The organism is Gilliamella sp. (assembly GCF_024104075.1).
GTDB classification, from domain to species: Bacteria; Pseudomonadota; Gammaproteobacteria; order Enterobacterales; family Orbaceae; genus Gilliamella; species Gilliamella bombi.
The window spans coordinates 704-58,374 of sequence record NZ_JAGGHR010000010.1 but is presented as its reverse complement, the minus strand read 5'-3'; the positions used below and the strand labels follow the sequence as shown (position 1 = coordinate 58,374).

Sequence of the window (57,671 nt, the reverse complement as noted above, 5' to 3'; positions counted from 1 at the left end):
AATGCAAAATTATCATAAATAAACGTGCATGTAGACACTCAAGCATTAAAATATGAATGATGATATACAATATTGTATACAAGCAAACATAAAGGGGTAAAAATGACAACACCAAAAAGAACAAGTTTAGCAATCAGCGCAGAAAGAAAACTTAAAATTGAAAGATTAGCTGTAGATTTAAGTTATAAAATAGGAAAATCAGTGTCGTGGACAGAATTAGCCACATACATTCTAGATAACTACGCAAAAGATGCAGTACAAGACATTATCCATTCTGATAAAAAAATAAAATAGCGATTATTTTTTAATCGAACATACCCAAAAATCTTCAAAAAGCGACAAACGGAATTGTATAAATAATAATCTATTTGTAACATATTGTTACAAGGTTGAACTATTATATATAGTTCAACCTTAAAAAAAGTGCGCATAATGACGTTATGCTAAATTCTTGATTGTTAGCCGACTGCGTCGGCCAACATTTTACAATCTGCGACTTCAACATAACGCATTTTACATTATGCGAACTATGATAAACGTACGTGAATTCTGTAGATACAAACCATAAAATAATGCAGTCAATTTAAATTTAGACTGCCAAATCCACCAACCCTATAATCAACCTATAAATAAACAACAAATAAATAAAATAAATAAAATCAATACGTTAAAATAATGTATATTATGTTAAATAATATTTTATAACGAATAAATATAAATATTAATTAATGAGCAATTGTTGTTTTATTATAAAATATGCTACTCTAATAAATTAATAAATTTTAATTATTTCCTTTCGTTAATATGCAAAATATTTTTAAGACATTACGTTCAAAAAGTTATTCCGTTCCATGTGAATTATGTAGTATGGGATCTTTCTGCATTCCCATGTTGCTTAACAATAAATTAAACAGTATATTAGAAAGAAAAATATCTTATGCTAAAAATGAAATCCTAGCAAAATCTAATACGCCCTTTACTAAATTTTATATTATTCATTCGGGTGCATTAAAAACTTTTGTTACAACTTCTGATAATCATCAACGAGTTAATGGCTTTTATTTACCAGGAGATATTGTTGGTTTAGATTCAATTGCAACTCAAGTGTATAATAATAATATTCAAGCTCTTAGTAATACATTGGTTTGTGAGCTTTATTATGATGAGCTGATGTCGTTAGTTGATACCCAAAAAAATATTAGAGACCTTGTGTTTAATTTGTTAAGCTCTGATATTTATAATTACCAAAAATTAGTATTATGCTATTCTCAAAAAAAGGCTGATGAACGAGTAGCAACTTTTATTTATTCACTTTATCAGCGTTATGAAAAGAAAGGTCATTCTTCATTGAATATTAAGCTCATGATGAGCCGAGCCGATATCGCTAATTATTTAGGTTTAACAATTGAAACGGTTAGCAGAAATTTATCAAAGTTGCAAGAACAAAATATTTTATTAGCTAGAGGAAAATATTTATTTATCAAAAATTTAAACGGTTTAATAGATTTAGGTAATTAGATTTATTTATGTTAAAATAATCAGAATAAATTTTGTAAGGTCTTAATATATGGCAAGTTTAAAGAACACGCTTATTGTAGTTGCTATGTCCCTAACCTCTTTTTCTTCGTTTGCTGCTCAACAATTAACGGAGCAACAAGCTAAAGGTTTACAGTCATTTAAAAGTATAACTATCCGCGGAGCTTTTTATACTGATAGTGATTATATCATGGCAATGTCGAGAGCTGCGGATAAAGAAGGAGCTGCTTCCTTTTATATAACCACAACTAATATCAGTCCTTCTAATGATACTTTAAGGATTGTGTATGCGAAATTATATAAAGCCGATGCTCCTAAAGCAGAAGAACAAGCTGAAAGCCTTCGCAAGTTTGAAGGTATTTATGAATATCCAAAATCTAAAGCCATACGTTTAGAGCCTTTCAACATTGTGCGTATTCGTGGTTATTTTCCTAGTGAATATGATATTAACCAAGCAATTGCTAGAGAAGCATCAGCAAAAGGTGCTTATGCTTATTATATTGATTCACGTAGTGAATTAGGTAGTAATATACAAGTTGCTGCTTATTTGTTTAAGAAAGATGCACCTGAACGTAAACTTCAACCTGAGGATGCAATTCCATATGACTCTGAAGCTGGTCAACAAGCTCTTGCACAAGGTGGTGATGCGGCTATGCAGGTAGAAAAACCTGGCTATTATTCTCCTTCAGCTTTTAATGAAAAATTTTATGCCGATAAATTTAATAATAAAGTAAAAGTCATTAATCAAGCCACACAAAAAGCAACAACTTCTGCAACAACTAATGCTTCTGCATCTCAAGTTACGACGATAACAACTGAGCCACAACGCATTACACGTTACACTGTCACCCTCCCCGATGGACGAAAGATCCAAGAATTGAATGATGCAACTGCAGCAAAAATGGTTGCGTTTGATACAATTAAATTCAGAGGTTACTATGTAACTGATCAGGAAATTTCTTATCAAGCGGGTAAACGAGCTATTGATGCTGGGGCCAAGTATTATCATATTGCTAGAATTGCCCATGATTCAAATGGTCCAAATATAACTGTTTTTGTAGATCTGTATCGATAGTTTATATAGACAATCGGGCGCATAAGCGCCCTATTTTTTTGCATGAAGCTATAGTTGTGATTCAACTACATCAATTTGCTGCTTGATGCGTTTTGCTGAAATTGGATATGATGTACCAAGCTGTTGCGCAAATAAATTTACTCTTAATTCTTCAATCATCCAACGGATATCTGTCACTTTAGTGTCCGATCGTTGATTGTTTGGTAAACTATTAATCCAATTATCATACTGATTCTGAACATCTTCTATAATACTCATTGATTGCCTATCTCTTGCCATATTTTGAAATAATTTTTCAATTCTTTTCTCAATTGCCGATAAATATCGAGAGATATCATTCAATCTTCTATAACTTGATTGAGTAACAAATCCTTTATAAACTAATCTATTAAGTTGATGTTTGATATCTGACAAGGCAAATGCTAAAGATAAATCAACGCGCCCTTTTAACTTTTTATTAATGCTAAAATGCAAAGTTAGTATTGATTCGACTTGCTTAGCAATATCAACAACTATTTCATTAATATGAGCTTTAGTATAATCAAGTAATTGCTGATAATCATCAGTTGAATGTATTGCTTTATTATTTGTTTCAATTAAATAATCAATACCACAAGCGATACAATCATCAATAAGCATTAACACGTTACCAAACGAATTAAAATATAAACTTAATTTCGATTTATTGGGTAATTTTTCATGTAAATACTTGATTGGAGAAGGAATATTAAGCATTAATAAGCGTCTTAAACCTAATTTATTTAATCTTTGTTGCTCTGATTGATTATCAACTAACTTTATACTTACGGAATTTTGATTATCAATAATAGCTGGATAAGCCTTAACAGTATAGTTTTTTTGTTTTTCTTCATAAACATCAGGAAGTTTTCCAAATGTCCAATCTGTCAAATTATTTTGCTCAATTGAGTTATCTTTTTTATTAATAGTAATAGATGATAAAGCTTGTTGAAGTTGAGTTTTGAGTTGCTGTTTTAGCATATCAAGATCTTTACTTGAAGCAATTTCCTTATTATTACTATCAATAATACTAAAATTCATTTTTAAATGTTCAGGGACTTGCTCTAATTGCCAATTTTCTGATGTAATTTTCACACCAGTCATTTTATGAAATTCATTTTCTAAGCATTCAAGAAGCGGTTTTTCTGTAGTATCTACCCTATCTAAAAATGCATCTGCATAATTTGGTGCAGGGACAAGGTTTCGTCGTAAAGATTTAGGCAATGATTTGATTAATGCAATTATTAAATCTTTTCTAAAACCTGGCACTTGCCAATCGAATCCCTTGTTTTTAATTTGGTTTAAGATATCAAGTGGAATTTTTATAGTGACGCCGTCACGGTTATGACCAATATCAAAGTGATAACTAAGTGCTAGCTTAAAATGATCTTGATACCAGAAATCAGGAAAATCATTTAAGTTAATTAATTGTGCTGATTGCATGATCAGCATCTCTTTTTGTACATTAAGATAATCAGGATCAGATTTTTGTTTCTGCATCCACCATTTATCAAAATGTTTAGATGAAATAACGGATTTATCTATGCGTTTATCATAGAAATCAAATAATTCATCATCATCAATTAAAATATTCTGACGACGTGATTTATGTTCTAAATCTTCAACTTCATTAATCAATTTTTGATTTTGCTTGTAAAATTTATGACTTGTGAACCAATCACCTTCAACTAATGCATGTCGAATAAACAGAGTGCGACTTAGAATAGGATCAATTTTGCTGTAATTTACTATTCTATTAGTAACAATTGGTAACCCAAATAAAGTTACTTTTTCGTTTGCTATTGTTGTGCCCTGCTTTTTAGACCACCTAGGTTCGTTATAGTCATATTTCACTAAATGTTTAGCTATAGGTTCAATCCATTCAGCTTCAATTTTTGCTGCTGTTCTTCCCCATAATCTATTTGTTTCAACAAGTTCACTAGCAATACACCATTTGGGTTGGTTTTTGAAAAGTGCTGAATTAGGAAAAATTGCAAATTTTATATTACGTGCACCTATATACTCACGCTTTTCAAGCTCTTTCATTCCAATATGAGATAGTAAACCGCTTAGTAACGAGATATGTAATGAATTATAATCAGCCTCTTTACTATTAATCGGAAACGCTAATTGCTTAATTGTTTGTCTAATTTGCGTATAGACATCTTGCCATTCTCGAATTCGAAGATAATTTAAAAACTCTTTTTGGCATAATCGTCTAAATTGATTCCCTGATAATACGTTCTGCTGTTCTTTAATGTAGTTCCATAAATTAATTAAAGAAATAAAATCTGACTCTTTATCAACAAAACGACGATGTTTCTCATCAGAAGCTTGCTGTTTATCATAAGGTCTTTCTCTTGGATCTTGAATCGATAAAGCAGCAGTAATTATCATTATTTCTTTAATGCACCCTAGGCGCCTTGCTTCAACCAGCATCCTAGCTAATCTTGGATCAATTGGTAATTGTGCTAAAATTTTACCTATTTCAGTTAAATGATATCTATTCTGTATGGTATGAATTGCCCCAAGTTCCTCTAATAAGCGAAGTCCATCACGAATATATTTTGAATTAGGTTTTTCAACAAAAGGAAAAGCGGCAATATCTCCTAAGCCTAATGATGTCATTTGTAATATTACTGAAGCTAAATTGGTCCGTAATATTTCGGGTTCGGTAAATTTGGGGCGAGATAAAAAATCTTGTTCATCATATAAACGTATGCAGATACCATTAGATGTTCGTCCACAACGTCCTTTACGCTGATTGGCAGAGGCTTGTGATATTGGTTCAATAGGTAAACGTTGAACTTTAGTTCGGTAACTATAACGACTAATTCTGGCTAACCCCGAATCGATCACATATTTAATACCCGGAACGGTTAACGATGTTTCTGCCACATTAGTAGCAAGGACAATTCGACGTTTAGTATGTGATTGAAAAATTCGATTTTGTTCTGATCCTGATAACCTTGCATATAATGGCAAAATATCCGTATGACGAAGTTCTAACTTATTAAGTGTATCGGCAAGATCTCGAATTTCTCGTTCTCCTGTTAAAAAGATTAATATATCCCCAAGACTTTCAGTTGATAATTCATCAATGGCATCTATAATCGGTTGAAAATCAAAACTTTTATCATTATTATCATCTTCTTTTAGGATTAGGGGACGATATCTAACCTCGACTGGATAGGTACGACCCGATACTTCAATAATTGGAGCCTCATTGAAGTGTTTAGAAAAACGTTCCACATCAATAGTCGCTGATGTTATTATGACTTTTAAGTCTGGACGTTTAGATAATAACTGCTTAAGATAGCCTAAAATAAAATCAATATTCAAACTGCGTTCATGTGCTTCGTCAATAATAATAGTATCATATTGTAGTAAGAATTTATCTTTCTGAATTTCAGCAAGCAATATTCCGTCAGTCATTAATTTAATCAGAGTTGTGTCATTGACATGATCAGAAAATCTGACTTTAAAACCAACTAACTGCCCTATCTCTGTTTTTAGCTCTTCAGCGATACGATTAGCTACTGAACGTGCTGCTAATCGTCTTGGTTGGGTATGACCAATATAGCCTTTGACACCTAAGCCTAATTCTAAACAGATTTTGGGAATCTGTGTTGTTTTTCCCGAGCCAGTTTCACCTGCAACTATAACTACTTGATTATTTTTAATAGCATCATAAATTTCTTGTTTTTTTTCAGTCACAGGCAAATTTTTGGGAAAAATAATATTTTTCGGTAACGACTCTAGTCTGCTTTGATAATGTAAGTTAGCATTTTGTATGGCGGAATCTATATCAGCTATAGTTTGACTTTTCTTAGCTAATTTGATTATTTTATGCTTATTTAAGAAAGTCATTGAATCAAGATTTTTTAATTGCTGTTGAGATAGCATAGCGTTTCAGATATTTCAATTATAGTTACATTAATACACGATTATAACAAATTTAACCTATTATTAGGAGTTCAAATGAAAAAAACGTTTTTGTTAACTGCTCTATTTATGGCTTTATTGGCTTTATCAGGATGTAATGACTCAAGTACTTTACAAGAGACCGACCTCATGCACCACCGTTTTGTACTCACTAAAGTAAATGGTCAAGATATTCCGTTAGATGATCAAGCAGAGCTTATATTTGGGGAAAATATGACAATTACAGGTAAAATGTGTAACCATTTTTCTGGTAAAGTTACTTTAGACAACGGTAGCATAAAAGGTAGTGGAATTGTGATGACTAAAATGCTTTGTAATGATGATCAATTAAATCAATTAGATTATATTATTGAGAACTTAATTACTGAAGGTACAAAAATCAATTTAAAAAATAATCAACTAACCTTGAAAAATAACAATAATGAACTAATTTATCAACTTAAAGACTTAATGTAAGCCAAATGTTTAGTTGCTATAATTTAGTATGTTATTATAAATAACAAAATATATTAAAGATAAAATACTTTATTTAAAATACTGTTAAGAATATAATAAGAAGAATTTTAAAGGGTTTAACTTATTGATGAAATTATTATATTCTTCAAAGATTTTATGTGATTTTGGTAGCCATATTGAGCTACAAATACCTTTTTTAACCAATAAAACTACCAATGCTTTGCCATTGGTTTTTTTTTTGCAAAAAGTTGGTTTATCGAATTTTTTAAATTGAATTAAAACATTAACCTTAACATTAAATAAATTACTAAGTAGATACTATTATGAAAAAGACAAAAATTGTTTGTACGATCGGACCAAAATCTGAATCAAAAGAAATGTTAGCAAAATTATTAAATGCAGGCATGAATGTTATGCGTTTAAATTTTTCGCATGGTGATTACGAAGAACATGGCAACCGTATCAAAAATTTACGTGAAGTAATGCAAGAAACTGGTTTAAAAGCAGCTATTATGCTAGACACCAAAGGCCCTGAAATTCGCACTATTAAATTAGAAGGCGGTAATGATGTATCCCTAGTTGCAGGTCAAACATTCACGTTTACTACAGACAAAAATGTTATCGGAAACAAAGACCGTGTAGCCGTAACTTACGATGGTTTTGCGCATGACCTTAAACCAGGTAATCGTGTTTTAGTTGATGATGGCTTAATTGCTATGGACGTTAAAGAAATTAAAGGTAATGAGGTTATTTGTACTGTTTTAAATAACGGTGAACTCGGTGAAAATAAAGGTATTAATTTACCTGGAGTTTCAATTAAATTGCCAGCACTAGCAGAAAAAGATAAAAATGACCTGATTTTTGGTTGTGAACAAGGTGTTGACTTTATTGCTGCATCATTCATTCGGAAACGTTCTGATGTAGATGATATTCGTACTCACTTAAAAGCTCATGGTGGTGAAAACATTAAAATTATATCTAAAATTGAAAACCAAGAAGGTTTAGATAATTTTGATGAAATTCTTGATGCTTCTGACGGTATTATGGTTGCACGTGGTGATTTAGGGGTTGAGATCGCTGTTGAAGAAGTTATTTTTGCTCAAAAAATGATGATCAAAAAATGTAATAAAGCATCTAAACCAGTCATAACAGCAACACAAATGCTTGATTCAATGATTAAAAACCCACGTCCAACTCGTGCGGAAGCTGGTGATGTAGCTAATGCAATTATTGATGGTACAGATGCAGTTATGCTTTCGGGTGAAAGTGCTAAAGGTAAATATCCGCTCGAAACTGTGAATGTTATGGCAACTATCTGTAACCGAACTGATAGCATAATTCCAGCATCGTTAGAATTGACATCAAAAGAAGAAAAGTTGAGTATAACTTCAGCTGTTTGCTGTGGTGCTGTAGAAATTGCTGAGCGTTTAAATGCTCCATTAATTGTTGTAGCAACTCGTAGCGGTAAATCAGCTAGGGAAGTTCGTCATTATTTTCCTAGAGCTCGTATTTTAGCATTATCTTCAAGTCAAAAGACAGTTAATCAGTTAGCCGTGACAAAAGGTGTAGAGCCTATTTTAATTGATTCAATTAACTCAACTGACGATTTTTATCGTTTAGGTAAAGAGATGGCTGTGAAAGTATGCGGTTTACAACAAGGTGATATCATTGTAATGGTATCTGGTGCTTTAGTACCAAGTGGAACTACTAACACAACATCTGTTCACCGTATTTAAAACGGCATACTTATTATTTGTCCTGAAATAAAAAAGTTAGCTACATGCTAGCTTTTTTTTTTACATAAGATATCCTGTATAAAATACTATTAATAGAATTTGAAAGATTAAAATGATCGAAGAAAAAGTATATTTACCTAAGGAACTAAGTTGGTTATCTTTCAATCAGCGAGTTTTACAAGAAGCTGCTGATAAAAGTAATCCACTTATAGAGAGGATACATTTTTTAGGTATATACTCAAGTAATCTTGATGAATTTTATAAAGTACAGTTTGCCAACTTAAAAAAATATGTACTTATTGAACAAGAACAAGCCAACTCATCTTCTAACTCTAAAAACTTATTACGCCAAGTAAACCAAAAAGTTATTCAACTAGAATTACAGTTTGACCAGCTTTATAATGAACTATTATTAGAAATGGCGAGAAATCAAATCTTTTTGATTAACGAAAGACAACTTTCTTCTTATCAAGAAGGTTGGATAAAAAACTATTATAAACAAAATCTTAGACAATATATTACCCCTATTTTACTCGATAGTCATACCGAACTTATTCAATTTTTAAAAGATGATCATGCCTATTTGGCTGTAGAAATTATTTGTGAAGATCAAACCAATTATGCGTTACTTGAGTTACCGACGGATAATATTTCTCGTTTTGTTTTATTACCGTCAGAAGTTTCAACTAGAAATAAATCGATCATTTTTTTGGATAACATATTACGTTACTGTTTACCCGATATTTTTAAAGTGTTTTTTGATGCCAAAGAATTAAATGCCTATTCTATTAATATTAATAGAGATGCTGAATACGAATTAAACACAGAATTAGACAGTTTGCTTGAACTTATGTCACAAGGTTTAAAACAACGTTTGACTGCTCAGCCAGTTCGTTTTACTTACCAAAAAGATATGCCAAAAGCATTATTTGAGTTATTGATTAATAAATTGTTATTAACTGAACAAGACGCAATGCCAAGTGGACGCTATCCTAATTTTAAAGATCTTGTGAAATTTCCTGATTTTGGTCAAAAAAAGCTATTAAATAAAAAAATTCCAAGCCTAAGCTATAATCGATTTAAACAATTTCGTAATTCGTTTGATGCGATTAAAGATCGAGATGTATTGCTTTATTATCCCTATTACTCTTTTGGACATGTATTAGAGATTATGCGCCAAGCTTCGTTTGATCCATCTGTTACGCATATTCGCATGAATATCTACAGAGTTGCAAAAGGTTCCCGCTTTATTCACGCGGCCATTAATGCTGCCAATAATGGTAAAAAGGTCACTGTAGTTGTTGAATTGCAAGCAAGGTTTGATGAAGAGGCAAATATAAAATGGGCAAAACGATTAATTAGTAGTGGAATTAAAGTTATCTATTCACAACCAAAACTAAAGATCCACGCTAAATTATTTTTGATTGATCGTAAAGAGAATAACGAAATTGTTCGTTACGCCCATATTGGTTCAGGTAATTTTAATGAAAGGACTGCAAGAATTTATACCGATTTTTCGTTATTAACTGCAGATCCTGTAATTACAGATGAAGTTAAAAATGTATTTAATTTCATTGAAAACCCATTTAAACCAGTTTCATTCCATCATTTACTTGTGTCTCCACAAAATACCCGATTGAGATTTTATGAATTTATTCAACGAGAAATAAATAATGCCAAAGCAGGTAAAGTAGCAGGTATCTATTTAAAGCTTAATGCAATAACCGACAAAGATATGATAGATCAATTATATCGTGCATCTTGCACTGGCGTAAAAATCAGAATTGTAGTAAGAGGAACTTGTGTCTTGGTACCACAAATTCCTAATTTAAGCGAAAATATTACTGTCACAAGTATTGTTGATCAGTTTTTAGAACATGCTCGTGTGTATATTTTTGAAAATGATGGAAAAAAAGATACTTATATTTCTTCTGCTGATTGGATGCCTCGTAACCTAGATAATCGTATTGAAGTAGGTGTAAAAATCTTCGATCCAATAATAAAATCAACTATCCATAATATTTTTAATATTCAATGCAATGATAATGTAAAGGCTCGTATTATTGATAAAGATGCAACTAATAATTATGTACAAAGAGGTAATAAGAAAAAAATTAGAGCACAATATGCCATTTATGATTATTTGAATCAGTTAGAAACGGTTGAATAAGGGATTTAAAGTGAATAAATTCAATGAATATGCGGTAGTTGATCTTGGTTCAAATAGTTTTCACATGGTTATTGCTCGTATTATAGATGGTGCTATACAGATCATTTATAAAAATAAAAAAAATATTCATCTTGCCACAGGGCTTAATGCTAATAACCATCTAAGTGAATCAAGCATTATGCGAGGTCTGGAATGTCTTACACTATTTTCCGAAAGATTAATTGGCTTTCCTCCCGAAAATGTTCGTGTTGTAGCAACTCATACATTACGGGTTGCAAAAAATAGATATAAATTTTTAATGGCTGCGGCTAAAGTATTTCCATTTCCTATAGAAATCATATCGGGACAAGAAGAAGCACGTCTTATTTATTTAGGTACTATGACATCAGAACCAACATCGTCAAATGATACTAAATTTGTAATAGATATCGGTGGAGGATCTACAGAAATTGCTATAGGTAGAGGAAATGATCTAAAGCCGTTGATTGTTGCTAGTCGCCCTATGGGATGCATAACTTATGCTAAACAGTTTTTTCATGAAAAAAAAATTAACGTTATTTCATTTGAACGAGCAAAGCTTGCCGCCGAACAACAAATTGAAAGCTTGATTAATATTATAAAAAAACAAAATATTACTGTTGCATTTGGTACATCAGGAACCATCAAGTCTATTTATCGTATCTTATTAGATATTGGGGTTTGTGATGGAATTATTACCCAAAAAAGGCTCGATGATTTAATTAGTTATGTTTTAGAATTCAACTCTTTTCAAGATATTAACTACCCTTCACTTTCTAGTGAAAGAAAAAGTGTATTTGTCAGCGGGCTAGCTATATTTAGTGGGGTTTTTAACGCATTTGGATTAAATACTTTACAATTTAGCCCATGCGCATTACGTGAAGGGGTGCTTTATGAGTTGGTTGGAGGTCTTAATTTCCGAGATATTAGACAAAATACCGCGCAAACTCTTTCTGAACATTACAATATAGACCAACGCCATGCTACGCAAGTCGTTAAAACTGCAAAATATTTATTTTCTCAATGGCAACAACAAGCACCAACATCTATTCCGGCAAGCCTTGAATCTATTTTATATTGGGCTGCTTTGTTACATGAGGTAGGGTTAAAAATTAACTTTTCTTCAGTTCATAAACATTCAAGCTATATTTTACAAAACAGTAATTTACCCGGATTTAACGAAGAACAGCAATTACTTTTGTCTACTCTTGTACGTTACCATAGAAAGACTATCAATATAGATACACTACCCTATTTTAGTTTGTTCGAATACAAACATATAATACCGCTAATGCAAATCCTAAGATTATCTATACTCATCAATAATCAGCGAAATACAGAAATTAATTTACAAGCATTTCGTTTAAAATTAATAAAAAATAAACTAACTAAAGTGACTATAGAAATTAATCGGGAATTTGTTGAAAATAATAAATTGATATTATTTGATTTAGAACAAGAAAAAAAATATTGGAAAGAAATTGAGGATTGGAAACTATCGATTGTAGTCTGTTAATTATAAAAGCCCCTGTAAATCAATTTATATGTAGAAAAAAACGTGTTGTTTACACTTCATAGTAAACTAAACCCACCCTAAATTTTGTATATTTGTAAGTTTGTAACTATTGTGAATACCCCAAATTTAGTACAAGATTCAAGTATAAAATATGGTGATACTGTGTGAGATTGATAATAACAGACACAACGACTTAATTACACAATGTGACAGCTAATGGCAATTGAGATTAATTTAGTGGCTTGTAGCTCTCTTGCCCATGTTTTTCGTTGCATTGTGGGCACTACAGCTTTTTTATGATTTCTCCCTGAGGCTGCGATTTTAGATTTAACTCGGCAAGTATCTGTTACTATAGAGAATTTTCTACTTTCTTACTGTACTATTTTAAGGGATAGTTACAATTACGGCTTTTGTTTTTCGTTGAAATAATTCCCTAATACCTAAAATTGATTTTTAATTTATTTGCTTTATAATCAGCAAGTTTTAAACAACCATAATAAAGGAAATAAAAATGAAGAAGACATTAATTGCATTAACAACTTTTGCTTGTTTTTCAAATTTTGCTTATGCTGAAACAAATGAACTTTACCTAGGAGGTCAATTAGGAGCTTCTATAATAAAAGTGAAAAATATTAAGGATACCTTACATCATAGTCGCGGCACTGTTATCAACGATGGTATTTTTGACTCAATGCATAAAACTAAATTAGCAGGCGCTTTAAATTTAGGTTACAACTTTTCTAATTATGATATTCCTGCACGTGTAGAATTATCTCTTACCTTACGTGGCAATACAGATAAAAAAGAAAATAGATACACTGATTATGAAGAATATCGTCTTCGTACTACTCAAAAAGTCAAAGCCCGCATGAATACATTAATGTTAAATGGTTATTATGATATCGATATTGACTCACCAATTACTCCATTTATTGGTGCGGGATTTGGTGTTGCCTTCACTAAACTAGAAAATAGCCATAAGGAAAAATATAACGTTTCTGTTGATGGTGTTGATTATGAACGTTCATTATCAAAAACAAAAACAAAGTTTGCATGGAATGTTGCTGCTGGCGTAGCTTATAAGTTGAATAATAATATGGTTGTTGATTTCACTGCTCGTTATGTGGATGCAGGTAAAGTAAACATCAAAAAACATAATGAATACTATCGAACTAATGCTAGTGCTGAGCTAAGTTCAATTGATTTATTAGCTGGTGTTCGCTATAGCTTCTAATTAATAAACTAAAAAAACAATGGCTCTTTTTAGTTTAGTTACCAATATTATCGCTACATTTCTTGCTACTGTTAATATGTAGAAAAAAAACTGGGTTATTTACACTTCATGGTTAAGTAACCACTCCAAAACCCCATAAGGCGTTTTTTCTAAAATCACCTTATGGGGGTTAACAAAATTATAATAATTAATCAATTAAGACTTAGTCTTCACCTTTTGAATCACTATATACTTGTTGATTATGCCGTATTTTAATCCAAAGTTGGTATTACTCTTTTTACTTTTCCATTCATTTGTAAGCAGCAAGTTTAGTTGATTTTTGAAATACGGTGGTTATTATTACTGTAAACAACCCGAGTAATTCCAGCATGGCTTGCCAAAGAAACGTGTAATTGATAATAAAAGCTCTCATCTAAAATTAAATGAGAGCATTTATATTTAGCTTTTAATTAAGCAACACCTGGAATGGTGAAGTCCATAATAAGCAATAAGGTTGGTAAAATGAAGATAGATAAAACTGTTGATGCAAAGAAAATGCTTGATGCTTGTTCTTGCTCAACATTCCAATTGTAAGCCAAAATAACCGCTGTTGATGCCGTTGGCATTGCCAATAAGAAAACTAATTCTTCTGCTTCCATACCTGTTATGCCAAATAGATATACGGAAATAAGTGCAACAATTGGTGTAATAAAACTTTTCAACACAACATTAATCATTAATGGTTTAGATAATTTCAATTTAACACCATGAATACCAACACCGACCGCAATAAGTGAAATGAAGTTACAGGCATTTGACATAATATCAAAAGTGTTAAACACAAAATGTGGTAGCCATTTAGTTCCATCGGTAACGCTCACAATTAACCCTAAAATAACGGCTAAAAACATTGGCTTCATAAGTGAATTTTTTACTGCACTAAAGATCATACCACCGGTGACTTTACCACCAGACAATTTAGTATCACAAAGTTCTAATAAAAATATTGTCATTGGAATCAATGATAATGCAACAACAAAATTAGCAATCGCAACGGAAATAGTTGATGCGGCTCCTAACATTAACGTCAAGAAAGGAACACCCATCCCGCCCATGTTTGGAAAACAGCATAGCATTGCATTCATAGCTGTTGACTTTAACTCTTTATGCAAAATGTATTTATTGGTTAAAAAACAAATTATCCATAAAAATGACATAGTACAGAAAAATGCAATCATCCAAATGCCATTGAATATTTGCGATGGCTTAGCATGAGACGTATGCACAAAAAGTAAAGCAGGAAAGACAAAGTTTGATACCAGTCCTGATAATAATTTTTTAGAATCCTTCGAAAAGATCCCTTGCTGCACACATAACCAACCAAGAAAAATTAACAAAAAAACCGGAAGACAAGAACTAACAACTTGCCCAACTGCTGACCAGATCAGATTCATTTTTTAAAACTCCTAAAATAATATTACTAAAAATACAAATTCGGTAAATGGTCGGTAACTTCAGATTAGATATTATATTTATAGACCTAGCTAAAATAAGTGGGTAACAAAATCAAATATATTTATTACATGTAAAACGATATTTTTCGTTGTTGAAACTTGATATTATTAAATGCGATTTCGCACTCATTATGTTTAATTAAAGACATTCTTTAATGAAAACCTTTGTTATATTCAAATGTAAAATATAGTAACTTAGGTATTATTATACTTATTCTTTTCGATCTTGTGTAAATCAAGATCTACTAACTGTCTTAAAAACTCAAAAAAACATTAAAACTTTGCTCTAAGCTTGTTAATAATAGAGTTTTATTTCTTTAAAAAACAGTCAATAAGAAAATATAAAACATGAGTGTTAAATTATAGTAAAAATTAATATTGCACTAAAATTTCTTAAATGATGCTTTTTTATAATGTGTTATTCATTATAAAAAAACATACCTATTATAGATAATAATTTGATTTACTTTATTTATATAGAATTGCTGCCACAAAGCCTTATTATTGATATTCATATAATGACAATAAATCTTGAAAACAATATATAGTAAAGATTGTTTCTGAATAATCAATTAATAACTAGCATAATGTAAATCATTTCTGTGTTATTGTAAAATCAGTAATACATTTGACTATTTTTTGTCTAAAGATTTTTTACATATCAAATAATAACTGTTATGTTTTAACTAACTGATCATTGATAATTTTTTAGTTCGCTAACTAAAAAATCGATTAAACATCGAGTTCGGAGCGGTAATAATTTACGGCTTGGATAAACGGCATAAATATTCAAATCCTCGACTTTATAATTCAACAAAACACGAACTAAACGGCCTATTTTAATATCTTTACCAATAATAAAATCAGGTTGCAACGAAATACCACCTCCTTGTAACATAATTTGGCGGCAAGTATCGCCATTATTACAATAGATATTCGCTTTTAAATTCACCGAGTAATGGGCATTGTCTTTATAAAAATGCCATTGCTCTTTTTTAGCCCACTGACTATACATCACAATTTTATGATTCAACAAATCATCAGGATCATTCGGCATGCCATATTTAGCAATATAATCAGGCGACGCGGCGGCTATGATTTGCGTAGTTGCCAACTTACGACTAATCAGCGACGAACTTTCTAGCCGACCAATTCGAACAGCAAGATCGTAGCCCTCCTCAAGCAGATCAACCACACGATCTGACAACGTAATATCTAGCTCAATTTTAGGGTATTTATTGATAAATTTTTGCCATAAAGGCGCCAAATGCAAAATACCAAAACTAACAGGCACATTAACCCGAAGAATACCTTGTGGACTTGCATGATCTAAAGTGAGGCTATTTTCTGCTTCTGTAATAGCATTAATAATGGCTTTAGCTTGCAAATAAAAAATTTGCCCCTCATGGGTAATGACCATTTTGCGAGTTGTACGTTGTAACAACCGAACTTGCAAGCGATTTTCTAATGCTTGAATATAACGTGACACTGCCTGCTTAGACATATTTAACTTAACTGACGCATCAACAAAACTATTACAATCAACTACCGCCACAAAAACCATCATTTCTAGTAATTTATTAGATCTATCCATCTGCCTTTCACCAACACCAAACAATTGTCCCACTTATTTTGACAATAAGTCACATAATAGCTTATTTATCTACAAAATAATAACCATTATCATAAACAAATGGTGCTAACCAATCACAATAATTAACTTACAGGAAAAATAAAATGAAACAATATCAAACAGATTTAGCTTCACTCATGTTACGAATTGCCTTGGGTGTCATGTTCTTGGCGCACGGTTTTACTAAACTACTCGTCTTTACTCCCTCAGGTACTGCGCAATATTTTCAATCACTTGGCTTTCCTTGGTTCATTGGTTATTTAGCCATTATGTTTGAAATTGGCGGCGGTTTGTTATTGCTTTTAGGTATTTTAACCCGCATTGTTAGTTTATTGGCAGTGATTCAAATGATTGTTATTACATTTATTCACTCAGTGAATGGTTGGTCATTTAGTAACGCAGGTGGCGGTTGGGAATATCCTGCCTTTATGGCGCTAACAGCACTCAGTTTAGCATTGCTAGGAAGTGGTCGCTTTAGTGTATTAGCTAAATATTTGGCGTATTAGAGTGGGAGATATTAGTTGTTTTTTTGACAAAACAGTTGAATAAAAACCTCAATAAAATAAATACTTTTTCTGACTGATCTTTACTTAGGGTTGAGTGGGTTAGAAGAGTAAAAGGCTCGGTTTGTGATCGAGCCAATTTAGATTGTTTATAATTATGTTATCGCTTTTTTGGCATCCATTATCCATAATCATTTAATTACAATGCTATAATTTATAAAATAGCCAGTTTGGTTTGAACAAACATTTCACAACTTACAACCGATGCAAAATTGGTTAAGGCAGACATAAAGTTGTTATGTACCACTTGGGATGGAATCGTTTTACCATCAAATTCGAGATCACAAGTTGTACAAGCATCGTGGATTAATATCGGTTGATAACCTAGTTCGGATGCGTGACGTGTTGTTGAGTCAACACACATATGGCTCATCATTCCACAAATAACCATCTGCTGGATCTGTTCTTGTTGTAATTTTTTTTGTAGCTCAGTTTGATAAAAACTATTAGGGAATGTTTTTTTGACAAGATACTCATGCAAGTTACCAAGCGGTAACAAACTTGGATGAATTTCAGCGCCTAAACTTCCGTTAGCAAAAAAATCCGCATGAGGATCAGACTTTATATGCTGAATATAAAAGATCGGTAATTGTTGTGCTCTAAAGTGTTTTTGTAGTTTTAAGGTATTTTGTAAAGTTAATTCTGTATTGTTTAAAGTAAATTTACCCGTTGGGAAATAGTCATTTTGTACGTCGATAATTATTAACCCTTGTTTCATTGTTTTGTCCTTAAATTATGTTTGAGTTGATAATTATGCGATAATTACGCTATCTGTTACATAATGAATTGAAAGTATTATTACTTACCTACTTTCAAAATGAAAAAGCTAAACAAGTATGGATAAAAAAGATCGCGCTATTTTAGATGAACTTAAAAAAAATAGTCGTCAATCATGGAAAGAAATTGGCGAAAAAGTATATTTGTCAGGACAGGCTGTTGGACAGCGAGTTCAAGAATTGTATGATAATCATATTATTGAAAAATTTACTATTAAAGAAAAAACAAATCAGCTTCAGTTTATAACGATTTATATGAATTCAAATCAATTCACCTCGTTCGAAAACATGGTCATGTCGTTTAAAGAAATCATCGAATTTTATAAAATCACAGGCGATGGGTGTTATTTTATAAAAAGTGAATTTACAGACCAAAACTTACCACATTTTTTAGACAAACTTGAGCTCTATTGCCGTTATAAAGTTAGTCATCAGTCAAAAGTGATTAAATAACGCTATTTTAAAAATTTACACCTAAACTTGTTGACTATTTTTTGTATAAAGATTTTTTTACATAAAAAACAAAAAAAAGTTGCGAGCAAATAAATTCTGTTATATTTTGTTCAGTAGCTTTAATTATCAACTCAGTTAAAGGTTTTTTATTTTTATGAATTGTTTTTGCGTTTTTATTACTAATGCTATTAGTACACATCATCACCATCATTCCTGAATAGTCTTCGGGCAATTGGTGCTGGAAGACTTTGGTCTTCCGGTGATGTCGCAAAAGCAAGCAGAAACCCTCGGAAGATCAAACTTCCGAGGGTTTTTTGTTTGTAGTTTATAAATTTTTAGATAACTTTGGAGAAAGATATGTTGGATAATTCGCGTTTACGCATTGCTATGCAAAAGTCAGGTCGATTAAGTGACGAATCAAAAAAGTTACTTGCCCAATGTGGTATTAAAATTAATCTTCAAGAACAGCGTTTGATTGCTTTTGCTGAAAATATGCCCATTGATATCTTGCGTGTTCGTGACGATGATATCCCCGGATTGGTTATTGATGGCGTTGTCGATATTGGGATTGTCGGCGAAAATGTTTTAGAAGAGGAAGTATTAGATAGACAGGCCGAAGGCGAAGATCCACAATTTAAAAAATTGCGCAGTTTAGATTTTGGTGGCTGTCGGTTGTCGATCGCAGCACCTCGTGATTTTGAGTATACAGGACCAGAATGTTTAAATGATTTGCGTATTGCCACCACTTACCCTCACCTGCTCCGCCGTTATCTTGCTCAATATAATGTTACTTTTAAAACATGTTTGCTTAATGGTTCGGTCGAGGTTGCCCCCCGTGCTGGGCTTGCCGATGTAATTTGTGATTTGGTTTCGAGTGGTGCAACGCTTGAGGCCAATGGACTAAAAGAGATCGAAGTTATCTATAAATCAAAAGCCTGCTTAATTCAACGTCAAGGCGAAATGTCACCAATAAAACAGGCGTTAATCGATAAAATCATGACACGCATTCAAGGCGTTATTCAAGCTCGTGAATCCAAATATATTATGCTCCACGCCCCTACTGAGGTGTTAGATGATATTGTTGCGCTATTGCCGGGTGCCGAAAATCCAACCATTTTACCGTTAACAGGCGAGCAAAATCGAGTTGCGCTACATATGGTGAGTAGTGAATCTCTTTTTTGGGAAACCATGGAAAAATTAAAAACATTAGGCGCAAGTTCAATTCTTGTATTACCAATTGAAAAAATGATGGAGTAATAATATGAAACTCTCTTATTGGCAACAATGTGATGACGATCAACGCAGGAAACTACTTACTCGCCCAGCAATTAATGCTTCGGATTCGATTAGCAAGGCAGTAGCCGATATTTTGGCACAAGTAAAACAGCACGGCGATGAGGCTTTAAAGGTTTTAAGTCGCAAATTTGATAAAGTCCAAATTGAGCAAATAAAGCTTACAAAAGAAGACATAAAAGCCGCCGCAAATCGTGTTAATCCTGAATTAAAACAAGCCATGCAATTAGCGGTTACCAACATTGAAAAATTCCACCAAGCACAAGCCTATCAATCCATTATGGTCGAAACAATGCCGGGCGTAAAATGTCAGTTAGTAACGCGCCCTATTGATTCAGTTGGGCTTTATATTCCGGGTGGTTCTGCCCCTTTATTATCTACTGTGTTAATGCTTGCAACACCTGCTAAAATTGCTGGCTGTCGTCAAGTTATTTTATGTTCACCACCGCCCATTGCTGACGAAATTTTATATGCGGCACAATTATGTGGTGTTAGCGAGGTTTATCAATTAGGCGGTGCACAAGCCATTGGCGCAATGGCGCTTGGCACCAAGTCGGTTCCTAAAGTCGATAAGATTTTTGGTCCAGGAAATGCCTACGTTACCGAAGCCAAACGACAAGTCAGTCAGCGACTTGATGGCGCAGCCATTGATATACCAGCTGGTCCGTCTGAAGTATTAGTGATTGCAGATAGTTCAGCAAATCCTGCTTTTATTGCTGCCGATCTTTTGTCGCAAGCTGAACATGGTCCTGATTCACAAGTTATTTTGTTAACACCTGATGAAAAAATAGCACAAGCAGTATCGATTGAAGTCGATAAGCAACTTACGCAACTATCGCGCCAAAATATCGCTAAAAAAGCATTACAAGAAAGTCGCCTTATTGTAACTAAAGATTTGGATGAATGTGTTGCTATTAGCAATCGCTATGGTCCAGAACACTTAATTATTCAAACTGCGAATGCGGATGAATTAGTTGAGCAAATTACTAGTGCTGGCTCGATCTTCTTGGGTGATTGGTCACCGGAGTCAGCAGGTGATTATGCATCAGGAACCAATCATGTATTACCAACTTATGGTTATACAGCCACATATTCTAGTCTTGGGCTTGCTGATTTTCAAAAACGTATGACGGTGCAAAAATTAACACCAGAAGGATTAAAAGCAATAGGTAATGCCGTTGAGCTTATGGCAGAGGCTGAACAACTAACCGCTCATAAACAAGCAGTTAGTCTTCGTCTATCAGTATTAAATTCAACAAATCAAAAATAGGTGGCTAAAATGGATATCAATAAATTAGTTCGAAAAAATGTTCAGCAATTAACACCTTATCAATCTGCTCGGCGAATTGGTGGTCAAGGCGATGTGTGGCTAAATGCAAACGAGTATCCCGTTGCTCCACATTTTGAATTGACCGATCAAACCTTAAACCGTTATCCAGAACCACAACCAGAAAAGGTTATCTGTCGCTATGCACAATATGCAGGGGTTAAAACTGAACAAGTGCTTGTTAGCCGAGGAGCTGATGAGGCCATTGAGCTTTTAATGCGTGCATTTTGTGAGCCTGAAAAAGACAGCATTTTGTACTGTCCACCAACTTATGGTATGTACCAAGTAAGTGCTGAGACATTAGGTATTAAAACCAAAACTGTGCCAACCACTTCTGATTGGCAGCTTGATCTTGAGGGTATAAAACAAAATATTGATACTGTAAAACTAATTTATGTCTGTTCACCAAATAATCCGACCGGTAATTTAATCGATTCTGATGATATCAAAGCTTTACTTAATATTGCCAAAGATCGTGCTTTGGTCATTATTGACGAGGCTTATATTGAGTTTTCGCCTGAATCTAGTGTCGTTAGTTGGCTTAATGACTATCCTCACTTGGTGATTTTACGAACATTATCCAAAGCCTTTGCTTTGGCTGGATTACGTTGCGGTTTCACCATTGCTAATAAACCTGTGATCGAAGCCTTACAGAAGGTTATTGCACCATACCCTCTAGCAACCCCTGTTGCTGATATTGCAGCTCAAGCATTGAGTAAAGATGGTGTGAATACTATGAAGCTACATGTGGTAAATTTAAATAATCAAAAGGAAAAATTTGCCAATTTACTTCGACAATTGCCAATTGTCGAAAAAGTTTATCCAAGTTATTCCAACTATTTGTGTGTTAAATTTCAACATGATAAAGATGTATTTAATATTTTATGGCGCCAAGGTATTATTTTACGAGATCAAAGTAGATCTATTGGGCAACAAAATATTATTCGTATTACCATTGGAACCCAAGCAGAGTGCGAGGCAGTCATTTCTGCGCTCAAAACAATTAAATAGGAGCAAAGATGTTACAAAAGTACTTATTTATTGATCGAGATGGCACACTAATTACTGAACCTCCAGTTGATTTTCAGGTTGATCAGTTTGAAAAATTGGCTTTTGAACCTAATGTTATCCCAGCCCTACTCAAGCTACAAACTGCGGGATACCATTTAGTGATGGTCACCAATCAAGATGGGCTCGGGACTAGTAGCTATCCACAGGCTGATTTTGATGGTCCACACAATTTGATGATGCAGATTTTTAAATCGCAAGGTGTTAATTTTGAGGATGTCTTAATTTGCCCACACTTTCCAGAAGATAATTGTGAGTGTCGTAAGCCGAAAATCCAATTAGTTTTGCCATATCTTACTAGTGGTAAATTAGATAAACAAAACAGTTATGTTATTGGTGACAGGGTCACAGATATTCAATTGGCTGAAAACATGCAAATCCAAGGATTACGATATCATCCTGAAAATTTAAATTGGGACGAAATCGCCCAACGATTAACCACTAAAGATCGTTATGCAAAAGTTGAACGCAATACTAAAGAAACTAAAATACTTGTTGAAGTGTGGCTTGATCGCCAAGGTGGCAGTCAAATTAATACTGGAATTGGTTTTTTTGATCATATGCTCGATCAAATTGCGACTCATGGTGGAATTAAACTCAATATCCAAGTTGATGGTGATTTACATATTGATGATCATCATACCATAGAAGATACTGGACTAGCTTTAGGAGAGGCACTAAAAATAGCACTCGGTGATAAACGTGGTATTACCCGTTATGCCTCTGTTATCCCTATGGACGAGTGTTTGGCCAGATGTGCAATAGATATTTCAGGACGCCCTTATCTAAAATTTAAAGCAGAGTTTACTCACCCTAAAGTTGGCGATATGAGCACGCAAATGGTAGAACATTTCTTTTACTCAATAAGTTATGCTATGGCTATTACATTGCATATTGAAACAGAAGGCGATAATGATCATCATAAAGTAGAAAGTTTATTTAAATCTTTTGCTAGAACATTAAAACAAGCCATCAAAATTGAAAGTGACCGATTACCAAGCTCAAAAGGAGTGCTATAAATGAAGATTGTCATCCTCGATACTGGCTGTGCTAATCTATCTTCGGTCAAATATGCCGTGCAACGATTAGGTTATGATCCAATAATTAGCCTTGACTCTGATATCGTGCTCAGCTCAGATAAGTTGTTTTTACCTGGAGTAGGATCCGCAAGTTCAGCAATGGAAAAATTAAAAGAGCGTCATTTAATTGAACTTATCAAAGTCTGTACTCAACCTGTATTAGGGATCTGCCTTGGTATGCAACTTTTAGCCGATTATAGTACCGAAGGACATGTTAACACATTGGGAATTATTCACGAAAAAGTTAGAGAAATTCCTGATTGTGGTTTACCTTTACCACATATGGGGTGGAATCAGGTTTCCCCTAAAGCCGGTCATCATCTATTTCGAGATATTCCTGATGATGCTTATTTTTACTTTGTACATGGATACGCGATGCCATTATGCTCAGCAACAATAGCAGAAACCAATTACGGCGAAAGCTTTACCGCAGCCGTGCAAAAAGACAACTTTTACGGCGTGCAATTTCATCCCGAGCGTTCTGGCTTGGCCGGTGCAAAATTGCTAAAAAACTTTTTGGAGATGTAGCTATGACAACTTTTCCAACCATCATTCCTGCTCTTGATTTAATTGATGGCAATGTGGTGCGATTACATCAAGGTGATTATGGACAAAAACGTGATTATGGTAACGATCCTCTTTTACGCTTACAGGATTATGAAAAACAAGGTGCTAAACTGTTACATCTTGTTGATTTAACAGGTGCGAAAGATCCCCAAAAACGCCAAATTTTGCTAATACAAAATCTGATTAATGGTGTGCAAATACCGGTTCAAGTTGGTGGAGGAATTCGTACCGAAAAAGATATACAATCATTGCTATCTGCCGGCGCTGCTCGCATAGTAATTGGTTCGACAGCTATTAAGCAATCCGAATTAGTCAAACAGTGGTTTTCAAAATATGGTGCAGAAAGGCTAGTATTGGCTCTTGATGTCCGCATTGACAACCAAGGAAATAAATATGTCGCTATTCATGGATGGCAAGAAGATTCCTGTCAGACACTAGAACAAGTGATTGATGATTACCTTCCTTATGGCTTAAGGCATGTATTGTGTACAGATATTTCCAAAGATGGCACACTCAGTGGCTCAAACGTTAAGTTGTATCAGGAAATTAGTCGTAAATACCCACAGATTGCTTTTCAAGCGTCTGGCGGAATTGGTCAATTGAGTGATGTCAAAGCACTGAAAGACAGTGGTGTTAAAGGTGTCATTGTTGGCCGTGCTTTACTTGAAGAAAAATTTACAGTTCAGGAGGCAATTTCATGTTGGCCAAAAGAATAATTCCCTGTTTAGATGTTCGCGATGGACAAGTGGTTAAAGGTGTACAATTTCGTAATCATGAAATTATTGGAGACATAGTCCCCTTAGCAAAAAGATATGCAGAAGAAGGCGCAGATGAGCTCGTTTTTTATGATATCACCGCTTCGTCAGATGGCCGTGTTGTCGATAAAAGTTGGATCGCAAAAGTTGCCGAAGTGATTGATATCCCTTTTTGTGTTGCTGGTGGTATTAAAACGGTTGAAGATGCAGGTCAAATATTAACCTTTGGAGCTGATAAAATTTCGATTAATTCCCCTGCCCTTGCTGATCCTAGTTTAATTACACGGCTTGCAGATTGTTACGGAGTACAGTGCATTGTAGTTGGCATTGATAGCTGGTATGACAAACAGTCAAACAATTATCATGTTTATCAATTTACTGGTGACGAAAAACGTACCGTTGCCACAAAATGGAACACTCTCGACTGGGTACAGGAGGTACAAAAACGTGGTGCAGGTGAAATTGTTCTTAATATGATGAACCAAGACGGTGTTCGTAATGGATATGATATTATTCAACTAAACGCCGTTCGAGAAGTATGCAACGTGCCACTAATTGCTTCAGGCGGTGCTGGTACTATTGAGCATTTTTTACAGGCATTTAATGAAGCACAAGTTGATGGAGCATTAGCTGCCTCAGTTTTTCATAAACAAATTATTAATATTGGTGAACTTAAACAATATTTGGCACAGCATGGAGTAAATATTCGATTATGTTAACGCAAAATTGCAATACCCAATTAGATTTACAACAACTGGATTGGCAAAAAGTGGATAATTTAATGCCGGTCATTATTCAGCATTATGTTTCGGGCGATGTGTTAATGCTTGGCTATATGAATCAAGAAGCGTTAGTACAAACACAAAATAGCGGCAAAGTCACTTTTTATTCACGAACCAAACAGCGCCTTTGGACAAAGGGTGAAACTTCTGGCAATTTTCTTAATGTTGTGAGTATTTCAACCGATTGTGATAATGATACGTTATTGATTTTAGTTGATCCAGTTGGCCCAACTTGCCATACCGGCTCAACAAGTTGTTTTGCTTCGACTAAAACTCAATGGGGATTTTTATTTGAATTAGAACAGATAATTGCAGGGCGTAAAAATGCCGATCCTAAATCATCATATACCGCAAAACTGTATCATGACGGCACTAAACGCATAGCTCAAAAAGTGGGAGAAGAAGGCGTTGAAACAGCCCTTGCAGCAACAGTTCATGACAGCGAGGAACTAAAAAATGAATCTGCCGATTTAATTTATCATTTATTAGTTTTACTCCAAGACCAGAATCTGTCTTTACAAGATGTCATTGGTATTTTAAAAGCAAGACATAAATAGTTATAACCCATCCAAAGTGCGAGTTATGTCGCACTTTGTTTCAATTTTTTATTCTCATAAAAAAAGATAGAATAAATTAGTAAACCGGTAATTTAACCCCGTTAAACATCGTTAATACTTCGGAATTGTTTTCACATAACATAAGTTTGTCTACAGCTTGTCGATTCAAATGAGGCGAAAACTGACTGATAAAATCATACATATAACTGCGTAAATATAATGAGCGAGGAAAAACGATATAGGTCGTGCTGTAAGGAAAAATATGTCCAGCATTAAGTACAACTAAATCGTCATCTGAAGTATTGATCACCGCCATTTTTGCCACAATACCAACGCCGACACCTAATTTAACATAAGTTTTAATTAACTCGGCATCCGTTGTGCTAAAAACAATATTAGGTGATTGGTTAGCACGCAAGAAAGCTTGATTTAAATCTGAACCATCATTAGAAAAATCATAACTAACTAACGGATATTTTGAAAGCTCTTCAATAGAAATTAATTTACTTTTGGCAAGCGGATGATCTTTCATCACAATCACAGCTTGGTTCCAGTGATAACAAGGTAAGGCTATCATATCATCGCTAAGCTGTGAGATATCGGTCACAATAGCAAATTCAGCCAGACCTTCTTGAGTTTGTAAAATACATTGAGGGGATGATCCTTGCTCCATATGCAATGTAATATTTGGATATTGCTGCATAAACTGTTGAATCACAACTGGCAATGTATAACGAGCTTGAGTATAGGTAGTGGTAATTGTTAATGAGCCTTGATTTGGTTGACTAAACTCTTTGGCGATAATCTTAATATCATTGGACTTATTGAGGATCTCTCGGGCAAGAGCAATGATTTTTTCACCAACCGGTGTGATTTGAGAAAGGTGTTTACCCACTCGAGTAAATATCTGAACGCCGAGCTCGCCTTCTAATAATTTTATTTGTTTGCTTATACCGGGTTGAGAGGTATACAGTTTTTCGGATGTTAGCGATACATTGAGGTCGTTATTTGCGACCTCAACAATATAGCGTAATTGTTGCAATTTCATAACACTCAAACGCTCCTTTAACTGTATGCCTTTCTTCCTTTTTAATAACATTACAAAAGGAAGAATTGCTAAGGTAAGTCATTTCACAGCCTAGCGCAAAAGAATAATTATTTTATACTAAAACGCATACTTTCCTGAAAGTTTTTAACAAAATTCAGACGTGCCTACCTACTTTTTGCTATTGATCCATTTTCCATCTATATATTGCATCACCCAACCTGTCGATTTTCCATTAACTTCAGAAGTAACATATTGTTGTTTATTTTTACGGCTAAAACGAACAATTGATGGATTACCATTAGGATCTTTATTTGGTGCTTCGGTCAAATAAATGAATTTTTCGGGTAAGCGCTCTTTAAAACGTTGTAACTCTTCTATCAAAGGTGCGCGTGTTTCTCTTGATTTTGGAAAATTATGCGCCGCCAAAAAGATACCCGCAGCACCGTCACGTAATACAAAATGTGCATCTGACTTGGTGCATTTTAGTTCTGGTAGATCAACTGGGTCTTCTTTTGGTGGTGCAACATCACCATTTTTTAAGATCTTACGCGTATTTTTACAATCAGGATTAGTACAGCCCATATATAGGCCAAATCGCCCTGATTTTAAATGCATTTCTGAACCACATTTTTCGCATTCAATAATTGGCCCTTCATAACTTTTAACCTTAAAGTTACCTTTTTCGACAATAAAACCATCACAAATCGGGTTATTGCCACAGATATGCAGTTTTCGTTCATTATCAAGTAGATAACTATCCATAGCCGTGTGGCATTTTGGACAGCGTTTACGGGCTCTTAAAGCATCAGTTTCTGCTGTTTCAGCTTCTTCTAGAATATTTAATGTTTCGTGCTCAGGAATTAAGTTAATGGTCTGTTTACAACGCTCCTTAGGTGGCAACGCATAGCCTGAACAAGCTAAAAATACACCGGTACCGGCAGTTTTAATACCCATTTCACGCCCACAATTTGGACATTTAATTTCAGGTGTTAGCACCAATGGATTAAGCTGCATTCCACCTTTATCTGGTGCTTGTTCAGCAACCTCAAGATGCTGACTAAAGTCACTAAAAAACTGATCAAGCACTTCACGCCATTCTTGTTTTTTATGAGCAATCTCATCCAGAGCATGTTCCATACGTGCTGTAAAATCATAACTCATTAGATCATTAAAGTTTTCACTAAGTCTATCGGTAACAATTTCACCAATTTTTTCAGCATAAAACCGACGATTATCTAAACGCACATAACCACGATCTTGAATTGTCGAAATAATGGTTGCATAAGTCGATGGTCGCCCAATTTCTCGCTTTTCAAGCTCTTTAACAAGAGATGCTTCGTTATATCTTGCTGGTGGTTTGGTAAAATGTTGATTTGGATTTAAGTTAATTAAATCAAGCTTATCGTTTATCGATAGTGATGGTAATATTTTATCTTCATTATTTTTGGCTAGCTGTGGCTGCACTTTAGTCCAACCATCAAAACGCAATGTCCGACCTTTGGCTTTTAAAGTAAAATCACCTGAATTAACCGAAATTGTTGTTGAGTTATATTCAGCCGATGTCATTTGGCAAGCTACAAATTGGCGCCAAATTAGTTGGTATAATTTAGCGGCATCAGCTTCAACATCACTAAGATTATCAGCTAAGATAGTAACATCTGATGGGCGAATCGCTTCATGCGCTTCTTGCGAGTTCTTTTTACTACTGTATACATTAGCCGATTTTGGTAGATATTTATCGCCAAAATTTTTACCAATATAATCACGTACCATCGCTAGCGCATCCTGACTTAAATTGGTCGAGTCAGTACGCATATAGGTAATGTAACCTGCTTCATATAATCTTTGAGCCAACATCATGGTTTTTTTAACACCAAAACCAAGACGAGTACTTGCTGCTTGCTGTAAAGTTGAGGTAATAAAAGGTGCTGTTGGATTACTTTTAGTTGGCTTTTGTTCAATATTAGTTACTTGATATTGGTTTTTACTAAGTTCAGCTAGCGCAATATCAATGGCAACTTTATCTTTAGGTTCGAATGCATCGTTTTTATAATGAGTAACTTGTAAACTTAATGGCTCATTTTTAGCCGTGCTCAAATCAGCAAACAGATCCCAGTATTCTTCAGGAATGAAAGCATGAATTTCGCGTTCACGCTCAACAACAAGGCGTACAGCAACAGATTGTACACGACCAGCTGATAACCCCCTAGCAACCTTTTTCCAAAGTAATGGCGATAGCATAAAGCCAACTACCCGATCCATAAATCGACGTGCTTGCTGGGCGTTAACACGATCCATATCAAGCATCGATGGTTCATTAAAAGCATTTTTGATCGCCGTTTTGGTAATTTCGTTAAAAACAACACGACGATATTTGCTATCTTCACCACCTATCACGTCTTTAAGATGCCATGCAATGGCTTCCCCTTCTCTATCTAAATCGGTTGCGAGATAGATCATGTCAGCATCTTTAGCCAGTTTTTTCAGTTCAGATACTACCCTTTCTTTACCTGGTAGAATTTCGTAATGCGCTTTCCAACCGTTATATGGATCGACGCTCATGCGATCAACCAAGACCTGTCTTTCTGAACGTTTAACTTTTTTATCTGCTTTATCTTTTTTGTCTTTTGTTGATTTTTCAGCTCGTTGGCTACTACCACTCACAGGTAGATCGCGAATATGACCTACACTTGATTTAACCACGAAATCTTTACCAAGATATTTATTGATCGTTTTTGCTTTAGCTGGTGATTCGACAATAACAAGGGATTTTCCCATAATTAAACCTTTCTATTCTGTTGTTTGTATTATTTACTATCAATATTTACATCTAAGAGTGATAGTAAATCATCTTTAATTGTTGATACTTTTGTTGCATATTGTTCTTTCTGCTCTGCATCTTCAATTAATTGAGTAATGGTTTGTGACAACGTGCATCCACGGCGTTTAGCTAAATTAGCCAATCGTTGCCAGACTAAAAATTCCAAATCAATGGATTTTTTCCGAGTATATTGTTGTTCTGCATTAAAATGGCGCTTTCGCCTTGCCCGAATAGTTTGCTTCAAGCGATTATCTAAGTCAGGGTTTAAATGCTTTTTTATCCAATCAACAACACCAGTTGGGTTATGTTCTAACAACAATAACTCATTGACCGCATGTTGCGCAGCACTTTTTTCAATATAGCGTGTAATTAACTCACCTTCTAAGTGTCTCTTAACTAGATAGTTCCATTTCCAACCGCATTCAAGGTTTTCTAGCTGTTGATATTTCATCCGTTCACCTTGTGACGCTGTAACTAAATAGCTATTTGTAGCATAATCTGCTCACACAATAAAGAAAATTATTGCGTTTGACAAATTTTTTATAAATCTGTTATCGTGAGCCTTTCATTTCTATCTTTATTTAAGGAATCCTTCATAATGGTTAAAGCTGATGTTATTTATATTAATGGCTATATTTACACCGCAGATAAGCAAGACAGCGTGTGTGAAGCTATCGCAATTGAAAATGGCTATATTATTGCAACAGGCTCCACGCAAGAAATAAATAACAGTCACTATGTTGATAATCATACAATAATTTATGATTTGCAAGGTAAAACAATGATGCCTGGCATTATTGACTCACATTTACACACCTTTTGGGGTGGCATGCAATTATCATCATGTAATTTAAATTACCAAAGTTTAACTATTGATGAGACTTTAGCTATTATCCAAGACTATTTAGATAAAGATAATCCCAATCATAACGCTAATTGGTTGCAAGTCCGTGGTTGGTTACGCCAAGAAGTGTTGCCAATTGGTACAGATATTACTCGTTTTGATCTTGATAAACTCAATACAAAACGCCCTGTTATTTTGTTTTCAAATGATTGCCATACTTTGGTTGCTAACAGTATAGCATTAGAGAAATTTGGTTTAGATAGAAACACTCCAGAACCATCGGATGGTAAAATTGGTCGTACTGATGACGGCGAATTAAATGGTATATTAGAAGATGCCCCAGCCATGCGTGCTTTTGATAGTATTTCTAAATTAACTGATGAACAAGCACTTAATATTGCTAAATTATCGCAAGCAGAATTAAATAAACAAGGCGTTACTGCTGTTATGGATGCTCGAATTACTGAAACTCAAGCCGATGCCTTTTTAAGACTACAGCAACAAGATGGGCTTTCTATCCGCCTGTTCGGCGCTCGGGAATTGCCACCTGATGATGTGTCATCAATTGCCGATATTCCAAATGTCATTGAGAAAGTAAAACAGTTTGCCACTCGTTATGATGATAAAAACTGGCAACCTAAACCAGGCATTAAAATATCACATACTAAGTTATTTGTAGATGGCGTAATGCAAGCACCTTTGATGACGGCACGATTACTTAAACCATATCAGTTAGAAAACGAAAAAGATCGTTACGGTGATCTTTATTATTCCACTGAAATGTTAGATGCATTAATACTTGAATCCGCAAAAGCAGGTTTTCATCCACATATGCATACTGTTGGTGAAGGGGCAATTGAAGTAGTACTTGACGCTATTGAAAAAATGCGAAAAACCTTACCTGATGCAGATATCCGTCCAAGCACTGCACATAACGAACTAAGCGCAACACACCAGTTTGCCAGATATAAACAATTAAATGCTTGCGTAGTATTTTCTTTTCAGTGGGCTGGTTGTAGTTCAGCAATGGTTGAGCAGTATCAAACTCTATTTGGTCCAGAACGTTATAATGGATTAGAAGCGCACGGGCAATACATTGATGCTGGTGTAAACTGTGCATTTGGTAGCGATTGGCCAATTGATCCTTTAAACGAATGGTATGATTTCCAAATTGCTATGACTCGACAAATTGATGCTGATCATCCACGATTAGACAGCGATCGTAATTTAACTATTACTGAAGTATTGCGTAGTGCTACTATCAATGCTGCATATGTATTAAATCAAGATGAATATATTGGTTCAATTGAAAAAGGTAAATTTGCTGATTTAATTATTTTAGATCGCAACCCATTTACCATACCAACTAATGATATCCAAAACGTTAACGTGTTAACAACTATTGTTGGCGGTAAAACGGTTTATCAAAATGATGTAATTTAAAATTTAACTTTTTTATGTCAAATTACTACACCACAATTATTAGTGGTGTAGCATAAATAATTATCCAAGCTTTAATCAACTCCAATTGCTTTTGCTTTTGCTTTTGCTTTTGCTTTTTCTGTTTCCCCGCTGTCGTTTTTGTGAAATGTAAGATAGCAGCAATAATCAATACTCCGATAAACATATCAATCACATACCATATAGCTCCTGACCATACCTCATAATTCCACTAAAGATCAATACAATAATCTATACTTATTTTATAAACTGATTTGTTAAATTAGTATTTCTGTTGCTACTCATATGTAAAAATAGAAATTCAAAGTTTTAACTAACCCGTTTAAATTAAATAGGTCTTAATTAACAGCTAATATACTTTAAAGTTTATAATTTGCCCGCTTTAATATTTTTTACAAAAAATTAGCTTGCATAATTATTATAATATGGCAGAATTCCCTGCCGCTTTAAGCGGGTAAAAAGGCAAAACTATACTTAGTAGTTTTTTATTGTTTTTTGGGACAGAGGAGCAAAGTAAGTCATGTCCGCAATAAAAATGAAACGAGTTTTAACCACACCTGCATTAATTGCATTTGGTTTAGCTTATATGGTTCCTTTAGGGATCTTTACCACTTATGGGGAAGTAACTGTTAAAAGTAATGGACACTTACCTATAGCCTATATCATCACCCTTGCCATGATTTTTTTCACTGCATTAAGCTATTGTCGTATGGCAAATAAACTACCTATTGCTGGTTCTGCTTATTCTTATGTACAACGTACTTTTGGTGGAAAAGCTGGATTTTTGGTGGGTTGGGCACAAATCCTTGATTACCTATTTTTACCAATATTAAATTATTTGGTTTTAGGTATTTATCTTAACGAAGCATTTCCTAGCGTTCCTGCTTATGTATTTGTACTTGGGTCATTGATTGGGGTTAGTCTCTTAAATTATCTGGGTATTAAGTTGATCAATTCGGTAAATTTCACCTTAATTATTGTTCAGATGATTTTTATTGGATTATTTATATTTTTCACTTTTGCTAATACCCATTTAACCCCAGAAGTGATAATAAAACCACTTAAGATCAATGCTAATGATTTTAGCGGATTAATGTCAGGAGCCGCAGTACTTTGCCTTGCTTTTTTAGGTTTTGACGCGATAGCAACGTTGGCAGAAGAATCCAATGATGCAAAAAGATCTCTGCCTAAAGCCATTATTTGGACAGTTCTTATTGCTGGCTGTATCTTTTTGGTTGTCTCTTATTGTGGTCATCTGATTTTTCCTATGTGGAGTAGTTTTGTTGATAACCAAGATACGGCAAGCCTTGATGTGATGCACCACCTTGATAAAATCAATCGTATAGAATTTATTAGACAAATTAGTAACAATTTTATGTACAATTTCTTCCAAGCGGCATATCTAACTGGCGTCTTTGCATCAGCAATGACTGCACAGACTAGCGTATCACGGATTTTTTATGCAATGGGACGTGAAGGCGTGCTACCTAAACAGATCTTTTATAAAATTCACCCACGCTTTAGAACGCCTTATTTATCGATTATCTTTGTCGCTTGTTTTTCATTACTATCATTAGTATTAGATCTTAGTTTGGTTTTCTCAATGATAAGCTTTGGTGCATTAGTGGCGTTTACTTTTGTCAATCTATGTGTGATCAAAAGCTACCTTAGTGGTAATACAAAAACAGCATCAATGCTATTTAAGTATGGACTATTACCTGCAATTGGCGTTTTGCTTTCATTGTGGTTGTGGACAAGTCTTGATGCAACAGCGATGATTGTTGGTTTAGTTTGGTTAGCAATTGGGGTTATTTATTTAATTTATCTAACTAAAGGTTTTACCAAAACGTTGCCTTCAATTGATCATAGCGAATTGAATTCAATAATTAAAGATTAACTTAATCTTTTTAAATTAGGTCTACTTAAAAGTATCTAGTTACGCCTTTCAAAAAACAATTCCGTCGACCTAAGTCGACGGAATCAAATAAAAAATAATTATTAGCTAGCTAATGTTGTAATTACTCACCAAAACCTGTAGCAAATAATTCACGGATTTCGTCCATTGCTGCTTGTTCATCTTCACCATCACAGATGATTTCTACAGTTGAACCACCTTTAACCCCAGCTCCAAGTAAACCCATCATACTTTTTAATTTAATTGCTTTATCATTATAAACAAGCTCAATTGATGATTTATAACGACCAGCTAATTTAACTAGTGTTGTTACAGGGCGAGCATGCAAGCCCGTTGAATTTTTTACTACCATTTGCTCTTTTAACATAATAAAGTCCTTATTTATATTTTAAAGTTAAAACTATAACTGTATTTATATCATAAATTAAACGATTTTGCTCTTTTTTTGCATGTGAATTTGTATAATTTAGATAAACTAGTTTGCTTATCTAAAGTTAATATTAAAGTTAGACCCAAAAATAACGTACAAGATGAAAAAAGATCGGTGCGGCAAAACAAACAGAATCTAAACGATCGAGCACACCACCATGACCACTAATTAAATTTCCCCAATCTTTTATACCTCTATCTCGTTTGATGGCAGACATAACCAAACCGCCTAAAAAACCAAATAATGTAAGCATGAGTGAAATAAACCCTGCTTGGATAAAACTAAAAGGTGTGATCCAAAATAAGCACGCACCAATTAAACTTGCTGATAAGGTTCCTCCAATAAATCCTTCAACCGTTTTAGATGGCGATAAATTTGGACTAATTTTATGTTTACCGAATAATTTTCCAAACACATATTGCAACACATCTGAAAGCTCTACAACCAATACTAAAAAAGCAATCAAAAGAAGATTGCGATCCTGATAATTATCAATTGGTAATATTAATAATGCTGGTACGCAAGAAATATTATATACTGTAATCATTAATCCCCATTGTACTTCAGCTGTTCTCTCCAAAAAATTATAAGTTGAACCGGTTATTGCCGCCAAAATGGCTAATAATAAAAATCCATAAACAGGGATAAAAATACTAAATAATCCATACCACGATATAGCAACTAAAATATATTGCAAAGGTAAAGCAATGAAATAGGCAAATATCAATGCATAAGAATCATAACGATTAGCAGGCGTTAAAATTAAAAACTCTCGTAATGCAATAGCAGATGCTACGAAAAACAGAAAAACTACCGCAAATTTTCCTATCAAGAATGCAATACCTATAACAGCCACAATTACCCACCATGCATTAATGCGAGTGATAAGATTATCAATTACACTATTTGGACTACTAAGATGCCGTTTTAATAGCCAACCTACAGTAGAGGCAATAACAAGTAAAATACCAATACCAGCAAATAATAATAAGGTATCATTTTGATAATTAGGCATATTCCTTTCTCCTTATTGCTTGTCCGCTGTTAAATATGAACCAATTTTACTTTAACTGAATTACCAAGATTGAATAATGCCACTAAACCATGCTCCTATTAATAATATAATTTGTATAATCAGTAATGTTATTTGTTTTCTAAATAACCTTAACGTACCTTGTTGGCGTTCAATGATAGTTCGTTTTATTAACTGATTGGACTTAATTAAATGAAGGGTTAACAGAACATTATCTAACTCAATAAGTGTATTAGCGAGTTGTTTGTTGCGAGTAGACAAATAATTAAACAGTTGTTTATCAAATTGAATTCTTAATGTGTAATAAATCCCAATCAATCCCATAATAAAGGCAGCAAAACAAAATAAGGTTAATGGTAAAGCATCGTTAATCATCCAATTTGAGATCAATCCAAAGCATAATGCTGTAATAGTGAAAAACAACAATAATAAACCAATTAATAAACTGATAGTCAGTAATCCACAAAATATCACAAGTGATGTTTGACAATCTGTTGTTAATTTTTTTGATTCATCATGATTTAACATACTGACTTCCTTTTTTTATTTGTAAAAACCAGTCTAACAAAATTATTCGTTGCTTGGCTGTAATAACAATTGTATGACGGCGTTCTTTTACCATACTTATTGCTTCATCTAAGTTCGATGCTCTTTTAGTTAACAATAACCAAGCAATAATAGCGGTAGCACTGCGCGAATATCCCAAAGCACAACAGACTAATAATTTACCTTTTTTGTAATGCTGATTAATAATTTCAGCTGCTTGTTGACATTGTTCAATCGTCAGTGGCGTCATATCTAATACAGGGATGAGATTGTACTGACCATTAAAATGAGGAATTGGTAATTCAGCGCAAAGATCAACAATTGAGAAAAAATGATTTGTGCGCAAAGTATTATTGGAAGGTATTCTACCTAAATAAACATTATCACAAATCAAATCTACCGACTTGTTTTTAAATGTCCACAATCGTGAATTAACCCATATAATCGCAAAATAAGGCAGATATAAAATAGTAACTACAAGATTAAATTTTCCATTAGTCTGTTTTTGAAAACCGACTGTGCCAACTAGTAAATAGTTTACTGAAACTAATAAAAATGCAACAGAAAACCATAATAACCACAATGCCCATGAATAAAAGTAAATAGCAATATAAAAGGAAAATGCGAACAGTAAAAAATAAACACTACTCCAAAAATACTGCTTAGGTAATTGGTAATTTTTTATTGGTGATAGACTATCATCTGGCCATAACCAAATACAGAAACACCCTACTCCGACCCCAGTAGGAACGTCAAAAAAGTGATGTTGCCAAGTTGTTAATACAGATAAAGCAATTAATAAACACCAAATATGTAAAATATAGCGCCACACACCACGAAAATAGCTAGCATAAAATTGCCATAAAATAACCAATAATGTAATGTGAAGCGATGGCGCTTGATTAAAAGGTTTATCAAATCCCATCAAAATATCAAATAATAATCCCGATAATCCATCTAATATTGGGCGCTCAAAAGAAAACTTAAGCGGAAAAATCAAAAAACAGATAATACAAATAATCTGAGCGGATAAAAGTCGAAGACAAAGTATTTTTAGAGCTCGATGAGAGCAAACAAGTAATATTGCTAGTCCATACATAAGGTCTATCGACCAATAAGGTACGATAGACCAAGACCACAATGGAATTGAATGTTCCCATTTAAAAACTATACTTCCTACATCACTACGTGTAGAGGTAAACCAATTGGCAAAATTATAGCTAGTAAAAAAGAAAATAGCTAAACAAATTAACCATATAAACTTATAAATAGTTAGCTTATTAAATCCTAGTTTTACTTTATCCATTATTTTATTCGTTGTGCTAGCGATACAGTAAAAATCCCCCACTGATCAATACGCATTGTTATTTTTTTAAACCCAGCAGTTGCAACCAACTGATCCATTTCACGTTGAGTTCGTCTTCGCATAATCCATGGTTGACCATCACGATGTGATGTTAACGCTCTTGCTATAAATTCCAATTGAGGATGCCATGGCTGATTGGTATAAATTAAATATCCCCCTTCAGGTATTGAGTCAGCAAGGCCAGATAAAGAGTTACGTATCAACTGATTATCACTAAACAGCTCATACAAACCAGATACAACAGCTAAAGTTGGTTTAGGTGATAATTGGGCTAGTTGCTCACGATTAAAAGCATCGCCTTTTTCAAAACGTGCTATATTTACTAATCCTTTCTCTTCTATTAATGTTTGACCTGCAAGCACATTAATATCACTATAATCTCGTAGTAAAATCGAATTGGGTTTATTGGCAATTTGATTAATCGTTTCTAAAATATAACGCCCATGCCCTGCTGCTATATCAACAATATCGACAGAATAGTTCTGATCATATAATTTATTGATAGCTAGTTTTAATAACTCTTCAAGATGTACTTTTCGTTGTCGAATTCCTCGCCAACCAATAGATTGTAAATAGACATAATCAAAAAAACGCCCCAATTTTGATGTCCCCGATGGTTCATTACGGTAAACATAATCAAGCGTACTACCCGAATCAAATCCCGTATCGAGACCAAGCCTAATTCCGTCAGATATTTTACTGACATATTTTAAATTGGCTTTAATAAACTTCCAGTATATAGGTTTAATCAAACCCGATGGAGGCATCGTTAAATTATCTGCTTCTTGCCTAGTATATCCTACAAGATCAGCATTAACTAATGGCGGTACACAAATTTGATTGGCGAAACAACCAATAATAAATCGTCTTGCACGATCGATAGCGAATTTTCGTTCTTTTTCGCCAAATGTATCATGATAAAACCCTGGGAGAATGTGAAATTCTTTTTGTTGTGCGCCCAAATTATCGTAAAACTGTCTTTGCGGTTTTCGTCTTACTACATAATCCGATCCAGAAACTAACAATTGTGTTGGGACGGTGATTGCATTTGCATCTTTAACAACACGATCTGATACTGAATATAAATCAAGCAAAAGTCGTACAGAAATAGGTCGAGTAATTAATGGGTCTTTTGTAAACGAAGTTGCTCTTTCTAAATCATGCGTTAATAAATTAGGTTTGACATAGCTATTAACAAAAAAATTCCCTTTCAAATTATATAGTAATTTCAATCCTGGCACCGCTAATGGTACATATAATTTTACGCTAAAAGCTGGTGAACCTAATACCAAGGCACGAATATTTGGCACATAGTCATGTACCCATGCCGTAGCAATCACAGCACCAACACTTTGGGCTATAATAGCAATATTTTCTTGACGAAGGTTATACTCCTGCATGATGTGTTCAATGAAACAGTTAGCATCTTTAATTAATGTTGCAAAATTAGGAGCATCTCCTCGCTCACCTTCTGATTGGCCATTACCTCTAGCATCCCAAGCAAACATTTGATAATCTGGTAGATTTAATTCATCAGCAAGATGCGCAACACGTCCTGAATGTTCATGTCCACGATGAAAAATGACTATTGCTTTAGGTTGATTAGCATTGCTATCAACAACAGGCCAATAGCGATAGAATAACTGACAGCCATCATAACTAATAAATGTTTTTTGTTGCTGTTGACGCATATTTTCCCTCGTTATTTTTTGACTTCTTGAATGCCATTTCGTATTCTGTTAATTACAGTACAAACAAGCAAAATACTAATGATCCATAATAGCGCATTGATGTAACTTAAAGGTAATAAATAAGTAGCAATCGCTAGACTAATTCCACCAAGCACAAATGCTCGATCGCTCTTACCCATTGGTCCATCATACCGCCGTGAAGCACCAATCATAACACCTAGTACGCCACTGTATTCTGTTAATAACGACAATAAAACCACTAAAATGACTAAATAGTTATTGACACATTCAATTTGTGTAAAAATGAGTAACAATGCGCTATCAGACACAACATCACAAATTTCGTTTAAATAAGCACCTAAATTTGATTTTTGGTAATATTCTCTTGCTAATATACCATCAATGGCATTAAGTGCCATACGGATAAACATCCATATTGGAATAAGAAAAAAAATCCATTGATATTTGGCTAATACTCCAACAATGAAAGCGATAAAAATCGATCCAAATCCAGCTATTAATGTTACTTGATTGGCTGTAAAATTTGCTTTATAAAGAGCATTGGCATATGGTCTAAGTAATGCTTGAAATTTTGGTTTTAATTGATAAATCGACAACACAACTAACTGATCCTCCTTGTAAATGCATTACTATGAATAATTTTATACATTATCACATAACCATAAGCCATTATAGTTATTAAACAATACGTTGTAATTGCGTATACTTTAATGAGCTAACCATAAAATGTAAACGATTTAGCACGTTTACTTCTCCTGCCCCATCATCAAAATCCAAATACAATAAATTAAGTTTAGGATTCAAGTCACGCATACGTTTTTCAACACCTTTTGAAACCACATGATTAGCAATACAGCCAAAAGGTTGCAAACTAATGACATTGTTAATACCATACTCAGCAAAACTCATGATGCCTGCTGGGATCAACCAGCCTTCTCCAAATTGGTTACTTAAATTAAGAATTTGTTCAGCTTTTTTTGCTATATCACGGATATTATGAAATGGTTGATAATATTTAAAATTAGCCAGAATTTGATTAGTTTTATCAATATAACGTTGTGCAATCTTCTCAAAAAAGTGTAATAAATAGGAAAGATACCTTTTTGATTCAAGGTGATTATCAATATTACTATCAAAATTTACAAAGCCTTGAACAAAAAATTCGAGCATTGGAGGTATCACTGGCTCAATGCCTTGATCAATTAACCAATCAATACTGTGTTGGTTACCAAAATTATTATATTTAACATAGATTTCACCTACAATACCAATTTGTGGGCAATTTTTGTTTAGAACTTCTACTTGGTTAAAATCAGCAACTGCTTCGGCTAATAGTGTATAAATTGCTTTATGACCTTTATACTGACTAATAGCCTGCTCTAATTTTCTTATGTAAAGATCCTTGAGTTGATCAACTTGTTGTTTTATCTTTGCTCTAGGCGCTAGAGCGTAATACATTTTAGCTAATGAATCAGTAAACAACATAGCAAAAAAAGAAGTTGGCAGTGCTTTAAGCCAATTAATTTTAAAACCTGGCTGTTCACTCTGATTCATGTTCTTAAGACTAAGTGATATGATTGGTATATCTTCAAAACCATTACTAATCATGGCCTTTTTAATTAATGATAGATAACTACTTGCACGACACTGTCCCCCTGTCTGAGTAATTCCAATCGCAACTTCGTCACGATTATACTTACCAGATTGAAGAGCTTTGATAATATCGCCAACAATAATGGTTGCTGGATAGCAAATCTCGTTATTACAATATTTTAATCCCCACTCAACCGAAGTTTTATCTGGTTTTGGCAATGTTTCTAGTTTATAGCCCAATAATGCAAATACTGACGGTAAAATTGGCGAATAAAAGTCAGAAAGGAACGGAGCTAGTATCGTCCTACGCTGTTTATCTTGTTTATTAAAAATAGCTATTTTTTTACGTTCAACAGATTTTAATGGCTGTTGGTGATTCATACGGATGGATTCAATTATTGACCGCAAACGTAAGCGAACGGATCCCGTTGCTGAAATTTCATCAACACGAATAATCGTACAGGTTTTGCCTTTTGATTCTAATATCGCCTTACATTCATCGGTGACAATCGCATCAGGTCCGCAACCGAATGAATTGAGTTGAACGAATTGAATATTATTTGCTTGTTGTGCCACAAAGGTTGCCGCAGCATATAAACGATTTGGATAACTCCACTGTGAACAAATTTGTAGTTCTGGTGACAATTGATTGATCGCTCCCAATACCGAATCTTCAGTAATCACATCGCAACCAAGTGCATTTAAGATTTCGGGAGTTTTATGGTTTATTAAACTGTCACTATGATAAGGGCGCCCCGCTAAAACAAATACATAACGTCCTGTTTGTTTAGCATTATTTAAGACCTCAATTGCTTTATTATAAAGTGATTTTTTAAACTCAGATTGAGCAATTATTGCACTAGAAAATGCTTTCTCTGCCACAGCTTTATTAATACCTAACGAAGTTAAATACTTAATACAGCCTTTTTTAAGTAATTTAATATTGGTGAAATTAATAACCGGATGATCAATTGGCAAGCCATATTTAATTTCGGGATTAATCGCACTATTTACCACTTCAGCATAACTACTGACTATTGGACAGTTATAACTATTCACAGCATTATCAAACTGCGCAGACTCAAAAACCACCATGGGCATAAAAATACGATGAACCTTTTGTTCAATAAGTTCCATAATGTGCCCATGTACCAACTTAGCAGGAAAACAAACACTATCAGACATGACTGTTCCTGCCCCTTTTTCATAAATAGCATTGGTTGAAAATGGCGAAAGAGTAACCTTAATGCCACTGTGAGTTAATAACGTATGCCAAAAAGGAAAATTTTCGTATTGTCCTAACACTCGCGGAATGCCAATATTGATTTTTGCATTAGAAGTTGAAATTGCAATACGATCAAATAACAACGCATTTTTATAATCAAACATATTAAATGAATTGTTATCTTTTTGAGGATTATTACTTAAAAAACGTTCACATTTATTGCCTGAATAATAGCGTTTCCCATTAGCAAAACGATAAATTACAATATCGCATTTATTTTCGCACCCTTTACAACGCGAAGGTTTAGCTTTGTTATCTTCGGCTTTGTATAAATTGTTTAAACCAATAAACGTTGATGCTATTGGGTTTTGTTGATAGTGATTTTTTGCTACTAATGCAGAGCCATAAGCCCCCATTAATTCAGGTATATTAGAACTCGTAATTTGTGCACCAGTTAATTGTTCTAACGCTCTAAAAACTGCTGGATTTTTAAAAGTTCCACCTTGTACCACAATATGATCACCTAGTTTTCGCATATCGTGGAGTTTTAATACTTTGTGAATCGCATTTTTTATGACTGAAAAAGCCAACCCAGCTGAAATATCACCAACGGTAGCATTCTCGCGCAAAGCTTGTTTAACTTTAGAATTCATAAAAACAGTGCATCGTGTACCTAAATCGCAAGGGCTTGTTGATTTACAAGCCGCATCAGCAAAGTCGATCGTATTAAAATTAAGTGATTTAGCAAATGTTTCAATAAACGACCCACATCCTGATGAACAAGCTTCATTAAGTTCAATATGATTAACAACACCATTGGATATAAAAATAGCTTTCATATCTTGGCCGCCGATATCCATCACAAAGCTTACCTCAGGATCGATATGTTTTGCAGCGGCAAAATGCGCCATCGTTTCAACAAGTCCATCGTCAAAAGCAAAAGCTGCTTTTAATAGCTCTTCGCCATAACCTGTAACACCTGTGCGAGCAATAACAATGTCTTTACTTGATGATGCAATTTCTTGCTTTAATTGTGTTAAACCTTTGCTTAAAGCACCAATAGAGTGACCATTATTTGGTGCATAATAGGTAAAAAGCAACTCATCATCTTCACCAATTAAGGTAATTTTTGTAGTTGTAGATCCACTATCAATACCTAAAAAAGCGTTTTGTTTTTGATAATCAGCTAGCTTAATTTTAGGAATTTCAATATATTTTCTTTGTTTTTTCCAATCATTAAAAGACAATAATTTATTAAATAATGGATTTAATCTAAAAGACTGATTAGTGGTTATTTTTGTTGAGGCATTTAATTTTGCAATAAAATCAGTAATTGAAAGTTCAGTACGATCCAAAAGATGAATTGCAGCTCCCCAAGCCGACAATAACGTGGGATGTTCAGTTTTTACAATTTGATCTTCAGTTAGCTTTAAAGTCTCTAAAGCCGCTTTACCAAGTGTTGGAATAAATGAAAATGGTCCACCAATTAACATCACTTTTGGTACAACGTCATAACCACGCGCTAAGGTGTTAACTAACTGAATACAAACGGCATGCAAAACAGAATATGCGATATTTTCTTTTGAAACGTTACGACTAATCAGATTTTGGACATCGGTTTTAGCAAAAACACCACAACGAGAAGCAATTGGGTAAATTTGGTTGTGATTTTGGGCGAGAAGATCGAATTGTTGAACTGGAGTATTAAGTAACGTTGCCATCTGATCGATAAACGCTCCAGTTCCTCCAGCACAACTGCCATTCATACGAATATCTGGTGGACGATCTGGGAAGAAGAAGATCATCTTACTATCTTCTCCCCCTATATCAATCAACGTTCTTACTTCGGGATATTTTCGTTGCACAACTTCTGAAGCAGCTACCACTTCTTGAATAAAAGCAATCTCTGCTTTTTCCGAAATCCCCATTCCTGCCGAACCAGTCACTTTCACCGACAAGATAATATTATTGCCAAGTTTTTGTACTATCTCATCTAATAATCGCAACACAGTTGCTATAATATGGGTATTATGGCGAACATAATTGGTATAAACAAAATTGCCATGCTCATCAAGCAACACACATTTAGCTGTTGTAGAACCAACATCCAATCCTAACTTATAAAGTTTTGACATAATAAACTCACATTTAGCAAGAATATAACTGACTATCAGAAAATTAATTTTATAAATGATAATTATAGTTAAATGTTCAAATTTTTTAATAGTTCTGTTTAAAAAATATCTTTCCGCAGATAATAACAGTGTCAAAAAGTTTCAGGTAACTATACGTTTGAGTATGGTCTATAATTAAATGTCCCTAATAGTTATAAACCTTTTTCTAAACCTTGCTTAGCTATCGCAATCACATTTTTCAAATCAACACCTTGTGATTTGGCAGCAAAAATACAACCGCAATAACATTGACGATACACATCATACTCCTTGCATAATTCAATAGAGCGTTTATAACCGTTATTTTTTTTGAAATCAGAAGGCAGATAATTGACCGAAAAGATCTCTTGAATTTCAAACCCCAGTTCGTTTATTTTTTGGCTATTCTTTTTAGGGCTTAGTGTTAAAGCACTTGCAAAATAGTCAAAGCCCAATTCTTGTGCTTTAATTGCGGCCAGATCTAATCGCATTTTATAACAAATATGACAACGCTCGCCACCTTCGGGCGCATCACGTAAATGACCAACTTGTTTAATAAATTCTGCTGGCTGATAAGGTGCTTCTAAGAATTGAACGTTATTACCTGTTTTTTGATTAAAGTCAGCAATAAATTTCTGTTGCACCATACTACGGTGCTCATATTCAACTCTGGGATGGATATTAGAATTAGCAAAATAAATCGTAATATCTGCATATTGTGCTAAATACTCTAAAACATAGGTACTACAAGGTGCACAACAACTATGAATTAATAACTTTGGTCGAACTGATTCTGATTGCCAATTATTAATCACTTCTTTTAAAACAGAATCGTAATTTACTTTATTATGTGGATTTAATTTTTCGAGAATATTTTTAGCATTAATTAACATGGGGACTCATTTATTTTGTTTTCTATTTTTGGGGTCTAGCTAACTAAGATCTTAGTCGGCCAATTATGATATAGCTATACACACTAACCTTCAAGGAAAAAACTAAAATTCTATATCTAACTTTATGAAACTGACATATTTTTATATATAACAAATGAGGTTTATCATAAAGCTAAAAAAGAAATTCAAACATATTAATACAGCTGCAAATTAGTGCCATTGATGACGTTGTTGTATCAATCAATTTTTATTTGATTATTTATAATAAATGAACTATTGCTAATTTAATTTTCTCTCCTAGCATTTGTCGACATTATCTTTTGAACATAACGTTTTTCTAAAATAAATGCGATACAAAAATAGACAATGGTTAATATCCACAAATGCCAATATTGTTGACTAAATTCGGAAAAACTTGCTCCCATTTGATTTATTTTTACTGACCCTACTATAGCTGGTACAGCTGGAAATATATAGCCAATAAAATGGAACAAAGGAGGCATCAATTCTTTTGGCCAAGATAATCCTGTAACAAAAAAGATAATCATACTTGACGGTATAATTAAGCAAAACACATCACTTACCGTATGGACAAAATGTGAAACAATTTTACCTAATAACGAAGTGGACAAAATAAAAGGAAGAATAAATAGTAAGGAAACAGATAGATGACTTAGGCGCGGTAAGTCATACCAATAGTTAGCAAATACGGTATAAATAATAAAATAGATTAAATACAGTACTAAATAAGTCAATAATTTACCAGAAAGCAGGAATAATGCCGATGAAACCGTGTGATTCTGTTTATTAACAAAGGCTATTTCAAAATCAGAATTTTTACTAAATAGACGGCATAAAATACTACCGATAAATAATGTCTGATTTAAGATCAAAATAAAAGCGGCTGGAATAATATAGGTTGCATATCCTGATTGAGGATTAAATAAACTAATTAACTGGCTATTAAAAGGAGAAACATTATTATTTGCCACTGCAGGATCGATACCTTGCGCTATTTTGCGTGAAATTGAAATTTTAGCGCCAAAATTACTGGCAACGGTATTAATGGCGGTAGCAACATTACTATAAATTAAAATATAGCTCGCATCGCCATAATATGACACTGGGCTAGTTTTTCCTTCTAATATATTCTTTTGAAAACGGTAAGGTATGAGTACAACTCCATATATTTTACGTTCTTCGATAAGTTTTTTAGCCGTTTCTAAGTCTGCAATATGTAAGTCTATATTGATGGACTTATTAGCATCAAGTTGTCTTACTAGATCTCGACTGTAATTGGTATTATCTTGGTCAATAACAGCAATAGGAACATCTCGGATTGCTTCATGTAAATAAGGTTGTGGATAAAAGATGAAATAGATAAATATTCCCACAAACATAATGCTAACTATCGCTTTGGTTTGGAAAATTCGTTTTAATTCATCATAGGAAATTAATAGTAAAGATTTAATCATATCAACCGCCTACGGATCTTTCGTAAAAAAAGATAAACAAGAATAGCCATAACACTTAATTGGATCACTAAATAAACAAACGGTTGTAAGGAAGTTACTATATTTGGCGATCTTAATGTTTGATCAAGACGAATTTGTATATACCATGTTACAGGTAATAAAGCACTCCAAATATAAGCAAAGGTATTCATTGCAATCCGAGGAAAAATAAGCCCAGTAAATCCAAACGCAGGTGATGCTACTAAGCTTGCAGTGCCATAAGCTTGTGCTAGTGTTGATCCCGTTAAACCAAAGAAAATGCCATACAAACATGAAGTCAAAATAAAGCCTATATCACCAAGTATAAGCAATATTAAATGTCCATTTAAAGGTAAATTAAAATTAGCAATTAAAACGGTATCAAATAGAATCAAGCAAAATAAAAAATAGATAAAATAAGGAATAATGCGTCCTAATAAAAAGATAAAAATATTATGATTAGCTAATTTTAATATTTGCTGATACCCCGTTCCAGTAAAACGATCACGAGTAATACTAGTAACCATGGCCATCATAATAATGATTTGTAATATAGTAGGAATTAAACCACTAATTAACGTATATAGATAATTTAAAGTTGGATTATATAAAGGATGTAAACTTGTCGGTATAGTTTGCATTTGGCTTTGTGCAACTGGTGAAGCAATTCCTTTTTCTAATAATCCTTGCAATACTATTTGACTATTTGCTGTTTTCAATGCGGAACTCATCGCCCGAAAAATAATTGTTCCAGCTGACATATACTGATTATTATAAAAAGCGACAACTTCTGGCTGATGACCAGCTATAAGATCTTTTTCAAACTCATGCTGAATGAAAAGCACAGCATAAACATCACCTTTAATCAACGCATGTTTAGCTGAGGTAAGATCTTGATAACGTTCAGCTACCTGTAGCTGAGGTGAAGCAGCAACTTGTTGAATCAATAAGCGAGATGATTTGGTTGTATCTTGATCAACAACAGCAATAGGTACCTGAGTAATAACACCGGCATGGTACATATAAACAAATAAAAAAATAAATAATAAAGGATAGATGAAAACTAATAAACACAAAATACGTTGTTTAATTAATTTACGAAGTTCCCATCCAATTACTTGAAATAGCCGGTGATACATTAATATCGTTCCTTTTTGTGTAAAATCTCGATATTATTCAAGCTAGCGAGATTGCCACTTTGTAGTAACACTCATTCCTGGGCGGAGACCTGACACTTTATTAATTGGTTTAGCACGCATTTCAAAAGTCTTTAAGTCAAAATCACCCGTTGCTTTAGTCGCTTGCCAATTCGCATATTGACCTAAAGCATTTAATACAGTGACTTTAACATCTATAATCTGATTATTTAATGCCGGTACTCTTACTTGAAACGTATCACCAACTTTAAGGTTTCCCAGCAAATCTTCACGTATATTAAAAGTAAACCAAATATCATTTAAATCAATAATAGAATAAAGCGGAGTACCTGGGCTGTATAATTGCCCTGTTTCAGCGACTCGAGTCGTAATTTGACCGTTAATTGGAGAAACTAAAGTTAATTCATTAACATCAGCTTTTACTTGCGCCAATGCTGCTTCTGATTGTTCAACTTGCACATCGGCTAATTTTTTCTGTTCTACACTGCTACCGTTTTCGGCTAGTGATAAGTTAGCTTTAGCGGCTTCATAAGCTTTAATGGCCGCTTGATATTGATTAAAGGATTCATCATAGCTTTGCTTTGAAACAGTGCCATTTTTAGCTAAGCGATTAATTCTTTCATAGCTAGTTTGAGCTAAATCTAAATCTGATTTAGCTTTATCTAACTGCGCTTTTTGCACATCAATTGTTTCTGGTCTAGTGCTATAAGTATTATCACGACTCGCCATTGCTACTTTTAATTGCGCTTCTGCTGTTGCAAGCTGAGCTAACAATGCAGGATTTGAAAGAGTAAGAAGAACTTCACCCTGCTTAACATCGTCACCAACATCATAATTAAATTGATTTACTCGACCTTGAACTCTGGCAGCAACATCAACACGATTAGATTCAACTTCACCTTGCAAAATAATAGTACTAGGTTGATAAGCAAAATATATAATAACAACCATAGCAATAACAGCAATGATCGCTACAATCAAAGAAAAACGTTTTTTATGCATAAATTGGGCTTATAAAGGTTAAAGCAAAATTGCAATATTAGTATTGAAAATAATATAAAGCCAAACACTTAAATACGCAATAAAATATATACTGTTATATGTGTTAACGATTAAAAAATATTTATCCTTTGTTAGGGATTGTTGATCTTTTGTATTCATGTATTAATCAACAATGCATTGGTAGCCACATAAGTATGAATGCCAGAGATAACATGCAGACATAATTCCTTTCTAATTTATCATATCTTATTAAAATAGAACGATAAGGGGTAAATGAATCTTAAGTAATGATTGAGTACTACGAACACGGTAATATCCATGGAAAATAGGATTGTTGATATTTACTAAATTAGTATACTGGTATTAAAGGTGATGATTTCAGACAAAACATGAGAATATTAGCTCCATTCCATACATCTTTTCAATTCACCTAATAATGTGCTTGTATCAATTTTTAAGTTTTTAAAGAAATAGTTATTCATATCATGATTATGCCACAGTGAATTGATGATTTCATGGGGATCAGTGACTACATAGTTATGACCTTGTATGGCTCCACAATGTAGACAAACATTTGCCATATAATGTTCATTGAGTGTTTTACTGTACTTCATTTTAACAGTTGGTACATTTAAGCTAAGCAAGCGATCAATACTGGAAATATCACCGACTCCAATCCCGTGTAATACAGAAAAAATTGTAACTATTCAATTCTTAGTATCCATATTATGTCGTTTCTCAAATTTTTGTAAACAATACGAGTAATCCTTGCAACTAATTTTGCGATAAAATATAGGACATTATGAGCCCATATTCACAATTGAACTACGAAAACGCCTTAAAGCAATTAAAAAGAATACAGCACCAATTGCCAATAACCAAGCAAATGAAGTCCAAACAACGCGTAAGCCAGCACCTCGATACAGTATTGCCTGCCCTAATTCAACAAAATGCGTGGTTGGAGCAAACATCATAATGTTTTGCACAATTTCAGGCATGCTTTCACGCGGAGTACTACCCCCAGATAGCATTTGTAGTGGTAATAAAACTAAAATTAGTAACATTGCGAATTGCGCAGTGGATTTTGCTACTGTTGCCATAAATATTCCAAGTGACGTTGTAACAAAAAGATGCAATGCAGCTCCAATCAAAAATAAGCTTACCGAACCTGCAATTGGTACTTTTAGCCAACTATGAACAACTAACAACAATGCCATCCATGTTGATATTAATACCACAAGTCCCATTGACCATACTTTGGAGAGCATAATTTCAAAAGGGGTAACAGGCATAGCAAGGAGATGGTCAATCGTACCATGTTCTCGCTCTTTCATTAAGGCGGCCCCAGTTAAAATAATCGATAATGTTGTCACAATATTAATAATTTCCATGACTGAACCAAACCAAGATCGTGTTAAATTAGGATTAAATGCAGTATGCACTTGTATATTAACGGGCAAATTAGTTGCCTTACTGTAACGATTAACATATTCAGTCACTTCACCAGTAACAATCTGTGTTATATAACCATTTCCAACAAACGCTTGTCCCATTCGTGTTGCATCAATATTAAGTTGAAGTTCTGGACTTTGGCTATTTAGCACATCACGCTGAAAATTAGGCGGAATATTTAAAGCAAACGTATAATTATCCGTATCCATACCATGATCAACATCGTTCATTGAGTATAATTTAACGGGATCATTAAACATCGGCGGATAAAATGCTGCAATAATTTGCCGTGATAACGGTGAGTCATCTTCATCAACAACTGCAATCGAAGCATGGTGCAACGAATCAGATGTTGCTGTTGCGGCAATGTAAATATCAAAGGTAAAGCAATAGGCAATTAACAACAACATGATAGGATCACGCAATAACCCCCATAACTCTTTTATTCCTAATCGATAAATATTAATTAAACTTTGCATAATATCTATCCTTCTTGTTTTTTAAGAAGAAAAATACTTGCCCCAAGAACAATGGGGATTGTGACCAATAATGCAAATATTGAATTGTGCAAATCCATAAAACCAAGTGCTTTATTAAACACACCGCGAGCAATAATTAGCATATGTGTAGTTGGATAAACCTCACCAATATAACGACCACCACCTTCTAAAGATGCGACAGGATTGAGTAATCCCGAGAATTGAATTGCTGGTAGCATTGTACCTACACAAGTTAAAAAGATAACAGCAATTTGACTACGAGTAACAGTTGAAGCTAACAAACCAAAACCCGTTGAAATAATGCAGTAAGCAAAGGCAGCAAGACATAAAGTAAATAGACTTCCTTTTATAGGAACAGCAAAAATGGTGATTGCCATAAATAACAATAATAAAAAGCTAAACATGGAAATAATGATATAAGGCACTTGCTTACCTAGCAAAAATTCAGCTTTAGTTACTGGAGTTACATATAAATTGATAATTGAACCCATCTCTTTTTCACGCACAACCGATAAAGCCGCCAGCATAGATGGAATCATCAATAGTAAAATTGGTATTACAGCCGGTACCATGGACGGTAAGCTTTTAATATCAGGATTATAACGGTATCTTGTTTCTATATTTGCCAAACTAGTTGAGGATTTTCCTGTTACTTCTTTTACTTTTTCACTTAGCCAAGCAAGATGCATTCCTTGAACGTAACCTTTAATTGTTTCAGCTCGTAGCGGCATTGCCCCATCAATCCAAATAGCAATATCAACAGGATCACCTCGTTGTATATCTCGACCAAAATTGGGAGGGATTTCAATCGCTAAAGCGATTTCATTACTTCTTAACCGCGCGTCCATATCGTTATAATCTGTAATTGGCTCTCTTTCAATAAAATAACGTTTAGAACCCGATAAATTAAGAATATAATTTTGACTAATTACACTTTGATCTCGATCAAGCACAGCAAAATTCAGATCTTCAACATCCATCGTAATACCATATCCCATAACTAACATTAAAATTGCTGAACCTAATAACGCTAATAATGCTCGTAAAGGATCTCTAGATAACTCAAGTGTTTCACGCCATAAGCAACCTATCATACGGTTAAGACTAAACCCTTGAACATGATGATGTGGTAATGTTTTTGTTGCTTGATTGAGTATTTCTTTTGGTGGTTCAACAGAGTGTTCTTCTGCATTACTATCATCAGCTCCTGCATCAACAAGATAGTTAATAAAGGCCTCTTCTAGTGTTTTAGCATTTTTGGAGCTGATAATGTTATCTGGCGTATCGCTTGCTAATACTTTACCTGCATGCATTAATGAGATTCTATCACACCTTGCAGCCTCATTCATAAAATGAGTTGTGATAAACACTGTTACTTTATCTTTTCTAGACAGTTCGATAATTAAACGCCAAAAATCATCTCGAGCAATGGGGTCAACGCCGGATGTTGGTTCATCAAGGATAAGAATTTGTGGATTATGCACAACCGCAACTGACAATGAAAGCCGTTGCTTTACCCCTAAAGGTAAGCTATCGGGTAGATTTTCTGCATCTTGTTCTAAACCAAAACGTTTTAGTAATTCTTCAACGCGGGCAGGTATTTTACTTTCTTCAATACCAAACAGGCGTGCATGTAGAACTAAATTTTGTTTGACCGTTAATTCACTATATAAGGAAAATGCCTGAGACATATACCCCAAATGACGCCTAACGTTAATATCACTAGCATCAACAGGTTTACCAAATAACCATGCTTCTCCTGATGAAATCGGCAATAAACCCGTTAACATTTTCATGGTGGTTGATTTACCACAGCCATTTGAACCTAAAAAGCCAAATATTTCACCTTGTTTAATTGAAAAATTAACATGATCAACTGCGATAAAATTACCAAATTGTTTAGTTAAATCTTTTGCTTCTATGGCTGTTTGCAAATCTTTATTAAGATCTAAAGGTGGAATTTCGACAGTTTGATAACCTTGTCTAGCACTTTCTGGCATTAGCTGAATGAATGCATCATCTAAATTATCTTTTCCTGTCTTAGCTAGTAAGGATTTTGGTGTGCCAGTTTCAAGAATCTTACCGCCATACATTGCCACCAACCAATCAAAATTTTGAGCTTCGTCCATGTAGGCTGTTGCAACAATCACACTCATTTGGGGTCTTTGTTCACGAATTTTGTTAATTAACTGCCAAAATTGGGCTCTGGAAAGTGGATCCACCCCAGTTGTAGGTTCATCAAGAATTAACAAATCAGGATCGTGGATTAAAGCCGAACATAAGCTAACTTTTTGCTTCATACCACCGGACAGTCGCCCTGCTGGTCTTGATAAAAATGGATATAACCCAGTACTACGCGTTAATTCATCAATACGGCGTCGACGTTCGGCCGCATCATTACCAAACAGACGAGCAAAAAATTGTAAATTTTCTTCAACAGATAAAGTCGGATAAAGGTTTTTGCCTAACCCTTGCGGCATATAAGCAATACGTGTGCAAACATTTTTACGGTGTGTTTTATCTTTCATATCACCGTCAAGTACATATACTAACCCATCTTGAATAACATGCGAACCAGCAATTAATGATAATAAACTTGATTTTCCAACACCGTCTGGTCCTATCAATCCAACCATACATCTTGGCGGTATAGCTAAAGTGATACTATCAAGAGCAAGGTTCTTTTTATAATGCAGTGATACATCACTAATTTTTACCACTGCATCATCAAACGATTTAGCTTCGGTTGATAAAGCTAAATCTTTATTGTCGGATTCTGACATATGCTATCCCCAATTATTTTGTTGGACATTTTGCAATATCAGCTAAGCCTGACGGCCACGAAGCTTTTGGATCAAGTTTTACCCAAGCTACACCTGGTAAACCTGTTTTAACTTGATTTATAAAACATTTTAATAATTCAGGGCTTAATTGCGCTTTTACTCTAAACATCAATTTCTGACGCTCATCTTTAGTTTCAACAGTTTTAGGCGTAAACTGCGCAACGCTTGATACAAACGATATTTTGGCAGAAATTGCTTTATCTGGTAGTGCATCTAAAATCAATCTCACTTCATCACCAATACCCACTTTACCTGCGACCGTTTCAGGTAAAAAGAATGTAAGATAAACATCATACAAATTAACTAAATTTAATACTTTTCCGCCTGAAGGTAAAACTTCACCTAATTGTGCTATTCGGTATTGAATACGACCGTCAACAGGGGCATTTAAAGTACTATCATCAATATCAGCTTGAATTCTTTTAATATTAGCACTTGCAACATTGATTGCCGATGTGGCGCTATCAACCCCCGCTTCGGCTACTGCAATCGCTGCGTCAGCGGCAGTAACTTGTGATTTGGCTGAATCTAGTGCTGCTTTAGCATTGTTTACTTTAGCAGTATCGTCATCAAATTGTTGAATAGATATTGCACCTTTTTGATATAGTGCGGTAGTTCGTTGTAAATGTTTTGAGGCGATATCTAAGTCACTTTCCTTTTGGCTTACGCCTGCTTGCGCTGCAACTTTATCACTCATTTTTAATGCCACTTGCGCTTTAGCACTTGCTTCATTACTAACCGCTTGGCGGTATTGTGCTTGGGCTTCATTAAGTTGTGCTTGTAAGGTATCAGTTTGCATGACGACTAAAGCTTGACCGGCTTTAACAAAATCGCCCTCATCAACATTAATTTTTTCTATTCTACCAGCTAATTTAGCTGAAATATTGATTTCAGTCGCTTCAATACGTCCGTTGCCACTAATAAAATCTGAACCATACCCATCAGTTTTTAATTGCTGCCATAAAATAAAAATAATAGAAATAATAACAACTGCAATAACAATCCATTTCCTGCTTATATTTTTCATATAACACCTTATTTTTTTAAAACGATTCATAATAATTTTTAACGAGATAACAAATCGTTATGGCCTAATCAATTGCATCGTTTAAATAGTATCAAATGTTTATGGCAAATAATATCTGTTCATAAAACAATCGCAATAAAAGCTAAAAAAATAAGCAGGATGGTTTTATATTTTATTTATAGATTTGAAATTAATAACATCATTATATTATGCAATAAAGCTGATATGCTCATTGCAACTTGATAAGTTATTTATAATAAAAGACTTATTATTTTATATTTTCAAATAATTTATTAACAATATAAGGATGTAAAATAGCAACGGGTAACATATATAATTTCCCCCAGATATTGTGATTTTTAACTGATGCAATTAAATATACTGTATTTTTACTTATGTCATTACCTTTATCTACAACACGAATACAAACACATACATCTAAATGGCAATCTTTTACAACTAATGTCAGTTTATCGTTGGTTTCCTCTGTTATGGTAAAAAAATCGGCCATATTGCTTTCGTCTGGTTGATGCTTATTTTCCGCAGAACTATCAAATCCATTAATCGCTTTAACACCGATTAATTTCACTAAACAATCCCTTATTTTAAATAGTATTTTTAGCCATCTAGGTTGATAAGATGTCATCATTTTATAAGCTTCATAGGCTGTCAATTTTTTAGAAATATCTTTTTTTTGAGAATCTAAATAATCGATTTCTTCTGCAATAAAGCTTACATTATCAGGTAATGTTTGCCGTACTTTCATAATATGATTTTGTCTGTTTTTCATATCATATTCTCCCTCCTTAAATTATATAAGTCAATTATCAAAAAATATAAGAACACATCATGTTATTTGATCCTTGCAAATCGGCAAACCTCTACTTAATCTTGTGATTTCCCGCTTCTAATTCTTTTAAACATTTGATATATAAGCTTTCTATATCGTTAGATTTCTCTCACTATTTATAAAAAATAGAATTTCCCATACTTTATTTCCAGCAAAACTCTTTAACCAGAATACCGTCTTCAACTTCTTTTAAGATCAATATGATTTAGTGCCTGTCATTTTCTTTTTTTTACTTTTATCATAGAAAATTTTCTAATTTTTTGCTGTACTATTTTATAAAATAGCTACAATTGCTATCTTATTTACTTAAAAAATGGTTATAAGAAAGCTAGGTCTAATCTCCATCATGATGCGTAGAAATTTTGTTTGAATATATACTTTCAGTAACAATTCATTCGTGTCTTATTATTCGATTGACTTTAACTTCGATACAACTAATCACAATCTTATAATTTTACCAACACGTAACCAAATAATTTATCATCACCTTACAAACTTAAATGTCTTTTAATCCATAACTTTATCTTACAATAACCATTTTTATTCTTAAACTAGTACACTAGATGTTTTTTGTTTTTATCTTATAAACCTAATTGTGATGGAACTAAAATTTTTAATTCCATTTCTTGATAATTAACGTACGCACACAACTCTAGTTTCATTATGCACAAAATAATAGTGCCCAATATTACCTTGCTTTGAAAAAACAGTATAATTTTGTACTCCACCATAAAAAGGGTCAGCAGTCCAGTAATCAAAATTGATATCATCCCGTATAAAATCACTATTCACGTAGTATTCATTATCCGTATACCCCCACTCTGCAAAGAATCCTCCCCCGATCCGACGTTGGAAATTATTAGGTTGACCAGATAATCCTCCTGCCCAAGCAACTATATCATTATTTGCATTTGTCATTTCAACAATATGGGGAAGCCTATAACCATTTCCTAAACTACTACAGTACGCTTTGGCTGCCTCTAAACCTCCGCTATAAGTCGGCTTTGCAACAAACCATTTACTTATCATAAAACGATATATAACATTTGTCTTTGCTTTATCTGAATAAATATTAAAGTAAGTTGGAACAACTGATGAGGTTTGACCTTTATTTGAATCACTAGGTCCGGTTAATTCTATTCTAGCAATATTGTAACGGCTTCCTTGTTTTATACTTAAATCTATATTTGAATCTGTTGGCCATTTGCTGTAAGTTAACTCTTTTGCCGATGCTCCTGCCACCGTTAAATCAAAGTACATCCCCTTAGCCCCTATAGTTGGGAAATTTGATGCGGGGGAATTTATATCTTGTGGTTTAAAGCCTTTATCATCATCCCACTGTTCAACTGGACCACGATAACTAACAAGTACATTTCCATTATACCTTAACGTTGGTTGAGCAAAGCATGCATAAGGAACTGCAACTTTAGGTGTTAGATAATAACTAACGCTTCCACCTTTAAACTCAGTTGATCTTGGCTTTCCGTATTGGGTAGATAAAATACCACTATCACTCGTTAAAGTGATTTTATAAGGCGAATAACAAGCATTTAATTCTGTATTCTCATTAACTATTTTTCCATCAACATTTTGCACGGTCATTGTAAGATTACCTGTTACAGAGATCGAACTATCGCCATCATCATCTTTCCAAAATTTGTTAGTTGATACTACATCTGTTAAAGTAACTACTGATTTCCCTTCGGGAATGAATTTCTTAATATCTTTCAGTTTTTGATCTACAGCAGGCAACTCAATTGGGTTATTTTCCGATGACGGATTATTACGGATACTATATTGCCTACCATCAGACAATGTAATACTCAATAAATGTTCTGTTGAATTTGCTTTAGTCCCCTTTCTATCAAACGATAAATAAGGCGCACTACCTTGAATTGTCTTTACTGTTATTGCTGATAGTGCAATTGCATTACTCGATATAGTTAAACATAACAATACCAAAATCATTCCAAAAGCATAATTTTTTATATTTGGTTGCGTTAACCGTGGAGTTAGTTTACAAATCTTTGCTATTTTAGTCAGAAACTTCGGTTTTATCCGAAGTAGTAAAAATGAAGTTTTAATTAAGTACAACTTGTAACTATAAGGACTTGAATACGTGAAAATTAACAGTATGTATAAAAATAACTTTTTAAGTTGTTCAGAGGGTGACCTGTGTACCTGTGTACCTGTGTACCTGTGTACCTGTGTACCTGTGTACCTGTGTACCTGTGTACCTGTGTACCTGTGTACCTGT

At 33.9% G+C, this 57,671-nt stretch carries 45 protein-coding genes, 1 pseudogene and 1 other annotated feature; of the genes and pseudogenes, 20 read left to right on the top strand and 26 right to left on the bottom strand.

The annotated features are described in order from the left end of the window. Nucleotides 1-102: 102 nt before the first annotated feature. From J6569_RS04640 to J6569_RS04630, 3 genes are all read left to right on the top strand, one after another. Nucleotides 103-294, top strand: a complete 192-nt coding sequence (locus tag J6569_RS04640; RefSeq protein WP_160431143.1) for a hypothetical protein — start codon at nucleotides 103-105, stop codon at nucleotides 292-294. A gap of 510 nt (nucleotides 295-804) precedes the next feature. Further along, the gene (locus J6569_RS04635) at nucleotides 805-1,518 is read left to right on the top strand and encodes a helix-turn-helix domain-containing protein (RefSeq protein WP_238786377.1); all 714 of its coding nucleotides are present in this window, start codon (nucleotides 805-807) and stop codon (nucleotides 1,516-1,518) included. Between the two features lie 49 nt (nucleotides 1,519-1,567). Then, nucleotides 1,568-2,611, top strand: coding sequence for a YdgH/BhsA/McbA-like domain containing protein (locus tag J6569_RS04630; protein ID WP_085164050.1), 1,044 nt, complete (start codon nucleotides 1,568-1,570; stop codon nucleotides 2,609-2,611). 48 nt (nucleotides 2,612-2,659) lie between these two features. Here J6569_RS04630 and hrpA read toward each other — a convergent pair whose 3' ends face one another. Continuing rightward, on the bottom strand, nucleotides 2,660-6,535 hold the full coding sequence (gene hrpA / locus J6569_RS04625; RefSeq protein ID WP_296317849.1) for an ATP-dependent RNA helicase HrpA: 3,876 nt from the start codon (nucleotides 6,533-6,535) through the stop codon (nucleotides 2,660-2,662). A 75-nt stretch (nucleotides 6,536-6,610) separates the two neighbouring features. Between hrpA and J6569_RS04620 the strand changes: the two genes are divergently transcribed. The 5 genes from J6569_RS04620 (at nucleotide 6,611) to J6569_RS04600 (ending at nucleotide 13,704) form a co-directional block, all read left to right on the top strand. Beyond that, nucleotides 6,611-7,030 (top strand): META domain-containing protein, encoded by a 420-nt coding sequence (locus J6569_RS04620; RefSeq protein WP_065590958.1) that lies wholly within the window; start codon nucleotides 6,611-6,613, stop codon nucleotides 7,028-7,030. Between the two features lie 323 nt (nucleotides 7,031-7,353). Next, nucleotides 7,354-8,766 carry a pyruvate kinase PykF gene (gene pykF / locus J6569_RS04615; protein WP_174798283.1) on the top strand — a complete coding sequence of 471 codons (1,413 nt, stop codon included), beginning with the start codon at nucleotides 7,354-7,356 and terminating at the stop codon, nucleotides 8,764-8,766. Between the two features lie 112 nt (nucleotides 8,767-8,878). Beyond that, complete coding sequence (ppk1, locus tag J6569_RS04610) at nucleotides 8,879-10,936, top strand: polyphosphate kinase 1 (protein ID WP_296317846.1); 2,058 nt, start codon at nucleotides 8,879-8,881, stop codon at nucleotides 10,934-10,936. A gap of 10 nt (nucleotides 10,937-10,946) precedes the next feature. Continuing rightward, nucleotides 10,947-12,470 (top strand): exopolyphosphatase, encoded by a 1,524-nt coding sequence (locus J6569_RS04605; RefSeq protein ID WP_296317844.1) that lies wholly within the window; start codon nucleotides 10,947-10,949, stop codon nucleotides 12,468-12,470. Nucleotides 12,471-12,981: 511 nt separating this feature from the next. Further along, a complete protein-coding gene (locus J6569_RS04600; protein WP_296317842.1) occupies nucleotides 12,982-13,704 on the top strand; it encodes an outer membrane beta-barrel protein in 723 nt (240 codons plus the stop codon). A 449-nt stretch (nucleotides 13,705-14,153) separates the two neighbouring features. On the opposite strand, the gene J6569_RS04595 is transcribed toward J6569_RS04600, so the two are convergent. Further along, nucleotides 14,154-15,137: an AEC family transporter gene (locus J6569_RS04595; protein WP_065590963.1), complete on the bottom strand. Its 984-nt coding sequence runs from the start codon at nucleotides 15,135-15,137 to the stop codon at nucleotides 14,154-14,156. A 754-nt stretch (nucleotides 15,138-15,891) separates the two neighbouring features. Then, nucleotides 15,892-16,791 (bottom strand): LysR family transcriptional regulator, encoded by a 900-nt coding sequence (locus J6569_RS04590; protein ID WP_296317840.1) that lies wholly within the window; start codon nucleotides 16,789-16,791, stop codon nucleotides 15,892-15,894. Between the two features lie 143 nt (nucleotides 16,792-16,934). Between J6569_RS04590 and J6569_RS04585 the strand changes: the two genes are divergently transcribed. After that, nucleotides 16,935-17,336 (top strand): DoxX family protein, encoded by a 402-nt coding sequence (locus J6569_RS04585; protein ID WP_034913068.1) that lies wholly within the window; start codon nucleotides 16,935-16,937, stop codon nucleotides 17,334-17,336. Nucleotides 17,337-17,547: 211 nt separating this feature from the next. Here J6569_RS04585 and J6569_RS04580 read toward each other — a convergent pair whose 3' ends face one another. Then, nucleotides 17,548-18,111 carry a cysteine hydrolase family protein gene (locus J6569_RS04580; RefSeq protein ID WP_034913065.1) on the bottom strand — a complete coding sequence of 188 codons (564 nt, stop codon included), beginning with the start codon at nucleotides 18,109-18,111 and terminating at the stop codon, nucleotides 17,548-17,550. A 118-nt stretch (nucleotides 18,112-18,229) separates the two neighbouring features. Here J6569_RS04580 and J6569_RS04575 point away from each other — a divergent pair, with 118 nt between their 5' ends. The 9 genes from J6569_RS04575 (at nucleotide 18,230) to hisIE (ending at nucleotide 26,050) form a co-directional block, all read left to right on the top strand. After that, complete coding sequence (locus tag J6569_RS04575) at nucleotides 18,230-18,622, top strand: AsnC family transcriptional regulator (RefSeq protein ID WP_065590964.1); 393 nt, start codon at nucleotides 18,230-18,232, stop codon at nucleotides 18,620-18,622. A gap of 198 nt (nucleotides 18,623-18,820) precedes the next feature. Then, nucleotides 18,821-18,940: a sequence feature (His leader region), on the top strand. 39 nt (nucleotides 18,941-18,979) lie between these two features. Then, nucleotides 18,980-19,879, top strand: coding sequence for an ATP phosphoribosyltransferase (gene hisG, locus J6569_RS04570; RefSeq protein ID WP_085164043.1), 900 nt, complete (start codon nucleotides 18,980-18,982; stop codon nucleotides 19,877-19,879). A 4-nt stretch (nucleotides 19,880-19,883) separates the two neighbouring features. Next, nucleotides 19,884-21,185 (top strand): histidinol dehydrogenase, encoded by a 1,302-nt coding sequence (hisD, locus tag J6569_RS04565; protein WP_296317838.1) that lies wholly within the window; start codon nucleotides 19,884-19,886, stop codon nucleotides 21,183-21,185. 9 nt (nucleotides 21,186-21,194) lie between these two features. Continuing rightward, nucleotides 21,195-22,253: a histidinol-phosphate transaminase gene (hisC, locus tag J6569_RS04560; RefSeq protein WP_296317837.1), complete on the top strand. Its 1,059-nt coding sequence runs from the start codon at nucleotides 21,195-21,197 to the stop codon at nucleotides 22,251-22,253. A gap of 8 nt (nucleotides 22,254-22,261) precedes the next feature. Continuing rightward, nucleotides 22,262-23,329 carry a bifunctional histidinol-phosphatase/imidazoleglycerol-phosphate dehydratase HisB gene (hisB, locus tag J6569_RS04555; protein WP_065590969.1) on the top strand — a complete coding sequence of 356 codons (1,068 nt, stop codon included), beginning with the start codon at nucleotides 22,262-22,264 and terminating at the stop codon, nucleotides 23,327-23,329. Further along, nucleotides 23,330-23,917: an imidazole glycerol phosphate synthase subunit HisH gene (gene hisH / locus J6569_RS04550; RefSeq protein ID WP_296317834.1), complete on the top strand. Its 588-nt coding sequence runs from the start codon at nucleotides 23,330-23,332 to the stop codon at nucleotides 23,915-23,917. Nucleotides 23,918-23,919: 2 nt separating this feature from the next. Then, complete coding sequence (gene hisA, locus J6569_RS04545) at nucleotides 23,920-24,672, top strand: 1-(5-phosphoribosyl)-5-[(5-phosphoribosylamino)methylideneamino]imidazole-4-carboxamide isomerase (protein ID WP_296317832.1); 753 nt, start codon at nucleotides 23,920-23,922, stop codon at nucleotides 24,670-24,672. Continuing rightward, nucleotides 24,654-25,430, top strand: a complete 777-nt coding sequence (gene hisF / locus J6569_RS04540) for an imidazole glycerol phosphate synthase subunit HisF (protein ID WP_296317830.1) — start codon at nucleotides 24,654-24,656, stop codon at nucleotides 25,428-25,430. Before hisA ends, hisF begins: the two co-directional genes overlap by 19 nt. Continuing rightward, nucleotides 25,424-26,050 (top strand): bifunctional phosphoribosyl-AMP cyclohydrolase/phosphoribosyl-ATP diphosphatase HisIE, encoded by a 627-nt coding sequence (hisIE, locus tag J6569_RS04535; protein ID WP_296317827.1) that lies wholly within the window; start codon nucleotides 25,424-25,426, stop codon nucleotides 26,048-26,050. The genes hisF and hisIE overlap by 7 nt, the downstream gene beginning before the upstream one ends. A 76-nt stretch (nucleotides 26,051-26,126) precedes the next feature. On the opposite strand, the gene cysB is transcribed toward hisIE, so the two are convergent. The 3 genes from cysB to matP all read right to left on the bottom strand — a co-directional run bounded on the left by cysB (nucleotide 26,127) and on the right by matP (nucleotide 30,370). Continuing rightward, a complete protein-coding gene (cysB, locus tag J6569_RS04530; protein ID WP_296317825.1) occupies nucleotides 26,127-27,098 on the bottom strand; it encodes an HTH-type transcriptional regulator CysB in 972 nt (323 codons plus the stop codon). 168 nt (nucleotides 27,099-27,266) lie between these two features. Further along, nucleotides 27,267-29,876 (bottom strand): type I DNA topoisomerase, encoded by a 2,610-nt coding sequence (gene topA, locus J6569_RS04525; RefSeq protein ID WP_296317823.1) that lies wholly within the window; start codon nucleotides 29,874-29,876, stop codon nucleotides 27,267-27,269. A 29-nt stretch (nucleotides 29,877-29,905) separates the two neighbouring features. Continuing rightward, on the bottom strand, nucleotides 29,906-30,370 hold the full coding sequence (gene matP / locus J6569_RS04520) for a macrodomain Ter protein MatP (RefSeq protein WP_085164035.1): 465 nt from the start codon (nucleotides 30,368-30,370) through the stop codon (nucleotides 29,906-29,908). A gap of 147 nt (nucleotides 30,371-30,517) precedes the next feature. On the opposite strand from matP, the gene J6569_RS04515 reads away from it, so the two are divergent. Next, entirely contained in the window at nucleotides 30,518-32,206 is a 1,689-nt protein-coding gene (locus J6569_RS04515) for an amidohydrolase (RefSeq protein ID WP_296317821.1), read from the top strand. A 25-nt stretch (nucleotides 32,207-32,231) separates the two neighbouring features. On the opposite strand, the gene J6569_RS04510 is transcribed toward J6569_RS04515, so the two are convergent. After that, a complete protein-coding gene (locus tag J6569_RS04510) occupies nucleotides 32,232-32,399 on the bottom strand; it encodes a hypothetical protein (protein ID WP_296317819.1) in 168 nt (55 codons plus the stop codon). A gap of 345 nt (nucleotides 32,400-32,744) precedes the next feature. Between J6569_RS04510 and J6569_RS04505 the strand changes: the two genes are divergently transcribed. Next, nucleotides 32,745-34,121: an APC family permease gene (locus tag J6569_RS04505; protein WP_085164033.1), complete on the top strand. Its 1,377-nt coding sequence runs from the start codon at nucleotides 32,745-32,747 to the stop codon at nucleotides 34,119-34,121. Between the two features lie 121 nt (nucleotides 34,122-34,242). Here J6569_RS04505 and J6569_RS04500 read toward each other — a convergent pair whose 3' ends face one another. From J6569_RS04500 to J6569_RS04415, 18 genes and pseudogenes are all read right to left on the bottom strand, one after another. Further along, a complete protein-coding gene (locus J6569_RS04500) occupies nucleotides 34,243-34,506 on the bottom strand; it encodes an HPr family phosphocarrier protein (RefSeq protein ID WP_034913021.1) in 264 nt (87 codons plus the stop codon). A 139-nt stretch (nucleotides 34,507-34,645) separates the two neighbouring features. Then, entirely contained in the window at nucleotides 34,646-35,584 is a 939-nt protein-coding gene (locus J6569_RS04495) for a phosphatidate cytidylyltransferase (RefSeq protein ID WP_296317817.1), read from the bottom strand. A gap of 60 nt (nucleotides 35,585-35,644) precedes the next feature. Then, nucleotides 35,645-36,130, bottom strand: a complete 486-nt coding sequence (locus J6569_RS04490; RefSeq protein ID WP_296301597.1) for a hypothetical protein — start codon at nucleotides 36,128-36,130, stop codon at nucleotides 35,645-35,647. After that, complete coding sequence (locus J6569_RS04485) at nucleotides 36,117-37,454, bottom strand: phosphatase PAP2/dual specificity phosphatase family protein (RefSeq protein ID WP_296317815.1); 1,338 nt, start codon at nucleotides 37,452-37,454, stop codon at nucleotides 36,117-36,119. The genes J6569_RS04490 and J6569_RS04485 overlap by 14 nt, the downstream gene beginning before the upstream one ends. After that, nucleotides 37,454-39,205 carry a bifunctional alpha/beta hydrolase/class I SAM-dependent methyltransferase gene (locus tag J6569_RS04480; protein WP_296317813.1) on the bottom strand — a complete coding sequence of 584 codons (1,752 nt, stop codon included), beginning with the start codon at nucleotides 39,203-39,205 and terminating at the stop codon, nucleotides 37,454-37,456. The genes J6569_RS04485 and J6569_RS04480 overlap by 1 nt, the downstream gene beginning before the upstream one ends. Before the next feature lie 11 nt (nucleotides 39,206-39,216). Continuing rightward, nucleotides 39,217-39,825 carry a CDP-alcohol phosphatidyltransferase family protein gene (locus tag J6569_RS04475; RefSeq protein ID WP_296300628.1) on the bottom strand — a complete coding sequence of 203 codons (609 nt, stop codon included), beginning with the start codon at nucleotides 39,823-39,825 and terminating at the stop codon, nucleotides 39,217-39,219. A gap of 79 nt (nucleotides 39,826-39,904) precedes the next feature. Beyond that, nucleotides 39,905-44,179 carry an acyl-CoA dehydratase activase-related protein gene (locus tag J6569_RS04470; protein WP_296317812.1) on the bottom strand — a complete coding sequence of 1,425 codons (4,275 nt, stop codon included), beginning with the start codon at nucleotides 44,177-44,179 and terminating at the stop codon, nucleotides 39,905-39,907. A gap of 191 nt (nucleotides 44,180-44,370) precedes the next feature. Beyond that, entirely contained in the window at nucleotides 44,371-45,090 is a 720-nt protein-coding gene (locus J6569_RS04465; protein ID WP_296317811.1) for an epoxyqueuosine reductase QueH, read from the bottom strand. A 284-nt stretch (nucleotides 45,091-45,374) separates the two neighbouring features. Beyond that, nucleotides 45,375-46,565, bottom strand: coding sequence for an ABC transporter permease (locus J6569_RS04460; RefSeq protein WP_296317809.1), 1,191 nt, complete (start codon nucleotides 46,563-46,565; stop codon nucleotides 45,375-45,377). Beyond that, the gene (locus J6569_RS04455) at nucleotides 46,562-47,722 is read right to left on the bottom strand and encodes an ABC transporter permease (RefSeq protein ID WP_065590981.1); all 1,161 of its coding nucleotides are present in this window, start codon (nucleotides 47,720-47,722) and stop codon (nucleotides 46,562-46,564) included. The genes J6569_RS04460 and J6569_RS04455 overlap by 4 nt, the downstream gene beginning before the upstream one ends. Nucleotides 47,723-47,764: 42 nt before the next feature. Beyond that, nucleotides 47,765-48,742, bottom strand: a complete 978-nt coding sequence (locus J6569_RS04450) for an HlyD family secretion protein (RefSeq protein WP_065560073.1) — start codon at nucleotides 48,740-48,742, stop codon at nucleotides 47,765-47,767. 166 nt (nucleotides 48,743-48,908) lie between these two features. Beyond that, nucleotides 48,909-49,007, bottom strand: a pseudogene (locus J6569_RS04445) (IS5/IS1182 family transposase); the annotation flags it as partial. A gap of 133 nt (nucleotides 49,008-49,140) precedes the next feature. Beyond that, nucleotides 49,141-49,323 (bottom strand): hypothetical protein, encoded by a 183-nt coding sequence (locus J6569_RS04440; RefSeq protein ID WP_296317808.1) that lies wholly within the window; start codon nucleotides 49,321-49,323, stop codon nucleotides 49,141-49,143. 219 nt (nucleotides 49,324-49,542) lie between these two features. Next, nucleotides 49,543-50,673 (bottom strand): ABC transporter permease, encoded by a 1,131-nt coding sequence (locus J6569_RS04435; RefSeq protein WP_296317806.1) that lies wholly within the window; start codon nucleotides 50,671-50,673, stop codon nucleotides 49,543-49,545. 5 nt (nucleotides 50,674-50,678) lie between these two features. Beyond that, nucleotides 50,679-53,477 (bottom strand): ribosome-associated ATPase/putative transporter RbbA, encoded by a 2,799-nt coding sequence (rbbA, locus tag J6569_RS04430; protein ID WP_296317804.1) that lies wholly within the window; start codon nucleotides 53,475-53,477, stop codon nucleotides 50,679-50,681. 13 nt (nucleotides 53,478-53,490) lie between these two features. Then, nucleotides 53,491-54,564, bottom strand: a complete 1,074-nt coding sequence (locus tag J6569_RS04425) for an HlyD family efflux transporter periplasmic adaptor subunit (protein WP_085164023.1) — start codon at nucleotides 54,562-54,564, stop codon at nucleotides 53,491-53,493. Between the two features lie 268 nt (nucleotides 54,565-54,832). Beyond that, nucleotides 54,833-55,354 (bottom strand): DUF2867 domain-containing protein, encoded by a 522-nt coding sequence (locus J6569_RS04420; RefSeq protein ID WP_296317801.1) that lies wholly within the window; start codon nucleotides 55,352-55,354, stop codon nucleotides 54,833-54,835. Nucleotides 55,355-56,047: 693 nt separating this feature from the next. Next, nucleotides 56,048-57,376 carry a hypothetical protein gene (locus J6569_RS04415; protein ID WP_296317799.1) on the bottom strand — a complete coding sequence of 443 codons (1,329 nt, stop codon included), beginning with the start codon at nucleotides 57,374-57,376 and terminating at the stop codon, nucleotides 56,048-56,050. Between the last annotated feature and the right edge of the window lie 295 nt (nucleotides 57,377-57,671).

Excerpts from the sequence above, each read along its gene's own strand:
- matP (WP_085164035.1), bottom strand. The coding sequence starts at position 30,370 with ATGAAATATCAACAGCTAGAAAACCTTGAATGCGGTTGGAAATGGAAC.
- J6569_RS04620 (WP_065590958.1), top strand. The coding sequence starts at position 6,611 with ATGAAAAAAACGTTTTTGTTAACTGCTCTATTTATGGCTTTATTGGCT.
- J6569_RS04455 (WP_065590981.1), bottom strand. The coding sequence starts at position 47,722 with ATGTATCACCGGCTATTTCAAGTAATTGGATGGGAACTTCGTAAATTA.
- hisD (WP_296317838.1), top strand. The coding sequence starts at position 19,884 with ATGAAACTCTCTTATTGGCAACAATGTGATGACGATCAACGCAGGAAA.
- J6569_RS04635 (WP_238786377.1), top strand. The coding sequence starts at position 805 with ATGCAAAATATTTTTAAGACATTACGTTCAAAAAGTTATTCCGTTCCA.
- J6569_RS04485 (WP_296317815.1), bottom strand. The coding sequence starts at position 37,454 with ATGGATAAAGTAAAACTAGGATTTAATAAGCTAACTATTTATAAGTTT.
- J6569_RS04450 (WP_065560073.1), bottom strand. The coding sequence starts at position 48,742 with ATGCATAAAAAACGTTTTTCTTTGATTGTAGCGATCATTGCTGTTATT.
- J6569_RS04505 (WP_085164033.1), top strand. The coding sequence starts at position 32,745 with ATGTCCGCAATAAAAATGAAACGAGTTTTAACCACACCTGCATTAATT.
- ppk1 (WP_296317846.1), top strand. The coding sequence starts at position 8,879 with ATGATCGAAGAAAAAGTATATTTACCTAAGGAACTAAGTTGGTTATCT.
- J6569_RS04630 (WP_085164050.1), top strand. The coding sequence starts at position 1,568 with ATGGCAAGTTTAAAGAACACGCTTATTGTAGTTGCTATGTCCCTAACC.
- J6569_RS04575 (WP_065590964.1), top strand. The coding sequence starts at position 18,230 with ATGGATAAAAAAGATCGCGCTATTTTAGATGAACTTAAAAAAAATAGT.
- J6569_RS04640 (WP_160431143.1), top strand. The coding sequence starts at position 103 with ATGACAACACCAAAAAGAACAAGTTTAGCAATCAGCGCAGAAAGAAAA.
- rbbA (WP_296317804.1), bottom strand. The coding sequence starts at position 53,477 with ATGTCAGAATCCGACAATAAAGATTTAGCTTTATCAACCGAAGCTAAA.
- hisA (WP_296317832.1), top strand. The coding sequence starts at position 23,920 with ATGACAACTTTTCCAACCATCATTCCTGCTCTTGATTTAATTGATGGC.
- J6569_RS04425 (WP_085164023.1), bottom strand. The coding sequence starts at position 54,564 with ATGAAAAATATAAGCAGGAAATGGATTGTTATTGCAGTTGTTATTATT.
- hisC (WP_296317837.1), top strand. The coding sequence starts at position 21,195 with ATGGATATCAATAAATTAGTTCGAAAAAATGTTCAGCAATTAACACCT.
- hisG (WP_085164043.1), top strand. The coding sequence starts at position 18,980 with ATGTTGGATAATTCGCGTTTACGCATTGCTATGCAAAAGTCAGGTCGA.
- J6569_RS04515 (WP_296317821.1), top strand. The coding sequence starts at position 30,518 with ATGGTTAAAGCTGATGTTATTTATATTAATGGCTATATTTACACCGCA.
- J6569_RS04460 (WP_296317809.1), bottom strand. The coding sequence starts at position 46,565 with ATGATTAAATCTTTACTATTAATTTCCTATGATGAATTAAAACGAATT.
- cysB (WP_296317825.1), bottom strand. The coding sequence starts at position 27,098 with ATGAAATTGCAACAATTACGCTATATTGTTGAGGTCGCAAATAACGAC.
- topA (WP_296317823.1), bottom strand. The coding sequence starts at position 29,876 with ATGGGAAAATCCCTTGTTATTGTCGAATCACCAGCTAAAGCAAAAACG.
- J6569_RS04600 (WP_296317842.1), top strand. The coding sequence starts at position 12,982 with ATGAAGAAGACATTAATTGCATTAACAACTTTTGCTTGTTTTTCAAAT.
- J6569_RS04585 (WP_034913068.1), top strand. The coding sequence starts at position 16,935 with ATGAAACAATATCAAACAGATTTAGCTTCACTCATGTTACGAATTGCC.
- pykF (WP_174798283.1), top strand. The coding sequence starts at position 7,354 with ATGAAAAAGACAAAAATTGTTTGTACGATCGGACCAAAATCTGAATCA.
- hisB (WP_065590969.1), top strand. The coding sequence starts at position 22,262 with ATGTTACAAAAGTACTTATTTATTGATCGAGATGGCACACTAATTACT.
- J6569_RS04590 (WP_296317840.1), bottom strand. The coding sequence starts at position 16,791 with ATGGATAGATCTAATAAATTACTAGAAATGATGGTTTTTGTGGCGGTA.
- J6569_RS04440 (WP_296317808.1), bottom strand. The coding sequence starts at position 49,323 with ATGGCAAATGTTTGTCTACATTGTGGAGCCATACAAGGTCATAACTAT.
- J6569_RS04420 (WP_296317801.1), bottom strand. The coding sequence starts at position 55,354 with ATGAAAAACAGACAAAATCATATTATGAAAGTACGGCAAACATTACCT.
- J6569_RS04435 (WP_296317806.1), bottom strand. The coding sequence starts at position 50,673 with ATGCAAAGTTTAATTAATATTTATCGATTAGGAATAAAAGAGTTATGG.
- J6569_RS04470 (WP_296317812.1), bottom strand. The coding sequence starts at position 44,179 with ATGTCAAAACTTTATAAGTTAGGATTGGATGTTGGTTCTACAACAGCT.
- J6569_RS04580 (WP_034913065.1), bottom strand. The coding sequence starts at position 18,111 with ATGAAACAAGGGTTAATAATTATCGACGTACAAAATGACTATTTCCCA.
- hrpA (WP_296317849.1), bottom strand. The coding sequence starts at position 6,535 with ATGCTATCTCAACAGCAATTAAAAAATCTTGATTCAATGACTTTCTTA.
- J6569_RS04500 (WP_034913021.1), bottom strand. The coding sequence starts at position 34,506 with ATGTTAAAAGAGCAAATGGTAGTAAAAAATTCAACGGGCTTGCATGCT.
- J6569_RS04495 (WP_296317817.1), bottom strand. The coding sequence starts at position 35,584 with ATGCCTAATTATCAAAATGATACCTTATTATTATTTGCTGGTATTGGT.
- hisH (WP_296317834.1), top strand. The coding sequence starts at position 23,330 with ATGAAGATTGTCATCCTCGATACTGGCTGTGCTAATCTATCTTCGGTC.
- J6569_RS04595 (WP_065590963.1), bottom strand. The coding sequence starts at position 15,137 with ATGAATCTGATCTGGTCAGCAGTTGGGCAAGTTGTTAGTTCTTGTCTT.
- J6569_RS04480 (WP_296317813.1), bottom strand. The coding sequence starts at position 39,205 with ATGCGTCAACAGCAACAAAAAACATTTATTAGTTATGATGGCTGTCAG.
- hisF (WP_296317830.1), top strand. The coding sequence starts at position 24,654 with ATGTTGGCCAAAAGAATAATTCCCTGTTTAGATGTTCGCGATGGACAA.
- hisIE (WP_296317827.1), top strand. The coding sequence starts at position 25,424 with ATGTTAACGCAAAATTGCAATACCCAATTAGATTTACAACAACTGGAT.
- J6569_RS04490 (WP_296301597.1), bottom strand. The coding sequence starts at position 36,130 with ATGTTAAATCATGATGAATCAAAAAAATTAACAACAGATTGTCAAACA.
- J6569_RS04465 (WP_296317811.1), bottom strand. The coding sequence starts at position 45,090 with ATGTTAATTAATGCTAAAAATATTCTCGAAAAATTAAATCCACATAAT.